This window comes from Burkholderia cepacia complex sp. TUM26381 (genome assembly GCF_057439935.1).
In genome coordinates, this window is record NZ_CM172008.1 from 628,605 (window position 1) to 686,275 (window position 57,671).

Annotated in this window: 45 protein-coding genes and 1 pseudogene (2 of these 46 cut by a window edge); 21 read left to right on the forward strand and 25 right to left on the reverse strand. The window is 66.6% G+C overall.

Annotation, left to right across the window (positions count from 1 at the left end; translation table 11 throughout):
• The 7 genes from ACWMMN_RS34750 to andR form a co-directional block, all read right to left on the reverse strand.
• Positions 1–1,193 carry the 5' portion of a dienelactone hydrolase family protein gene (locus tag ACWMMN_RS34750; RefSeq protein WP_059241599.1) on the reverse strand. 37 nt of this gene lie to the left of the window's left edge, so the window shows 1,193 of its 1,230 coding nt (coding positions 1–1,193); it begins with the start codon at positions 1,191–1,193; its stop codon lies off the left edge, out of view.
• 50 nt (positions 1,194–1,243) lie between these two features.
• Positions 1,244–2,092, reverse strand: coding sequence for an SDR family oxidoreductase (locus ACWMMN_RS34755; RefSeq protein WP_486424118.1), 849 nt, complete (start codon positions 2,090–2,092; stop codon positions 1,244–1,246).
• On the reverse strand, positions 2,089–2,727 hold the full coding sequence (locus ACWMMN_RS34760; protein ID WP_174993910.1) for a cysteine hydrolase family protein: 639 nt from the start codon (positions 2,725–2,727) through the stop codon (positions 2,089–2,091). The genes ACWMMN_RS34755 and ACWMMN_RS34760 overlap by 4 nt, the downstream gene beginning before the upstream one ends.
• Positions 2,724–3,260: an aromatic-ring-hydroxylating dioxygenase subunit beta gene (locus tag ACWMMN_RS34765; RefSeq protein WP_174993909.1), complete on the reverse strand. Its 537-nt coding sequence runs from the start codon at positions 3,258–3,260 to the stop codon at positions 2,724–2,726. The genes ACWMMN_RS34760 and ACWMMN_RS34765 overlap by 4 nt, the downstream gene beginning before the upstream one ends.
• Complete coding sequence (locus tag ACWMMN_RS34770) at positions 3,260–4,597, reverse strand: aromatic ring-hydroxylating dioxygenase subunit alpha (RefSeq protein WP_340626000.1); 1,338 nt, start codon at positions 4,595–4,597, stop codon at positions 3,260–3,262. Before ACWMMN_RS34770 ends, ACWMMN_RS34765 begins: the two co-directional genes overlap by 1 nt.
• 22 nt (positions 4,598–4,619) lie before the next feature.
• Positions 4,620–5,579, reverse strand: a complete 960-nt coding sequence (locus ACWMMN_RS34775; RefSeq protein ID WP_486424119.1) for a PDR/VanB family oxidoreductase — start codon at positions 5,577–5,579, stop codon at positions 4,620–4,622.
• A 102-nt stretch (positions 5,580–5,681) separates the two neighbouring features.
• Complete coding sequence (andR, locus tag ACWMMN_RS34780) at positions 5,682–6,665, reverse strand: anthranilate 1,2-dioxygenase regulatory protein AndR (protein ID WP_059241609.1); 984 nt, start codon at positions 6,663–6,665, stop codon at positions 5,682–5,684.
• Positions 6,666–6,962: 297 nt separating this feature from the next.
• On the opposite strand from andR, the gene ACWMMN_RS34785 reads away from it, so the two are divergent.
• Both ACWMMN_RS34785 and ACWMMN_RS34790 read left to right on the forward strand, forming a co-directional pair.
• Positions 6,963–7,778 carry a helix-turn-helix transcriptional regulator gene (locus tag ACWMMN_RS34785; RefSeq protein ID WP_486424120.1) on the forward strand — a complete coding sequence of 272 codons (816 nt, stop codon included), beginning with the start codon at positions 6,963–6,965 and terminating at the stop codon, positions 7,776–7,778.
• A 49-nt stretch (positions 7,779–7,827) separates the two neighbouring features.
• Positions 7,828–8,355, forward strand: a complete 528-nt coding sequence (locus tag ACWMMN_RS34790; protein WP_174993905.1) for a cupin domain-containing protein — start codon at positions 7,828–7,830, stop codon at positions 8,353–8,355.
• Between the two features lie 550 nt (positions 8,356–8,905).
• Here ACWMMN_RS34790 and ACWMMN_RS34795 read toward each other — a convergent pair.
• From ACWMMN_RS34795 to ACWMMN_RS34805, 3 genes are all read right to left on the reverse strand, one after another.
• Positions 8,906–9,220: a hypothetical protein gene (locus ACWMMN_RS34795; protein WP_059241615.1), complete on the reverse strand. Its 315-nt coding sequence runs from the start codon at positions 9,218–9,220 to the stop codon at positions 8,906–8,908.
• A 685-nt stretch (positions 9,221–9,905) separates the two neighbouring features.
• Positions 9,906–11,276, reverse strand: coding sequence for an MFS transporter (locus ACWMMN_RS34800; RefSeq protein ID WP_486424121.1), 1,371 nt, complete (start codon positions 11,274–11,276; stop codon positions 9,906–9,908).
• A gap of 342 nt (positions 11,277–11,618) precedes the next feature.
• On the reverse strand, positions 11,619–13,001 hold the full coding sequence (locus ACWMMN_RS34805) for a spinster family MFS transporter (RefSeq protein ID WP_226196021.1): 1,383 nt from the start codon (positions 12,999–13,001) through the stop codon (positions 11,619–11,621).
• A gap of 651 nt (positions 13,002–13,652) precedes the next feature.
• Between ACWMMN_RS34805 and ACWMMN_RS34810 the strand changes: the two genes are divergently transcribed.
• Both ACWMMN_RS34810 and ACWMMN_RS34815 read left to right on the forward strand, forming a co-directional pair.
• Positions 13,653–14,015: a hypothetical protein gene (locus ACWMMN_RS34810; RefSeq protein ID WP_063805294.1), complete on the forward strand. Its 363-nt coding sequence runs from the start codon at positions 13,653–13,655 to the stop codon at positions 14,013–14,015.
• Between the two features lie 56 nt (positions 14,016–14,071).
• Positions 14,072–15,316, forward strand: a complete 1,245-nt coding sequence (locus tag ACWMMN_RS34815; protein ID WP_059241623.1) for an aromatic ring-hydroxylating oxygenase subunit alpha — start codon at positions 14,072–14,074, stop codon at positions 15,314–15,316.
• A 137-nt stretch (positions 15,317–15,453) separates the two neighbouring features.
• On the opposite strand, the gene ACWMMN_RS34820 is transcribed toward ACWMMN_RS34815, so the two are convergent.
• From ACWMMN_RS34820 to ACWMMN_RS34830, 3 genes are read right to left on the reverse strand one after another with little or no spacing between them, the layout of a single operon-like run.
• Complete coding sequence (locus ACWMMN_RS34820; RefSeq protein WP_340626002.1) at positions 15,454–17,088, reverse strand: GMC family oxidoreductase; 1,635 nt, start codon at positions 17,086–17,088, stop codon at positions 15,454–15,456.
• Positions 17,089–17,091: 3 nt separating this feature from the next.
• Positions 17,092–18,588 (reverse strand): aldehyde dehydrogenase family protein, encoded by a 1,497-nt coding sequence (locus tag ACWMMN_RS34825; RefSeq protein WP_059241627.1) that lies wholly within the window; start codon positions 18,586–18,588, stop codon positions 17,092–17,094.
• A 21-nt stretch (positions 18,589–18,609) separates the two neighbouring features.
• Positions 18,610–19,503, reverse strand: coding sequence for an MBL fold metallo-hydrolase (locus ACWMMN_RS34830; RefSeq protein ID WP_486424122.1), 894 nt, complete (start codon positions 19,501–19,503; stop codon positions 18,610–18,612).
• Between the two features lie 520 nt (positions 19,504–20,023).
• Between ACWMMN_RS34830 and ACWMMN_RS34835 the strand changes: the two genes are divergently transcribed.
• Positions 20,024–21,679, forward strand: coding sequence for a methyl-accepting chemotaxis protein (locus ACWMMN_RS34835; RefSeq protein ID WP_226196019.1), 1,656 nt, complete (start codon positions 20,024–20,026; stop codon positions 21,677–21,679).
• Positions 21,680–21,955: 276 nt separating this feature from the next.
• Positions 21,956–22,735 (forward strand): enoyl-CoA hydratase/isomerase family protein, encoded by a 780-nt coding sequence (locus tag ACWMMN_RS34840; RefSeq protein ID WP_059241631.1) that lies wholly within the window; start codon positions 21,956–21,958, stop codon positions 22,733–22,735.
• 25 nt (positions 22,736–22,760) lie between these two features.
• Here the strand turns inward: ACWMMN_RS34840 and ACWMMN_RS34845 are convergent, their stop codons facing one another.
• From ACWMMN_RS34845 to ACWMMN_RS34870, 6 genes are all read right to left on the reverse strand, one after another.
• On the reverse strand, positions 22,761–23,771 hold the full coding sequence (locus ACWMMN_RS34845) for a LysR family transcriptional regulator (protein ID WP_486424123.1): 1,011 nt from the start codon (positions 23,769–23,771) through the stop codon (positions 22,761–22,763).
• 301 nt (positions 23,772–24,072) lie between these two features.
• Entirely contained in the window at positions 24,073–25,254 is a 1,182-nt protein-coding gene (locus ACWMMN_RS34850; RefSeq protein ID WP_486424124.1) for a CaiB/BaiF CoA transferase family protein, read from the reverse strand.
• 18 nt (positions 25,255–25,272) lie between these two features.
• Positions 25,273–27,225 (reverse strand): AMP-binding protein, encoded by a 1,953-nt coding sequence (locus ACWMMN_RS34855; protein WP_486424125.1) that lies wholly within the window; start codon positions 27,223–27,225, stop codon positions 25,273–25,275.
• 15 nt (positions 27,226–27,240) lie between these two features.
• Complete coding sequence (locus tag ACWMMN_RS34860; protein ID WP_059241639.1) at positions 27,241–28,446, reverse strand: acetyl-CoA C-acetyltransferase; 1,206 nt, start codon at positions 28,444–28,446, stop codon at positions 27,241–27,243.
• A gap of 95 nt (positions 28,447–28,541) precedes the next feature.
• Positions 28,542–29,291: an SDR family NAD(P)-dependent oxidoreductase gene (locus tag ACWMMN_RS34865; protein WP_059241641.1), complete on the reverse strand. Its 750-nt coding sequence runs from the start codon at positions 29,289–29,291 to the stop codon at positions 28,542–28,544.
• A 24-nt stretch (positions 29,292–29,315) separates the two neighbouring features.
• Positions 29,316–30,191: a MaoC family dehydratase gene (locus ACWMMN_RS34870; protein WP_486424126.1), complete on the reverse strand. Its 876-nt coding sequence runs from the start codon at positions 30,189–30,191 to the stop codon at positions 29,316–29,318.
• A gap of 240 nt (positions 30,192–30,431) precedes the next feature.
• On the opposite strand from ACWMMN_RS34870, the gene ACWMMN_RS34875 reads away from it, so the two are divergent.
• From ACWMMN_RS34875 to ACWMMN_RS34900, 6 genes are all read left to right on the forward strand, one after another.
• Complete coding sequence (locus ACWMMN_RS34875; RefSeq protein WP_069751392.1) at positions 30,432–31,583, forward strand: acyl-CoA dehydrogenase family protein; 1,152 nt, start codon at positions 30,432–30,434, stop codon at positions 31,581–31,583.
• 1,132 nt (positions 31,584–32,715) lie between these two features.
• Positions 32,716–36,234, forward strand: coding sequence for a pyruvate carboxylase (locus ACWMMN_RS34880; protein ID WP_486424127.1), 3,519 nt, complete (start codon positions 32,716–32,718; stop codon positions 36,232–36,234).
• 437 nt (positions 36,235–36,671) lie between these two features.
• Positions 36,672–37,541 (forward strand): IclR family transcriptional regulator, encoded by an 870-nt coding sequence (locus ACWMMN_RS34885; RefSeq protein WP_059241649.1) that lies wholly within the window; start codon positions 36,672–36,674, stop codon positions 37,539–37,541.
• Between the two features lie 7 nt (positions 37,542–37,548).
• A complete protein-coding gene (locus tag ACWMMN_RS34890; RefSeq protein WP_059241651.1) occupies positions 37,549–38,337 on the forward strand; it encodes an IclR family transcriptional regulator in 789 nt (262 codons plus the stop codon).
• A 103-nt stretch (positions 38,338–38,440) separates the two neighbouring features.
• Positions 38,441–39,154: a nitroreductase gene (locus ACWMMN_RS34895; RefSeq protein WP_256087370.1), complete on the forward strand. Its 714-nt coding sequence runs from the start codon at positions 38,441–38,443 to the stop codon at positions 39,152–39,154.
• A 121-nt stretch (positions 39,155–39,275) separates the two neighbouring features.
• Positions 39,276–39,689: a YybH family protein gene (locus ACWMMN_RS34900; RefSeq protein WP_256087371.1), complete on the forward strand. Its 414-nt coding sequence runs from the start codon at positions 39,276–39,278 to the stop codon at positions 39,687–39,689.
• Between the two features lie 47 nt (positions 39,690–39,736).
• Here the strand turns inward: ACWMMN_RS34900 and ACWMMN_RS34905 are convergent, their stop codons facing one another.
• Complete coding sequence (locus ACWMMN_RS34905; protein ID WP_486424128.1) at positions 39,737–40,624, reverse strand: alpha/beta fold hydrolase; 888 nt, start codon at positions 40,622–40,624, stop codon at positions 39,737–39,739.
• 573 nt (positions 40,625–41,197) lie between these two features.
• On the opposite strand from ACWMMN_RS34905, the gene ACWMMN_RS34910 reads away from it, so the two are divergent.
• Entirely contained in the window at positions 41,198–41,821 is a 624-nt protein-coding gene (locus ACWMMN_RS34910) for a TetR/AcrR family transcriptional regulator (RefSeq protein WP_059241659.1), read from the forward strand.
• Positions 41,822–41,872: 51 nt separating this feature from the next.
• Here the strand turns inward: ACWMMN_RS34910 and ACWMMN_RS34915 are convergent, their stop codons facing one another.
• The 5 genes and pseudogenes from ACWMMN_RS34915 to ACWMMN_RS34935 all read right to left on the reverse strand — a co-directional run bounded on the left by ACWMMN_RS34915 (position 41,873) and on the right by ACWMMN_RS34935 (position 47,587).
• Positions 41,873–42,772 carry an alpha/beta fold hydrolase gene (locus ACWMMN_RS34915; RefSeq protein WP_486424129.1) on the reverse strand — a complete coding sequence of 300 codons (900 nt, stop codon included), beginning with the start codon at positions 42,770–42,772 and terminating at the stop codon, positions 41,873–41,875.
• A gap of 246 nt (positions 42,773–43,018) precedes the next feature.
• On the reverse strand, positions 43,019–44,128 hold the full coding sequence (locus ACWMMN_RS34920) for a porin (RefSeq protein WP_048027123.1): 1,110 nt from the start codon (positions 44,126–44,128) through the stop codon (positions 43,019–43,021).
• A gap of 776 nt (positions 44,129–44,904) precedes the next feature.
• Complete coding sequence (locus tag ACWMMN_RS34925; RefSeq protein ID WP_340626012.1) at positions 44,905–45,726, reverse strand: SDR family NAD(P)-dependent oxidoreductase; 822 nt, start codon at positions 45,724–45,726, stop codon at positions 44,905–44,907.
• Positions 45,727–45,808: 82 nt separating this feature from the next.
• Positions 45,809–46,003: pseudogene (locus ACWMMN_RS34930) on the reverse strand (aldehyde dehydrogenase family protein); the annotation flags it as partial.
• 144 nt (positions 46,004–46,147) lie between these two features.
• Complete coding sequence (locus ACWMMN_RS34935; protein WP_340626013.1) at positions 46,148–47,587, reverse strand: MmgE/PrpD family protein; 1,440 nt, start codon at positions 47,585–47,587, stop codon at positions 46,148–46,150.
• 320 nt (positions 47,588–47,907) lie between these two features.
• On the opposite strand from ACWMMN_RS34935, the gene ACWMMN_RS34940 reads away from it, so the two are divergent.
• The 8 genes from ACWMMN_RS34940 to ACWMMN_RS34975 form a co-directional block, all read left to right on the forward strand.
• Positions 47,908–48,720, forward strand: coding sequence for an enoyl-CoA hydratase/isomerase family protein (locus ACWMMN_RS34940; protein WP_340626014.1), 813 nt, complete (start codon positions 47,908–47,910; stop codon positions 48,718–48,720).
• 61 nt (positions 48,721–48,781) lie between these two features.
• Positions 48,782–49,672, forward strand: coding sequence for an SMP-30/gluconolactonase/LRE family protein (locus tag ACWMMN_RS34945; protein ID WP_486424130.1), 891 nt, complete (start codon positions 48,782–48,784; stop codon positions 49,670–49,672).
• Between the two features lie 28 nt (positions 49,673–49,700).
• Positions 49,701–51,191 carry an aldehyde dehydrogenase family protein gene (locus tag ACWMMN_RS34950; protein WP_340626016.1) on the forward strand — a complete coding sequence of 497 codons (1,491 nt, stop codon included), beginning with the start codon at positions 49,701–49,703 and terminating at the stop codon, positions 51,189–51,191.
• Positions 51,192–51,226: 35 nt separating this feature from the next.
• Complete coding sequence (locus tag ACWMMN_RS34955; protein ID WP_486424131.1) at positions 51,227–52,702, forward strand: aldehyde dehydrogenase family protein; 1,476 nt, start codon at positions 51,227–51,229, stop codon at positions 52,700–52,702.
• 43 nt (positions 52,703–52,745) lie between these two features.
• A complete protein-coding gene (locus tag ACWMMN_RS34960; RefSeq protein ID WP_486424132.1) occupies positions 52,746–53,816 on the forward strand; it encodes a zinc-dependent alcohol dehydrogenase family protein in 1,071 nt (356 codons plus the stop codon).
• Positions 53,817–53,852: 36 nt separating this feature from the next.
• Positions 53,853–55,262 carry an MmgE/PrpD family protein gene (locus tag ACWMMN_RS34965; RefSeq protein WP_486424133.1) on the forward strand — a complete coding sequence of 470 codons (1,410 nt, stop codon included), beginning with the start codon at positions 53,853–53,855 and terminating at the stop codon, positions 55,260–55,262.
• 89 nt (positions 55,263–55,351) lie between these two features.
• Positions 55,352–56,641 (forward strand): MFS transporter, encoded by a 1,290-nt coding sequence (locus ACWMMN_RS34970; RefSeq protein WP_486424134.1) that lies wholly within the window; start codon positions 55,352–55,354, stop codon positions 56,639–56,641.
• 59 nt (positions 56,642–56,700) lie between these two features.
• A protein-coding gene (locus ACWMMN_RS34975) for an MmgE/PrpD family protein (protein WP_486424135.1) crosses the window boundary here: on the forward strand, positions 56,701–57,671 show its 5' portion. It continues 454 nt past the right edge of the window; 971 of the gene's 1,425 nt are visible here — the first part of the coding sequence; its start codon is at positions 56,701–56,703; the stop codon falls past the right edge of the window.

Consider the following 57,671-nt stretch of genomic DNA (forward strand, 5'->3'; position numbering starts at 1 on the left):
ATCAGCGTGTTCGACGGCCGCGTTTCGTCGCGCAGCTTGCGCGCGACGTCGACGCCGGAAACCGGCAAGCCTTGCGGATCGAGCATCCCGAGCTGCACGAGCACGCTCGCCTGATCCCAATAGATGTGTTCGTTGTAGAGCTTGGGCCCGCGAAATTCGACGATGGCGACCATCGGGATCTCCACGCGCTTGCCGGTCGGCGCGACGCCGGGCAGCAGCCAGTCGATCTCCCGGTCGTGCGTAAACGTCAGGATGAATTCATCGACCATGCGATCGACGCCAACCACGCGCGAGATCGGCGCCATCGCCATGTCGGCCGGATTGTTGTGGATGAAGTGATGCGTGTAGAAGCGCCTGAGTTCCGTGTACCCGGTGCCGCCCGTCATGGTCGGCACGTGATTCACGTACGGCTCGGGCACCATCGTCCGCATCGTCTCGTCGGGATCGCGCGCGGCGAACTCCAGATGGAAGTGATGATCGGCGAGCGCGCCCAGGTCGTAGTCGGGACCGAGCACCTTGCGAAACACCGCAAGACTGCGCGTATGCGCGGACATCGCGGCCGCTTTGACGAAGGTCGGGCCGCTGCGGCTGAACGCATGACCGGCGCCTTCATATTCGTAAAGCTTCACGTTCGGCTTGCCGCCCAGCGCCGCGCGTATCGCCGCCACGGTCCCGGGCGGATTGAGCGGATCGTCTACGCCGAAATGCAACGCGAGCGGGCACGTGACGCGCTCGGCCAGATCGAGCGACTGTTCGATGCCGACGCCGTAGTAGCCGACCGCGCAGTCGACGCCGCACTGCGCCGCAGCGAGCCAGGCGAGCTTGCCGCCGAGACAGAAGCCGAGCACGCCGACCTTGCCGTTCGATTCGGGCAGCGTGCGCGCACGGGCGACGGTCGCACGGATATCTTCGATGGCGCCGGCCACATCGAGACGCCCGTAATAGTCGAAGGCTTTTGCATGGTCGGCTTCGCCGTAACCGAGTTCGATGTTCGGGCCGAACGGGTGGAACAGGTCCGGCGCGATGACGACATAGCCCTCGGCCGCATAGAGATCCGCCACTTCGCGCATCTCGGCGTTCACGCCGAAAATCTCCTGCAACAACACGACGACAGGGCCGCTGCCGGCTTCCGGCAGCGCGAGATAGGCGTCGAACGCAACGTCGCCCCGTTCGATTCTGATTTGCTTCGTCATGGATGCACTCCCGATAGAGTAGGGGGGAAATATGCGGGCCGCACGGTTCGCTACCGCGATGCCTGCCGCTCGAACCACTCGCGCGGCGAGCGGCCCTGGTCCGGCCCGAGGATTGAAAAGCCGCCGTCGACGGGTACGTCGACACCGGTGATCCACGACGCATCGTCCGAACAGAGAAACGCGACGACGCGTCCGATCTCGTCGCCGCGGCCGACTCGGCCGAGCGCATGCAACGGCCGGCCAACACGATCCGCGACATCGACCGAGCCACCCGCGAGCCGTTCCAGCGACGGCGACCACGTCCAGGCCGGCGACACGCTCACCGCCCGCAGGTCGCGCGACGCGAGATCCACGGCGAGGTTGCGCGTCAGTTGCAGCAACGCGGCCTTCGACGCCGGATACAGCGCGCGTCCCGCCGCGCCGAACTTGCCGCCGACGCTGCCGAGGTTGACGATCACGCCGCGTCGCCGCAGGTGCGGCGCAGCCTTCTGCGCGAGAATCGCCGCCGACACGAGATTGACGTCGAGCAGGCGCGCCCACTGTTCGCGCGTCGAGGCGAGACCGGCATCGTCGTAGCTGCACGCATTGTTCACGACGATGTCGAGGCCGCCGAAGGCGGCGATACCCGCCGCGATCGCGCGATCGAGCTGCGCGTCGTCGGTGACGTCGGTCGGTACGAAGTGGGCCGGGGCGCCGATCGAAGCGGCCAGCGCATGGCCCGCGTCGACGTCGAGCCCCGCGATCAGCACGCATGCGCCTTCATTCGCGAGGTTGCGCGCGATGTCGGCGCCGAGCCCCTGCGTCGCACCGGTGACGATCGCGACCTTGCCCTCAAGGCGCACGCTCGAGCGTCCCGGGCACGCCTGCCGGGCCGGTTCGGGAGAACGCGACACGTTCATGCACCCTCCGTTTTCGACGCAGGGCCGAACAGCTCGGCCACGCTGGAAATGGCCGCAATCAACCGCATCGACTCGAGCGAGGCGTCATGCTGGCGGCGATCCGCACAGGCGCAGGCGTCGGCCGCGACGGTCACGCGATAACCGAGATCGGCGGCATGGCGGGCCGTCATCTCCACGGTCGAATGCGTCGCGACGCCTGCGACGATCAGGTGACGCACGTCGTGAGCCGCGAGGAGCCGTTCCAGCGGCGTCCCGATGAAACCGCTCGTGCACTGGTGATGCACGACATGGTCGAGCGCGCGCGCCGGATCGGGTTCGAGCGCCGGGTAAAACTGCGCGCCCCAGCTGCCGTCGCGCAGCGCGCCGAGTTCGGCGGTGCGCACGAAGACGGGGGCATTGCGCGGCAGGTCCGCGTAATCTTCGCGGAATGCGATACGGACATGCACGATCGGCAAACCGTGCGCCCGCGCACCGGCCAGCAGCGCGCCTGCCGCGTCGAGCACCGCCGCGCGACCGGGCTGGTCCGTGTCGAAACCGACGCGGATCTTGCCACGCGGATCGATCACGTCGTTCTGGTAATGCAGCGCAATCACGGCCGTGCGCGCAAACGGAGTCGAAAGCGTGGCGGCGTTCATACGAATACCTCCAGGTTTGCGAGTGCATCGGTCGAGTTGATGAGATCGACTCGCTTCAGGTAGATCTTCCACGCCGGGCCACGCGTATCGAGCTTGTGCGTGACGAGCCCCGCGAGCGTGCGCTGGCCGATCCGCCATTCGTTGACGATCTGCGTCGAGTGGACGACCAGCCGGCCGGCTGCGTCGCGGCCGTCGACGATCACGTTGCCGACCATCCGCGCCGTGCGCGTCGACGGCTGCTGCGACCAGTTGCGCCGGTTCGTCACGCGGGCCGCGCGCACTTCGCGCAGCGTCGCGTCCTCCCAGAACAGCGAGATATGATCGCGCGGGTTGGCCTGGCCCGGCTCGTGCGGCAGCCAGTACATGCCGTCCGGCGCCCACAGGTCGAGCCACCCGTCGAACGCGCGCGTATCGAGCAGCCGCGCCTCGCGGTACAGGAACTGTGCCGCCTGCGCCTGCAGGGCGGCGTCGAAAGCGAGAGCAGGGGCGTCGACCGCGACGGTCGACAGGTCGAAAGCCGGATCGTGCAGCATCAGGCATCTCCTTCGCGCATGCGCGCGGGTTGGCCGGTCTCGTCGACCATGAAACGCTTCCACGCGGCGAACTGGTTGCGCATCGGCAGTTCGCTGGTGCCGTTGATCGATACGAAGCCGTCGTCCGTCGCGCGGTCCGTGCCCGCGTAGCGATGCATGCTCACCCATTCGCCGCCGCGCGTCCGGTTGCCTTCCTGGCAGCGCGCGTAGACTTCGACGTCGTCGGGCATCACGTTCGACGACGGGGAATTGATCACGTTCGCGTAGGTCAACGCACGCTCGAACACCTCGTCGGGCGCGCCTTTCAGGCGAAACAGCTGGATTTCGACGAGCGTCTGGTCCACCGCAATCGGGCGGATCACGCGAAACTGCTGAAATACCGTGTGCGGGGAACCGCTGGCGTAGATGACGGTGTTGTGGCGGTTCATGCCGAGAATCCGGCGCGCGCGCTCGTCGCCGTAGGCCTGCGCGAGCACCGCGAAATGCGCGCTCGACACCGGATCGCGTTCGGCGGCCGCCGGATCGAAGATCCCTTCCATGTAACCGTGGCCGTACGTGTACGCGCGCAGCTCCAGTTTTTCCCAGAATTCGTACGGTTCGCCATTGCCGTCCATGATGAGCAGTTCGAACGGCATCGCCCCCAGCTCCGCGGCCCGCGAGCGGGCCGACACCACCGACGATTCGTGCGTGACCGGCGCATGCATCGTGTCGTGCAGGTTCTCGTAGAACACTTTCCAGTTCGAACGCTGCAACACACGGAATACCCCGCCCGTGACCTCGACCTCGCCAACCGGCGAGCGATCGCACAGGTTGTCGATCGACGAGACGACACCATTCAGGAACGTCCGCAGATCCGGGCCCTCGTCGCTCTGGCTGGCGAACACGAAGCCGCGATAGCTGTCCACGCGCGCGACGCGGCGCATCGAGAAATCCGGATGCTGCGGGTCGAAGCAGGTGTTCTGCAGGCCATTGCGCAGCGGCGCCGACAGGTGTGTGCCGTCATGCCTGAAGGTCCACGCATGGTAGGGACACCGGAAGAACTTCCCGACCGAACCGTCGCCGTCGGGTACGACTTTCGCGCCCTTGTGCGGGCACCGGTTGTAGATCACGTGTATCGCGCCGTCAGACGCGCGCACCATCACGACTTCCTGGTCGCCGAGACGCGTCGTGTGATAGTCGCCGGCCGCCTTGACCTGGCTTTCGTGGCCGACGTAGATCCACGCACGGCCGTAGATCCGCTCCATTTCCAGCGCGAAGATCGCCGGGTCGGTATAGAGGCGCTTGTGCACGCTGTCGGGGCGCACCAGACCCGCCAGGGTCTCGTTGGTAAGGCTCATGGGGTTTCCTCGAAGGAGAGGGTCAAAGATCCAGGACCAGGTGCGCGCCGTTCGCGCGCGACACGCACGGACAGAACCCGCCGCGCGCGCGATCGTCGTCGCTGAGGCAGATGTCGCGGTGATCGGGATCGCCGTCGAGCAGGCGGACCGCGCACACGCCGCAATCGCCGCGCCGACAGTCGTAGAGCGGATCGAGGCCGGCTTCGATCATGGCGTCGAGAATCGAGGTGCCGGGCGGCACGTTCAGCGTGCGCCCCGACACCGCGAGGCGGACTTCGACCGGCGCGTCTCCGCCCGTCGCGACCGGCGCCGCAAAGCGCTCGCAATGCAGCATGTCGTCGCGCCAGCCGAGACGCCGGGCGACCGCGAGTGTCGCTTCGATGAGTCCGGCGGGGCCGCACACGTACAGGTGCTTGCCGCTTTCAGGCGCGCCGATCGTGTCGGCCAGCGGCATGCCGCGCGACGGTTCGCCGTTGTCGAGCCAGGATGTCGCATCGGGTAGCGCGGCAACCTCGTCGCGATAGGCCATCGAGACGGCGTCGCGCGCGGCGTAGTGCAGGGCGAACGGGCGCCCGGCTTGCGTCAGTTCGCGGGCCATCGCGAGAATCGGCGTGATGCCGATGCCGCCCGCCACCAGCAGGTGCCGGTGCGCGTCCGCAACGAGCGGGAAATCGTTTCTGGGCGGATCGATGTCGAATGCGTCGCCGGGCGTGCATGCGTGCATCCACTGCGAACCGCCGCTTCCCGCGGGTTCGCGCAACACCGCGATTTCGTAACGGTCGACCGGCCCGGCGCTGCCGCCGGCGTTTACGAGGGAATACGCGCGCCGTTGGGTGCGTGGGGAGAGCGGCACGTGCACGCCGATATGCGCGCCGGCTGCGAACCCGGGCAGCGGGCCGCCGTCTGCGGCGACGAGATGCAATCGGCGGATTGCGGGCGTCAGGGCGTCGATACGCTCGACGCGGATTCTGAGCGGGGACATCCAGCGGCTCCGTTGAATTCAGAGGAGCCCACTGTATGCGGGCGAAATGGCCGCGAATATCCGTCGAGCGCAGCGCCTGTCCGGCGCGCGCAGAATTCCGGCTCAGCCGGCGGACTGGCGGGCGCGGCGCAACGTATCCGACGGCGATTCGCCGAACGTTTCGCGATACAGGGCGGCGAAGCGGCCCAGATTCGCGAAGCCGCAACAGAGCGCCACGTCGGCCACGCGGCCGGTCTCGCGTGCCTGCAGCAACTGGTCGCGCGCACGTTCGAGACGCCGTTCGCGCACCAGCTGCATCGGGCTGCCGCGTGAAAAGCGCTGAAAGCCGTCGAGCAGCGTACGCACGGGCACGCCAGCGGCCAGCGCGATATCGGCCAGCGTGATCGGCTCGCACGCGTGTTCGGCGATATAGGCTTCCGCCCGCTTGACCGTGCGCGGCACGAGTGCCGTTCCGCCGGGCCTCGTCTGGCAGTGATGGGGTTGACCGGCGAGCAGGAGCGAGATCACGAGCCGTTCGAATTCGAGCGCGATGCGGCGGTCGCGCTGCGCGAGCGCGACGGTTTCCGGCGACGAGGCCATGACGCGCAACTGGGCAAGCCACGGCAGGAGGTCGGGGCGGGAGAGATCGAGCACCGGCTCGATCTGCAGATGGTCGTATCCCGTATGCGCCAGGATCGCGTGCTTGTCGACGCGCACGAAGAACTGCTCGCAGTCGCGGGAGAACGTACCGCCGAAACGGGTGGCCGGACCGACGATGACACCCTGGGCCGGCCCGACGATCACGCGCCGGCCACCGACGCTGACGTCCGCATAGCCGCCCAGGCTGAGGATGGCGAGATAGTAATCTTCGATTTCGCCGGCATCGACGCCCATCGCGACGTCGTAACCGATCGTGCCGAACCCGACACTGTCGATCCGCACGTAGTCCATGTATGCCGAATAGCCGCCGCGCGCGCTGCCCGGCGTGAGCCGATGCTGTTGCAGCACCGCGGCGATCCGCTCGCGCGTGTCGTCGATATCGGCCGATTCGAAATAGCGGTATCGACGGAGCAGGGTCGGCTCGATCGGCAAGGAAGCATTTGGCATGGCGTATCTTCTTTGCGTATGCGGGGAAACCCGGAGGGAAAAATCGGTCGATCGCGGTCGTGTTCCGGGGTACGCCCACTGTACACGTTTGCGACACCGTCAATAAAACGCGCAAGACCGGCTTCCGGATATTTGCGCGAACCGGACAGGCGACCGTATGCGATTGCGTTTACCGGCTAGCTCGCGATCGTCGGCCGACGCCATACTCGTCGGCGTCGCCGAGCGCGCAGGCGATCGAAGCCACGGCAAGCGCGCTGGACGATGCCGGCGGCAATCCTCACGTTCGCCAGGAAATCGATGATCGCCTCATCCTGCGCCCTCGCGCCATCGCCCGCGCACGACGGCCTCGACGCGCGCGATGTCTCCGCGTTGCTCGAGCTTGCGCGCGGCGGCACGCTCGAACAGATCAGCGGCCGCTGTCTGGCCTGCCTCACGACCGGGCTCGACGCATGTGCGAGCGGCTTCTATTTGCTCGCCCCGGATGCGCGCCCGATTGCCTGCGAAACCGCCGGCGCGCCGATCGATTTTCTCGACGAATACGAAGCCGCCATACGCGAGCGCGATCCGGTGCTGCACGTCGTGTTGCGCTCGCGTCGCGCGATGACAGGGGGTGCGCTGCCGGCGACCGTATGGGGGCATTCGCCAGCATGGCGGCACCTGCAGCGCTGGGGCTTCGGCCCCAATCTCCAGGGGCCGCTCGAAGCGGGCGGCAGGATCGTCGGAACGCTGAACCTCGCACGCAAGGCCGGTGGCGAGCCGTTCAATGTGCGCGACATCGCACGGTTCGCTTGGGTATGCCGGGCGGTATCGGTTGCCGTGAGCCAACCGGGCGCACTGTACGCAGGCGCGTGCTCGCCGTGCCTCACCGAACCGTGCGATCCGTGCGATCCGCTGCCGCCGCGCGCTGCCGCCGTCGGCCGCCTCGTGCGCGACGGCGCACCGAACAAGGCGATCGCACGCACGCTCGGCATTTCAGAACACACAGTGAAGGAGCATGTCCGCGCGTTGTGCGTGCGCTTCGGCGCCCCCAACCGGACCGCGCTGAGCGCGATGCTGGCGTTGCGGTCAACCCCCGCATCAGGCGGGATTGAGACGGCGTGCGCACGTCGCTAGATTGTGCGTTCGCGGCCAGCCGGTCGCTTCATCCGGGAGCACAACCACCATGACTCACCCCATGACGAACGCGGCCGTCGGCGCAGCCGATCCGCAGCATGCCACGCATTGCCGCCTGAACGACGGCGGATTCATCACGCGCTCGAAGCTGATTCCGTGGACGCGGCTCGACAAGCCCGGCCTCGAAGGCATTCAGTACAAGATCCTCAATTTCGACGAAAACCGCGGCTACATGGTCGTGCTGAACACCTTCGATCCCGGCTCGCGATTTGCCCCGCACAAGCACATGGGAGCCGTCGAGATCTTCATGCTCTCGGGTTCGTTCTTCTACGACAACGGCCAGGTGTTCGCCGACGATTTCATGCTCGAGGCGGGCGGTGTCACGCACGCACCGGGCTCCGACGACGGTGCGCTGATGCTCGCCATCTTTCACGGGCCGCTTCAGATTCTGGATCAGGACGGCAGCGTGCTCGTGACGGTCGGCATCGACGAAATGTACGCACTCGCAAAACGGAACGGCGCCGTCGCCCATCTGAACAAGACCGAGCATCGCGTGGCGCTGACGTCGGGGGCCTGAGCGGGTTGCGATCGTGCGGGACGACCCGTCGCTGGGTCTGGCGGCGACGGGTATCGAGCGGGTTTGCGGAGCACCGCGACATGCAAGACCGCTCGGATCGGCTCGATAGACTCGCGATAATTTTGTCTACGGCGCGGCCGTAAACGCGGCATCGAACAAGCGAAGCAGGCGATCGACTCCGATTGCCGGATCGGCGCTCAAAAAACGCTGCTCCGATAGCGGAACAATGGCGCGCTGCGCGAGGCCGTTACTCGATCGCTCCCGGCGCCGGTGCGGAAGAGGGTTGAAGCGTTTGCCTTCGACTTGATGGTTGAGGGCGGCACGTCCCCGTGGTGGCCTGGATGCAACGTGCAGGGAAAGATGCCGAACGCGTCTCGGTACCCGCTCGAGATCCACGGCAGTTCCCCCCGATTGAATAACTGTGCAGTTCGATTCAGTCCGACGCGCGGCTCCCACTCGAGGTTTGTGTATCCGAAAGCGTGCGCTGGATAGTCGGACCCGGCTCCAGAGCAGGAGCGACGCTCCCGCCGGCTTTCGTTCCGGCCGGCTTTTATGCTTCTTTCAGCCAGGGCATTTCCACGGGTGACACGACCAGTTGCCGGAATTCGCGTTTCAGATCGAAGATGAACCCGACCAGGATCATGGAGTCGGCGTAAGGGATCGGAAAGACATGCGGATTTTCCGGAGTACGCAAGGGGCGCTCGGGCGTGTCCGCCGTCGCCGCGGCGTTTTCGCGAACGCTTTCCAGTTCGTCGGCCATGGCCAGGTCACCGGTTTTCAGCACGCGGCTACGCAGGTCGCTGAAGGGCTCGATGCGCGCAGCGTCTTCGTGGTATTCGGGCACTTCGTAAATGAACCAGGACATTTTCGTCTCCTGTGAGAAGGGGCAATATTCTAACGCTGCGCGAGGATTCACCGAAAATCGGCCGTGACGTGCGATGGCCGCGGTCGCGGCGACACAGGCCGGCCGCGCGTTGCTTCGACGCGTGACATTCGACAGCGATGGCATGACGCTGGACCATTTGTCTGGATCCGTTCTCGAAGGTTGCGGGATCGCACCTCAGTCTGGCAAGTCGATCGTCGCGGAACCGGCGGGACATGAAACAGGATCGCGAACGAGACGAGCGATTCGGGTAAGGGGCCGCTTGCGCAGTGTCGGCATGTTCTCCGGCGAAGGCGACGGCAACATGCTTGTGCGCTTCGGCGCGCGTACGGAGATCACGCCGCACGCGATCGCCCCCCCTGGCCCCGTACGACGGGTAGGACAGCGTGGCAATGGCGGCTCCGGCAGATCGCAGGAACGACGCAGATGAGCGATCCGCCGCCGATCTTGACGGTACAGGCGCGCCATCCATGATCGCGTCTACACGCGAAGCACAATCCGCCGGGGAAGCGTCCGACCTCGCCGGGCTCCCGAGCTTCACCGATGCGATGGCTCACCGCGCGCGTCGGCACGACCATCCCATCCCCCGGGTTCGCGCGTCGTCCCGTTGCGCGCTCCGGCACGCCGGGGGATCGGTCGTCAGCGCCGGCCTGAGCCGGCCGGTTCGTCAAGTCACCGGCGGTGCGTGCCCGTGATCCCCGAACCCCCGAGCGTCGTCGTATTCCCGCGAAATATCCTTGTTCGTATAGTCCCCGAGCTTCGACGCGGCGACCACGCTCAGCACCGCACACACCAGCACGTACACCGCGATCGCATACCCCGAGTGGTAGTAGGCGAACAGCGCCGTGGCGATGAGCGGTGCCGGACCACCTGCAATGACCGAAGCGAGCTGATAACCCATCGACGCGCCGCTATACCGCAACCGCCCGGTGAACGACTCGGCAATCAATGCAGCCTGCGGTCCGTACATCATCGAATGCGGAACCAGCGACAATACGATGGCCGCGAAGATCCATACCGGATTCCGGCTATCGACCATCGCGAAGTAGACGAATCCGAACACGCCGACGGCAACCGCACCGATCATGTACATCCGCCGCCGCCCGATCAGGTCCGACACGTTCCCGAACAGCGGAATGGTGAAGAACTCGACCACGGATGCGACCAGCACCGCCGCCAGCAGCAGTTCGCGCGTGACGCCCAGCGCCGTGATCCCGTAAGTGAACACGAACGCCGTGTAGATATAGAACGGCGCCTGTTCGGCCATCCGCGCGAACGCCGACAGCACGATATCCTTCGGCTGCTTGCGCAGGACTTCAAGCATCGGCGTCTTCTCGATCCGGCGCTCGGCCAGCAGCTTCGCGAAGATCGGCGTCTCGAGAATGTTCAGACGGATATACAGCCCGATCGCAACCAGTACGATGCTGAGGAAAAACGGTACGCGCCAGCCCCACGCGACGAACGCACTGCCGGAAATCCAGCTCATGGCCAGCACGGCCAGGTTGGCGAGGAACAATCCCGCTGGCACGCCGAACTGCGGCCACGACGCGACGAAGCCGCGATGCGCATTGGTGCGCGCCCACTCCATCGACATCAGGACCGAGCCGCCCCATTCGCCACCGACACCGACGCCCTGGATGAAACGCAGTACCGTGAGGATAACCGCGCCCCAGATGCCGATCGCGGCGTAGGTCGGAACGAAGGCCACGGCGAACGTGGCGAACCCCATCAGCAACAGGGTCACGATCAGTGTGGCCTTGCGTCCGATGCGGTCCCCGTAATGGCCGAAGATCGCCGCGCCGACAGGCCGTGCGACAAAACCGACGGCATAGATCAGGAACGCCTGCAGCGTGCCGACGAGGGGGTGGGATTGCGGGAAATACAGCTTTGCGAAGACCAGGCCGGTGACCGTGCTGTAGAGGAAGAAGTCATACCATTCGATCGTGGTGCCAATCGTGCTGGCGATGACGGCGCGGCGCAACTGGCGCCGGGATTCCTCGTCGGAGAGGGGCGTGGCCGCGGATTGCATGGCAGCCATTTTGATATCTCCCGGGAAAGGGCGATAGAGAAATAAACCATACGCCCGGCGACAGGTTCCGGCAAGCGCGATCTACGGCTCCCAGGTCTTTCAATCAGGCATCCTTATATATCATCATATGATGTTGAATTGTCATTCGCCGAGACGGCAATGAGGTTGGCGTGATGGACGAACTGAATGCACGCGGATGTGACGTGAGGCGGAATGTTGCGACCAATCAGGCAGTGAGTCTCGCGTCGAATAAAAGAGAAGTCACTTGCCGAATGGCTGCAAAAAACGTCTCGGGTCGGCAGCGCACGACGTCGGCCGCGGCGCTTACCGATCCTGTCCAAATCCCACAAGTCAGCCCACCTGAACGCCACGCTCCTCCGCAAGCAACCGACGATAGTGAGGCAGTGCGCCGAACAGCAACCACACCGCGAGCGCGGACGCGATCGTACAGACGATCCCGATCGAATCGCCGACCATCTTCGGATTGCCGAACACGCGATCGGTGAAGAGGGCGATCAGCGTCGGTCCGAGCCCGAAGCCGATCAACTGCGCGAAGAACGAGTAGAGCGCGCCGACGGTGCCGCGCATGCGGCTGGGCGCGACGAGTTGCAGTGCGGCGGCCATGCACCCGGTCGGCAACGTGAAGAAAAACACGGTGCCGCCGGCTGCGACCAGCGTGCCCGTCGCACCGGGCGCAAACGGGATGCTCGCGCAGCACAGCAGCATCGGGATCATCGCGAACGCGGCCGTGCGCAACGGCGCGTCCTCGTAGCCGCGCCGTTCGAAGCGGCGCACGATCCAGGGGCCCGCCAGTGCGCCCGCAATCCCGCAGCAGACCACCAGCGCGCCGAAACGAAATCCGACGAGCGCAGCGGGCATGCCGTGCGAACGGATCAGGTAGGTCGGCATCCACGCGGGCATGCCGAGCACGACGATGGCGAGCATGCCGACGCCGAGCAAAATGCGTGCGTAGAACCCACGCCGCGCCCACAGAAATGCAGCGGATTCGCGGGTCGAGAACTGGCGGTCGTCCGCACTGCCGCTGACGACCCTGCTGCGCATGGGCTCGCGCACTGTCAGCCAGACCAGCAACGCAAACAGCATGCCCGGCAGCCCGATCAGCACGAATGCAAGCTGCCAGGTCTCGAACCCGGCGAGCATCGGAAACTGCTGATGAACGTCGCGGGCGAACGAGATGACAAGGCCGCCGGCGACGAGCGAGAGCCCGCCACCCAGCATCGGGCCGAGAATGAACACGCTCATCGCGCGCGGCATCTGCTTCGCCGAGAAGCAGTCGGCGATCATCGACAGCGCGATCGGGAACACGCAGGCTTCGCTGGCCCCGACGCCGAAACGCGCGAGGAACAACCCCTGGAACGTCGTGGCCTTGCCGCACAGGGCCGTGAAGATGCACCACAGGCAGATGCCGACCAGCAGGATGTTGCGTCGATTGGTGACGTCGACGAGGCGGCCGAAGAGCGGCGACGCGATCAGGTACGCGGAAATGAACGCGATGCCCTGAACGAGACTGAGCTGCGTGTCGGAAATGGCGAGCGAATGCCGGATCGGGTCGACGAGCAGGTTGAGAAGCTGGCGGTCGATGTACGCGAGCGAATACGCGAACGTGATGATGCCCAGGATGTACCACGACCGGAGGCTGTCGTGAACGACCCTCGTCGAGGATCGTCCCGATAGCGCGTCTTCCAGGCCGCCGACGGGCGGCACTTCATTCATGGCATTCCTCATCTTGTCTCCGATACGATCGTTTGATGCGTGTAAAAGGGGATGTCGACGCGGCATGCCGCTTGCGCGTCAGGCCAGTCATGGGCATCCGGTCAGCCTGGGTGGTCGTTCGACGCATCGACGACTCCGCCGGTACGCATTCGATTACCAAACTATCGTTAGGTAGTTTGGCGTGACGCAAAGTGATGTGCCATGAGTGTTATCCACTAAGCATGGCCGCCGCGGGCCGTGAAACGTGTGACGACTTTCGTGCGATGCGCCCCGGCATGCCGTTCGCAGCGTTCGGCGCGCTCGACTCCGATCCGCAAGCGCGCCGCGTTCCTGCCGGAACCGGCATCCGCGTCCGGGTTAGACCGGATGGAGTGATCGCCAGCATCGAATAAATCTATCGTTCGTTAGGTAAACGGGCGATGCCGAAGAGGCCGTATCCGCTTGCAATCCGCTCCTTGTTTCCAAGTACGGAATGCGAAGCGTCGACGGTGGAGCACGCATTTGCCCGCGTTGCCGGTCGACACCGGAGATGAGGCCGCACGAACGGCCCGGTGCCGATGCCGCGAGGTCACGTATCACGCTGTGACACGACGCAATGCGCTGCGGCCCATCCCGGGCGCAGGCATTGCGTTCCGGAACTGGAGGAGCACGATGACTGACGATGTATCACGCGATTCGCAGCGCTTGCCGGAAGGCTTCGAGGCGCTCGAACCGTTTCTCGACCGATGGAACGCGCCGACGTCGCACGCGCGCTGGATCCATCGCGCGGCCATGCCGTACGCGGAGATCGTGACGTTCTACGAAGCGATGTCCGGGCGGGCGGAGGAGGCGACCGTCCATCTCGAGCAGTTTCCGCTCGACGACATGCCGGTGCCCGCGCAGAACCTGTTTCGCCTGCTGCTCGCGATGTGCCATGCGGCGATCGCCGTCGAAATGCACGAGGCCTCGGGCATCCGGCATGCGCCGCCCGTTCACGCATTGACGATCACGACCGGCTTTCAGCCGCACGGCTGATCGCGCGTCGTCGGGCCGATCAGGCCCCGCCGTCCCCATCCCTTTCAGGAGCTGGCATGAACCACCCTGGTGAACTCAAACCGAGCTTGACCGAATCCGTCGGCCTGTCGACGAAACCGATGCCGACCACGCTGTACACGGATCCGGAGCAATACGAAATCGAACGCGAACGGATCTTTCGTCGCGCCTGGCTGATGGTGGGCCGCGTCGAGCGGATTCCGAAACCGGGCGATTTCTTCGTCAAGGATCTTGCGGTCGCCAAGGCGTCCGTGATCGTCGCACGTTCGGAGGACGGCAAGGTCCGCGCGTTTCACAACGTCTGCGCGCATCGTGCGAATATCGTCGAGCACCGGCCGAGCGGCAACGCAAAGCGTTTTGTCTGCCGTTATCACAGCTGGGGCTACAACAACGCTGGCGAGCTGGCGAACGTGCCTGACGAAGCCGGCTTCTTCCATCTCGACCGAAAGAAATGCGGGCTGACGCCCGTCGCGGTCGATGTGTGGGACGGCTGGATCTTCATCAACCTGGCGCCGGCGCCGGAGGTCGGTCTCACGGAATTCCTCGGGCCGATGGCCGACGCGCTGTCCGGCATCGACTATCCGGACGCCGACAACGCGATCGTGCTGCGCGGGGAGTTCAAGGCGAACTGGAAAGCAGTGGCCGAAAACTTCAGCGAGGTGTATCACATCGCGTCGATCCACCCGAAGACGTTCGGGCCGATCTACACGGGCAAGGAAAATCCGTTCGGGCGGCCGCTGGGCGCGAACCTGCGCGGCGCCCATCGCTCGTTCTCGCTGTGGCTGAACCAGAGCGTCCCGGTGCCGGAGCACGCGAAAGTGATGCGCTGGCTGTTCTCGGCCGGCGAGACGGTGACCGGCACGCGCAACGTCGCGCAGGCCAATCCGCTTACCGAGCACCGCGGCGTGAACCCCGAGCGGCATCCGGACTGGTCGCAGGACGTGAACTGGTTCTTCCCGAACTGGCATCTGCAGATCTCGGCGAACCAGTTCTGGACGCATGAATTCTGGCCGACGTCGGCGAATACGACCATCTGGGAAGCGCGCTTCTACAACAAGAAACCCAAGAGCGTGCGGGAACGCCTGCAACTCGAGCATTTCACGTCGCACATCTCCGACGGCATGCTCGAGGATCTCGGCAACATCGAGTCGATGCAGGCCGGCATGGAGACGGGCGCAAAACCGTTCATCCATTTCAACGAGAGCGAGATCCTGTGCCGGCACGGGCTCGAGCAGGTAGTCCGGTGGTCGTCGGCGTCGACCGTGAAGGACGCGATCGCGTAGCGCCTGCGTCGGCGAACGGCTGCCGCTGATCGCCGACGCATCGGTCTGCCTGCTTGTAACGACGCGTGAAAGCAGCAACGTGCAACTGCCGGGCCTGCCCACGGCCGCCCGGCGTGACGCGATGTGCAAACGCGTGCTCAGAACGCCGCTTTCGCATCCTGTACCAGCATGTCGGCCGCCTTCTCGCCGATCATGATGGTGGCGGCGTTGGTCGCGCCCGAGATCGGCATCGGCATCACGGACGCATCGGCGACGCGCAGGCCCTGCAAGCCGCGCACGCGCAGCCGCGCATCGACCACCGCCATCGGGTCGCTGTCGGGCCCCATGCGCGCGGTGCCGTTGTGGTGATAGACGGTGCCGCCACGCTGGCGCGCGAACGCGAGAATCTCGTCGTCGGTGCGTACGTGCTTGCCGGGGAACATCTCGTCGACGTAGTACGGCGCGAACGGCCGTGCCTGCAACACGGCCCGCGCCATCTTCACCACGGCCACCATCGCGCGCTGGTCCGATTCGTCGGCCAGGTAGTTCGGTTGCACTTCGGGCAACTCGTCGATGTTCGCGGAACGCGCGCGGACCCAGCCGCGACTGTCGGGGCGCTGCTTGTGGCCGCCCAGCGTCATGCCCGGATAGTGATCGAGGAGGCCGGGCAACCCTTCCTGATAGCTGCCGGGCGTGAACGAAACCTGCAGGTCGGGCCGCGTCAGCGAGGGTTCGGAGCGGAAGAAGAAGCGCATCGGCACCGGGCCCATGCTGAGGATGCTCGGCCGGCCGAGGAAATACCGGGCGATCTCGCGGGCAAGCGGCAGCCCGCGCCCGCGCTCGTTGATGGTGGCGACGTCCTTCACCTTGACGGCCACGCGCAGGTTGAAGTGATCGACGAGGTTCGCGCCCACGCCGGGCAGGTCGATCTGCGGTTGCACGCCGATGGCGCGCAGATGGGCGCTGTCGCCGATGCCGGAGATCTGCAGCAGGCGCGGCGTGTTCAGCGCGCCCGCCGCGACGATCACCTCTCGGTTGGCGCGCACCTCGCGCTCGGGCGCACCGGTGCCGCCGGACCGATACCGCACGCCCACCGCGCGGCCGCCTTCCAGCAGCACGCGCGTCGTGGGGCTATCGGTGCGCAGCGCCACGCGTCCGGTCCTGATGGCCGGATGCAGGTAGGCCCTCGCGGCGCTCCAGCGCCGCGGCGTGCGGCCGCGCGTGTCGATCATGAAATGCCACGGGCCGACGCCGTCCTGCGCTTCGGCATTCGAGTCGGCCACATACGGATAACCGAGGCTCTCGACAGCTTCGATGAACAGGTCGCACAGCGGCGCCGGCATGATCGGGTCGGTCACGATCAGCGGGCCGTTGCGGCCGCGGTAGCGATCGTCGCCGGGCCCGATGCGCGTCTCGGCCTTCTTGAAAAACGGCAGCACGTCGTCGTAGCCCCAGCCCGCATTGCCGAGCGCGGCCCAGCCGTCGAAATCGGCATGCTGCCCGCGGTTGTAGACCATCCCGTTGATCGAACCCGATCCGCCCACGACCTTGCCCTGGGTCAGTTCGATGGTGCGCCCGTCGGTGCCCGCGATCGGCCCGCTGCGAAAGCGCCACACCAGCCGGTCGTTGAACAGGTTCTTGATGTAACCCGCCGGAATGTGGATGAACGGGTTGGTATCGGGCGGGCCGGCTTCCAGCACGCACACGGTATGGCCGGCCTCGGCCAGCCGCGCGGCCACCACGCTGCCGCCGCTGCCCGCGCCGACGACCACATAATCGAAGGTTTCGGTCATGACTCAGGCATCCAGATTGAAATTGATGGTCTTCAGCTCGGTGAACGCCTCGATCGTCGACCAGCCGCCTTCGCGCCCCACGCCCGAGCGCTTGATGCCGCCGAACGGCGCGTTCGGAATGCTGGCGAAGCCGTTGACGCCGATCGAGCCGCTCTTCACCGCGCGGGCGACGCGAAACGCGCGGCTGACGTCCGTGGTGTACACGCAGCCGGCGAGACCGTATTCGCTGTCGTTGGCGATGCGCACCGCTTCCTCTTCCGTATCGAACGGAATCACCGACAGCACGGGGCCGAAGATTTCTTCCTGCGCAATCGTCATGTCGTTGCGCACGTTCGCGAAAAGCGCCGGTTCGACCCAGTTGCCGTTGCCGGATGCGCCGTCGGGAGCACGGCCGCCGGCCAGCAGCGTCGCGCCTTGCTGCCGGCCGCTTTCGACGTATTCGAGCACGCGCGCCTGGTGGCGCCGGGAGATCATCGGCGCGGACGTGGTGGCGGCGTCGAACGGATCGCCGAACCGCACCTTCGCGAGCTGTTCCTGCGCGTGATGCAGGAACTCGTCCATGATCGAACGATGCACGAGCGCGCGGGAAGGCGTGGTGCAGACCTGTCCCGACAGGAAGGTCGAACAGAGGCCCATGATCGCCTGCGCCGTGGCCGGCACGCTGCGCGTGTCGGGAAAGACCAGCGCCGCGCTTTTGCCGCCCAGCTCCAGCGACAGGCGTTTCATGGTCGGCGCGCTCGCCACCGTGATGCGTTCGCCGACGAGCGGGCTGCCGGTGAACGTCACCTTGTCGACGCCGGGGTGCGATGTGAGCGCCGTGCCCGTTTCGGTCGCGCCGGTCACGAGGTTGAACACGCCGGGCGGCAAATCGCTGTCGGCCAGGATCTGCGCGAGCCGGCTCACGGCGAGGTTGGTGAGTTCGGACGGCTTGACGACGACGGTACAACCGCAGGCCAGCGCGGGCGCCACTTTCATTGCGAACGTCATCACCGGGCCGTTGTACGGCAGGATCGCCGCCACGACGCCGACCGGGTCGCGGAAGGTCATGTACTGCATGTTCGACGCGCCCGAGAAGATCGGCAGCGTGTCGCCGTTGATCTTGTCGATCCAGCCGAGGAAATGGTCGAAGATGTCGGCGGCCGCTTTCGCCGACACGCGCGAGTTGCGGCTGAACGTGTACGGAATGCCGTTGTCGAGGGTCTGCAACCGGGCGATTTCGTCCTCGGCTGCGTACAGTCGCTCGACGATCGGCTGCAACATGCGCTTGCGATCCTGCGCGCGCATGCGCGGCCACGGGCCTTCGTCGAACGCCTTGCGTGCCGCGGCCACTGCGAGCGCGACGCCGCGCGTGCCGGCTTCGGCGAAGCTGGTCATGACCTCGTTCGTGCAGGGGTTGATCTGGTCGAAACGCGCATCGGGCCAGTCGAGCCACTGGCCGTCGATGAAAAGGCGGCCCGGGCTGACATTCAGCGCATCGAGCCGGGAAACGAGACTGAGCATGGGTTCAGAGAGGTAAGGGGGTTACTTCGTCACCCCGGTGAATACGTAGCCGCCGTCCGGGTCCTTGCTGATCAACCCGAACGACGGGGAACAGAAATGCGTGCAGGTAAACAACGTGGCGCTGCCGTCGAGGCGTGACAGCAGCGTGTGCCGAGTGGCCGCCGACTGCGCGTTGTCGTAGTCCAGCACCAGCGCCATGTCCGGCCTGGCGACCTGCACCGGATGATGCATCGCGTCGCCGCCGATGATGAATTTTTCCGTGCCCGCGTCGACCTCGATCGCGATGTGGCCGATCGAGTGCCCCGGCGTGGAGAACACCGAGATGCCATCGCCCAGGTCGGTGTCGCGGTCGATGAAATTCGCGAGCCCCGCATCGACGACGGGCTGGATGGATTCCTGGAACGAGATGTCCTGCGCGGCGTACATCGCGTCGTTCGGGTCGCCCTGTTGCGCAAACGCGTATTCCGTCTTGCCGAAGTGGTAGGTCGCGTTGGGAAAGGTGGGCTGCCACCGGCCGTCCTGCTTGTACGTGTTCCAGCCGACGTGATCGAAATGCAGGTGGGTGCACAGCACGTCGGTGGCCGCGTGGCGGTCGATGCCGGCCTGCTCCAGCGTCGCCAGGAATTCCAGCCGCAGATCGGCGAACGCGTCGAAGCCCGCGACGTGCTTGTCGTTGCCGACGCAGGTGTCGACCACCAGCACGCGCGTGCCGGTCGTGACGATGAAGCACTGGCTGACGGCGCGCATGCGGTGTTCGTCATCCACGTAGGGCGGTTTCATCCACGGAATGGATCTCATCACGTCGGGCGTGGCTTCGGGCAACAGCACGCCCAGAATTCCGCTGATGTCCATCTCGACGATCTGCACGATTTCCGCATGGCCGATCCGGGAACGAATGGTATGCAGCAGCGGCATGGCGTTTTTCCTTGGAGAGGGTTGGAGTGAGCGCGTTGTCGAAGGGCGCTCCGGTGGATTGACCGACCTCCACCTTCGAGAAAGGTCTTATGAGGGCCCGTACGTGGATATCCGATTCAACCACGGCGCACGTCGTTACCGTCGCGTTTGCCGAGTGCTGTTCCGTACATCGGAGAATGCAGGCGTGATCCGCGCTTCGTCCATGCAACGCGACCTGATCGGCGCGCAATGCATTTGCTGGCGATGGCCCTCCCGCCAGAGCACATGAATGCACTGCGCTCACCAATGTACGGAACACTAAGTAATGCAAAATTGACGGGGAATTATTGCCATAAGTAGCATGGGTCTCGCTGCTTGTCGTTGATTTCAGGCTGCTGCTGCGCTCGTTCGTTGATCGCTGCGCCGGCGTGGCAGACGCGGGCGAAAGCGGGGGAGGGTAACGCAACCCCATGCGGGTGACCGGATGGATCGGCGCCCGATGCCAAAAACATATCGATAACAACGAGGAGATGCCACGATCATGAAGTTGTCATTCAAGCAGAAGCTCGGGGTGCCGCTGGTCCTGAGCTTGCTCTGCCTGATCCTGCTGTCCGTCACCGATGCGTACCGCAGTCGCGAGATGCGCCTCGACGAGCGCAAGTCCGATCTCGTGCATGCAACCCAGATTGCGCTCGCCACGGTCGAGTTCTATGTGAAGCGAGCCACTGCAGGAGAAATGAGCGCCGAGCAAGCGCAAAAGCAGGCGATGGACGTGATCCGCGGCATGCGTTACGGTGAAGCAGGCAGCGGCTATTTCTCGATCGTGAATTCGAAGGGCGTGGTGTTGATGTACCCATTCGACGCGTCGATTCAGAACAAGTCGTTGAGCGAACTGAACCCGAAGGCCGCCGCGATCGTCCAGCAGCAGATTGACCTGGTGGCAAGAACCGGCAGCGGATTCCAGCGCTTCGACTATCCGAAGGAAACGTCAGGGGTAACGACGGACGCTGCGCGGGTCGCATACATCGACACCTATCGTCCGTGGGACTGGATCATCAATACCAGCCTGTTCGTCGATGACATCGACAGCGCGTTTCAGGCGAGCCTGCTGCAAAGCCTCGGCCTGTGTGCGCTGATCGCGCTGGCGATGAGCGGCATCGTCGTGGCGCTCAATCGCGGGATCGCCCGGACGATGGGCGGGGAGCCGGGCTATGCGGTCGAGATTGCCGGGCGAATCGCGGCCAACGATTTTACGGCGGCCATCGTGACCGCGCCGAACGACCGCGCCAGCCTGCTTTACTCGATGAAGCGCATGCAGGCGAATCTGTCCGGCGCAATCAACGGCATCAAGGTGAGCGCCCATTCGATTGCATCGGCGGCCGCGCAGATCTCGGCCGGCGATCAGGATCTGTCCCGGCGTACGGAGATGCAGGCCGCTTCGCTGCAGGAGACCGCGGCGAGCATGGCCGAACTCTCGTCGAGAGTCGGCCAGAACACCGACAACGTCCGGCAGGCGAGCCAGGTCGCGGTGCAGGCCGTGCGGGTGGCCGAGCGTTGCAACGGTGTCGTCGCGCAGGTGGTCGATGCGATGGGCAGTATCGATGCCAGCTCCGGCCGGATCGCCGAGATCGTCGGCATCATCGAAGGCATCGCGTTCCAGACCAACATCCTGGCGCTCAACGCTGCCGTGGAAGCGGCGCGGGCCGGCGAGCAGGGGCGCGGCTTCGCGGTCGTCGCGTCGGAGGTGCGTTCGCTCGCTCAGCGCTCTTCATCGGCGTCGAAGGAAATACGGGGCTTGATTCACGAATCCGTCGGGCGCGTCAGGGGCGGCGTGGAACTCGTGAACGCGGCAGGTACGTCGATGGCCGAGATCATGCAGGCGATCGCGCGCGTGACCGACCTGATGGAAGAAATCGCGGCCGCCTCGGTCGAACAGGGCCACGGTATCGATCAGGTCAATCAGGCCGTGTCGGAAATGGACCGGGCAACGCAGCACAATGCCGCGTATGTCGAGGAAGTGGCCGCCGCTGCGCAGTCGCTGGACGATCAGAGCAAGCAGCTCGTCACGATGATTTCGAGTTTCATCGTTCGCGAAGACGATGCGCCGCCGGTGCACGAAGCGCCCGGTGCGCGGCGGTATGGCTCACCCGCGATCGAGTCGAGACCGGTTGCGGCGAGCGAGTCGTATGCGGTGTAGCGGGGGATGCAATGCCGCTATCGCGTCGCATCCCCGTCGCGGGTGGCGGTCGTGTACGGACTTCGGAACAGACCGCCGAAATGCCGTGCGAAACGCGCGCGTTTCCAGCTAACGGAACAACGCGTGGCCCGCATGGCGAATTCCAGCGGAACGGGCTTTTAATGCAGGCACGGAAAACGTGCGACGGATGAACGGCGGTTCCGGCCGACAACGCGTTCCCGCAGAACGGTGGCGCGCCGGCCGGCCCGGATCGATTCGTCCGGACCAGGAGACAACATGACGAACGCACTGCTGACAGACGACTCGACGCCCGGTATCCGCGTCATCACGTTGAATCGCGCCGAACGGATGAATGCGCTGGACGGTGCGACGCTCGCGGCACTGAACGACGCGGTGCGCACGGCCGCCGATCCGGCCCGCGATATCCGCGTAATCGTGATTCGCGGCAGCGGCCGCGCATTCTGCGCGGGCAACGACCTGAAATGGCTCGCGAGCGGCGTGCTCGCCGATCCCGCCGCGCACATGCGGCACCAGGACCTGATGCAGGACACGTTCGCGCTGATGGAAGCGTCGCGGCAGATCGTGATCGCGTCGGTCAACGGTTTTGCGGTGGCGGGCGGGTTCGAACTGGCGCTGGCATCCGACATCGTGGTCGTCGACGAAAACGCGGAACTGGGCGACGCGCATCTGCAGCGCAACCTGCTGCCGAGCGGTGGCGGCTCGCAGCGGCTGCCGCGCAAGATCGGGCTCGCGCGTGCGATGTACTACCTCGTCACCGGGCGGCGCATGACAGGCCGAGACGCAGAGCGGATAGGGCTCGCGTCGCTCGCGGTGAGCGGCGATGCGCTTGACGCGGCGACGATGCAGCTCGCCCGCGAGATCGCGCACACCGACGCCGATGCGCTGGCCGCGATGAAACACATGACCCGCCGCGCGCTCGAAATGCCGCTGAACGACGGGCTGTCGATGGAGCGGTGGATGCAGTACCGCTATCGCACCGAGTCGCCGTCGCTGGTGGCATCCGTGCAGGATTTCGCGCGGCGCGACCCAGGCTGAGCGGCGCGCTGCGACACGCGGCCGTTCATGCGCGCGTGGCTCGCCGGGTACCTGTGGCGCGCGGCTTGCGGGATTTCGGCGCGGCGGCCTGCGCAGGGTTGGCCGCGCGCCTGGCCATATCGACGGCCAGGTGATCGCGCTTCTCGACGAGGAAATCCATCAGCGCACGCACCTTGGCGGGCATCTGCTCGCGCGACGGCGTGTACAGGTAATAGCCGGGAAACGGCTTGCACCAGCGATCGAGCACGCGCACCAGTGTGCCGGCGTCGAGATGTTCGCGCAGCGCGATGTCCTGGTGCTGGATCAGGCCGATCCCCTGCAGTGCGGCCCGAATCATCCCGTCGTCGTCGTTCGTGACCACGCTGCCGTGCGGCTCCACTTCGAACGCATGCCCCTCGATCTCGGGCGACGTGAACTCCCAGCGATAGATCGCGCCGCTCGTCGTGTGCCGATAGCACAGGCAGTTGTGCCCGATCAGGTCGGCGGGCGTGGCCGGCGTGCCGTGGCGCGCGAAATAGTCCGGTGAGCCGACCACGGCCATTTCGAGCATCGGCGTGATCGGCACGGCCACCATGTGCTCGGCGAGGCTCTCGCCGAGCCGGATGCCCGCGTCGTAGCCGTCGGCGATGATGTTCGACAGCCCGTCGTCCATCACGAGCTCAACCCGTAGCAATGGATAGCGCGCCATGAATTCGCCGAGGTGCGGCTCGACCAGGTTTCGTGCGGCGACCCGCGACGTGTTGATGCGCAGCAGCCCGGACGGCTCGTGCCGGACTTCGTGCAGGTTGCGGATCGCCAGCTCGATCGAGCCGAATGCCGGCCGCAGCGTGTCGTAGAGCCGTTGCCCGTCCTCGGTCAGCGACATGTCGCGCGTGGTCCGGTACAGCAGCTTCACGTTGAGCTGCCGTTCGAGCGCTTTCAGGTTCTGCGACAGCGCGGCGCGCGACACGCCCATTTCGGCGGCGGCCTTGGTGAAGCTGAGATGGTGCGCGATGTGCACGAACCACGCGAGGGAAGGGAGCTGGGACGGGTCCATGATTCGATTGTCAAGTCTGGCTGACGAATATAGTCGATATTTGATTTTCCGGTAATCGGCGAAATGCCGGTGTCGGCCGCGCAAAGGCGTGCAGCGGCGAGCCGCGCGTCAATGCGCCAGGCAACGGGCGGGAAACGAGCGGGAAACGGGAGGCGGCGGCGGGCTGCTTCAAGCCACGTCAACGGGCGACGCGGGCATGCGGATGTGCGGGGGCCGGCTGGCGTGCGACACGGGCACCGAACCGGGCGCGCACCGGCCGTCGTTGCGACGGCGGTGCGCGGCGACGACGCGACCCGTTCCGTCAGACGATCTTGCGCGATCGCAAATCGGCCACCGCGCGTGCATCGAGCCCGATGCCGGCGAGGATTTCATCCGTGTGCTCGCCGGTCAGCGGCGGCCGCGTATGGATTTCCGGCGGCGTGCGCGACAGCGAAACCGGCGTCGCGAAGATCGGCACCGGCTTCGGCGCGCCGGGATAATCCATCCAGCGGATCACGTCGGCGGCCTTGATGGTTTCGTCCTCCAGCGCCTGGCGCGGCGAGTTGACGGGGCTGGCCGGGATGCGCGCCTGTTCGAGCGCGGCCAGCGCGTCGGCGAGCGTCTTGTCCTCGCACCATGCGCTCATCAGTTCGCTCAGCAGCGCGCCGTTTTCGCCGCGCAGCGCATCGTCGGCGAAGCGCGGATCGTCGAGCAGTTCCGGCCGGCCCACGAGCTGCGTCCAGCGCTTGAACATCGGCCGGCCGATCACCTGCGTGATGAACCAGCCGTCCGTTGCCTTGAAGATGTCGGACGGCGCATAGCCGGACGCGCGGTTCAGCGTGGCCTGGCGATCGAGCCCGAGCAGCGCTTCCTCGATCAGCGCGCCGCTGGCCATGTTCAGGCCCGTGCACAGCAGCGACGCGCTGACTTCCTGGCCCATGCCGCTGCGCTGGCGTTCGTAGAGCGCCAGCATCACGCCGAGCGCGCACGAAAACGCGGTGGCGAAATCCACCACCGGCACCATCGCCTTTTGCGGCCGGTCGGGCGTGCCCGCCATGTACACGGCGCCGCTCAGCGCCTGGCCGACGCCGTCGAAGCCCACGCGGTCGCGCACGGCTTCGCTGTTGCCGAACGCGTTCGACGCGACGAGGATCACGTCGGGCTTGATCGCGCGCAAGCTGTCGTAGTCGAGCCCGAGGCTCTTGAGCGTGCGGGGCGGCATGTTGGCGATCACCACGTCGGCATCGGCGACCAGCTTGCGCACGATGTCGCGCCCCTCGGGGCTGTCGAGATCGAGCGTCATCGAACGCTTGTTGCGGTTGACCTGCAGGAACAGCGCACCTTCGCCGTGTTCGGTCACGGGCACGATGAAGCGGTCCTCGCCGCCACCGACGCGGTCGATGCGGATGACGTCCGCGCCGTAGTCGGCCAGCAGCGCCGAACAGAACGGCCCGGCGATGAAGCGGCCGAAATCGAGGACCTTGATGCCTTCGAGTACTTTCATGTTGCGTTCACGGTTGGGTCAGGCGGAGGTCGCGGCCGCGCGCACTTCGTCGAGCGCGCCGGGATTGTCGAGCGACGACAGGTCGCCCGGCGGCTGGCCGCAGTACACGCTGCGGATCACGCGCCGCATGATCTTCGAGCTGCGCGTCTTGGGCAGCTGCGCGACCACATGCACGCGTCCGGGCCGGAACGGGCGGCCCAGGCGCTTGTCGACGTGGCCCGACACGATGGCTTCCAGATCGGCGGCCGCGACGCCGGCGCCGGGCTTCGGCACGACGAACACGACCAGCTTCTGCCCCTTGTCCGCATCGGCCACGCCGATCGCGGCGGCTTCCGCCACGTCGGGCAGCTCCAGCACGACTTCCTCGACCTCGGCCGGCCCCAGGCGCTTGCCGGCGACCTTCAGCGTGTCGTCGGAGCGGCCCATCATGAAGTAGTTGCCGTCGGGCGTGCGCAGCGCGAGATCGCCGTGCACCCAGATGCCCGGGAGGGTTTGCCAGTAGGTTTCCAGGTAGCGCTCGTCGTCGCGCCAGAACGATTGCGTCATGCCGACGAACGGCGCACGGATCGCCAGCTCGCCGACTTCGCCGGTCACGCTTTGGCCGTCGGCGTTCACCACGTCCACGGCCACGCCGGGCGAAACGGTGTTGAAGCCGCTCGGCGGAATCGGCCGGATCGGGACGCTCGCGAGCAGCGCGCCCGATGCTTCGGTGCCGCCCGTGTAGTTGATGACGGGCGCCGTGCCGTCGCCGAAGCGCTGCAGGAACCAGTTGAAATGCTCGGGCGCGATGCCTTCGCCGGCCGTGATCAGCAGGCGCACGGTGGAGCGGTCGCCCGCGAGCGCGAGCGCTTCGTGGCTGGCCATCCCGCGGATCAGCGTCGGCGCCGAGCCGAAGTGCGTGACGCGGTGGCGTTCCACCACGCGCGACATGCGCGACCAGTCGGGGTAATCGGGCGCGCCGTCGTAGCACACCAGCGTCGCGCCGCGCAGCAGCGCGCAGCCGAGCACCAGCGTGCCGGCGATCCAGCCCATGTCGGCGGGCCAGCAGTAGACGTCGCCGGGATGCACGTCGAAGTGAATCAGCGAATCGTGCGCGATCTTGATCGGGAAGCTGCCGTGGGTGTGCACGACGCCCTTGGGCTTGCCCGTGGTGCCCGACGTATAGATCACCATGAACGGCGTATCGGGCGTGACCGACACCGGCTCGATGCCCTGGCCGCGCGCGACGCTCGCCGTTTCCTGCCAGTCGAGATCGCGTGCGTCCTGCGCGGTGTCGCCTTCGCCGCGCTTCCAGATCACGTGTTCGAGCAGCGGCAACTGGCGCCATGCGTCGCGCAGCGCGCCCTGGACGTCCACGCGCTTGGTGCGGCGCGAGAAGCCGGTGGACGCGATCACGATGCGCGCCTCGGCCGCCGACAGGCGCGCGACGATCGCATCGACGCCGAAGCCGCTGAACAACGGCACGATCAGCGCGCCCAGATGCACGATGGCCAGCAGCGAGATGGTCGCCTCGACGCCGTTTTCCATCAGCAGGCCAACGCGGTCGCCCTGCGTGACGCCGCGCCGTGCGAGCCCGGCCGCGAAGTCGCGCACGCGCTGCTCCAGCTCCGCGTAGGTCAGCTCGCTCACGCCGCCGTCCTCGCGCTCGGCCACGACGGCCTTCTGCTGCGCGGTGGCCGGGTTGCGCGCCCAGCCGTAAATGGTGTTGACCCAGTTGAGCCGGCCGCCGGGGAACCAGCCCGGAAACTGCGGGCCGCGCGACAAGTCGACGTAGCCGGTGGGCGGCGTGTCCCACGCGATCGCGCATTCGCGCATCACGGTGTTCCAGTAGCGCTCGGGTTCGGCGATCGACACGCGCATCAGTTCGTCATACGACGGCACGTCCAGCGCGCGCATCAGCTTCACGATGCCGGCGTTCTGCAGTTCGCGCTCGCCGGGTTGCCAGGTCTGGCCGGATTCAGGATGGCTCATGGTCGGTCTCCAGCCTTATGCGCGTTCGACGATCATCGCGATGCCCTGGCCGCCGCCGATGCACATCGTTTCCAGCCCGTAGCGGGCCTGGCGGCGCTGCATTTCGTGCAGCAGCGTGGTCATGATGCGCCCGCCCGTCGCGCCCACCGGGTGGCCCAGCGAGATGCCGGAGCCGTTCACGTTGAGCTTGTCTTCGAGCGCGTCCATCGAGCTGCCCCAGCCCTTCACGCAGGCCAGCGCCTGGCACGCGAACGCTTCGTTGAGTTCGATCAGGTCCATCTGGCCGAACGTCAGGCCCGTGCGCGCCAGCACCTTCTGCACGGCGGGCACCGGGCCGATGCCCATGCGGGCCGGGTCGCAGCCGGCGGCGGCCCAGCCGACCAGCCAGCCGATCGGCGTGAGGCCGAGCTCGTCGAGCTTGTCCTCGGCGACGATCAGGCACGCGGCGGCCGCGTCGTTCTGCTGGCATGCATTGCCGGCCGTGACGACGCCGTCCTTCATGATGGTGCGCAGTTTCGCGAGGCTGTCGGGCGTCGTTTCGCCACGCACGCCTTCGTCGCGCGCGACGATCAGCGCATCGCCCTTGCGCTGCGGCACGGCGACCGGAACGATCTCCGCATCGAAATGGCCGGCTTGCTGCGCGGCGGCGGCGCGTTGATGGCTGCGCGCGGCGAAGCGATCCGACGCTTCGCGCGTGATGCCGTACTCGCGCGCCAGCGTCTCGGCGGTTTCGATCATGCCGCTGATGCGGCCGAAGCGGCTTTCCGGCTGTGAGCGCTCGCGGCCGCGGTCGAGCCGGTCGTGCATCGTGACCGAACCAGCGCGCTTGCCCCAGCGCATGTCGGTCGTATAGAACTCGACGTTGCTCATGCTTTCGACGCCGCCGGCCATCACCACGTCGGCCGCGCCGGTCTGCACCATCATCGCGGCCGTGGCCAGCGCCTGCACGCCGCCGCCGCAGCGCCGGTCCAGCTGCATGCCCGCGACTTCGATCGGGAAGCCCGCCTGCAGCGCCACCCAGCGCCCGGTGCACGGCGTCTCGCCGCTCGCATAGCTTTGTGCGAACACGACGTCGTCGATGCGCGCGGGATCGAGCCCGGTACGTTCGACGACGGCGCGCGCGACGGTCGCGCCGAGTTCCTCGACGGGAACGCCCTTCAGCGTTCCGCCGAATGCGCCCACGGGCGTGCGCAGCGGGGCGACGATGGCTGCTCGTTTCATTTCGAATGCCTCTTGAATGTCATCAATATTCAGCCACCCGTGCTCGCGTGTCACGCGCCGGCAGCTATCGTTTGTGGTGTGGTGCGCCTGCCCGATCAGCCGTAGCGGCCGCCCGTGACGTGCAGCACTTCGCCGCTGATGAAGCCGGCGCGCTCGCTCGCCAGGAAGGCCACCGCGTCGGCGATGTCGTCCGGACGCCCGACGCGCTTGATCGGCTGCGCGGCCACCGCGCGTTCCTTGATCGTTTCGTAGGTCGGCAGCGCCTGCACCATTTCCGTTTCCATGAAGCCCGGCGCCACGCAGTTCGCGGTGATCCCGTAGCGGCCTTCCTCCATCGACAGTGCCTTGGCCATGCCGATCAGGCCGGCCTTCGCGGCCGAGTAATTGGCCTGCGTCGGGTTGCCCAGGTGCGCGCGCGAGCTGATGTTGATCAGCCGGCCCCAGCCCTGCTCGATGAAGTGCGGCATCACCGCGCGGGCGGCGAGGAACGCGCCCTTGAGCATCACCGTCATCACGAAATCCCAGTCGTCCTCGCTCATCTTCACGAGGTACTTGTCGCGCGGCGCGCCGGCGTTGTTCACGAGAATGTGCACGCCGCCGAAATGCGCGACCGTTTCGTCGACGAGGCGCTGCACGTCGGCGGCCTGCGTGATGTCGCCCACGACGCAGTGCGCGGCCAGGCCTTCGTCACGCAGCGTTTGCGCGGTGGCCTGCGCCAGTTCGGCGTTGATGTCGGTGACGACGACGCTCGCGCCTTCCTGCGCGAGCCGGCGCGCCGTGGCGGCGCCCAGGCCGCGTGCCGAGCCGGTGACGATGGCGACCTTGCCGGTCAAACCCAGATCCATGTGTGTCTCCTGAAGAATTGCGATTCAGCGCAGGTCGACCCGCGCGTTGGTCAAAACCACCACGTTGCGCTCCACGGCCGTGACGCGCAGTGAAACCGTGTCGCCGCGCACCCACATCTCGGTACGCAGCGTGTCGCCGGGCCACGCCGGCGCGGTGAAGCGCACGCGCATGCCCGCGAAGCGCGTGTCGTCGTAGGCCAGCACCGTGCGCAGCACCGCGTGCGCGGCTACGCCCATCAGCGCCATGCCGTGCAGGATGGGGCGTGCAAAACCGGCCGCCGAGGCCACCGACGGGTCGGCATGCAACGGATTCAGGTCGCCGCTCAGGCGGTAGATCAGCGCCAGTTGCGCGGGCGTGGTCAGCTCGCAGACGTGATCGGGTTCGCCGTCCGGCATCGTATGCGGCACCGGCAGCGGGCCGGTGCTGCCGCCTTCGCCGAAGCCGCCGTCGCCGCGCAACAGGCTCAGTTGCACGACGGTCGCGAGCAGGCGGCCCGTGTCGGCATCGGCGATCTCGCGCGTCTGCTGCAGAAATGCGCCCTTGTTTTCGCCCTTGTCCCACAGGCCGGTGATGCGCGTCGTGCCCGTGACGCGGCCGCTGGCCGGCAACGGTGCATGAATCCTGATTTCCTGCTCTGCGTGCAGGATCTTTTGCCACGTGATGCCCGTGTCCGCTTCGCGCGCCCAGAAGCCCGGGTACGCGAGCACGTTCGCCATGGTCGGCAGCGCGCGCAGCGATGCGCCGTCCCGGCCTTCGTAGACGTAACGCAATTGCCCTGCGTCGAGCGGATCGGCGCCGAGGCCCAGGCCGAGTGCGTAAAGCTGGGTATCGCGCAGCGAGTACGCGTGCTCGATGGGCAGGAACGGGCGGGACAGCAGGTGATCGGGCTGGAGCGGCATGGCGAACGTAGCGGCAGTGGATTCGAGCTCCTACGATGGAACCGCCGGGTGAGCCGGTCAACGGATCGGCGCACATTGTTCCGTACCTTGGCAGACGACCGGGGCGCGGCGGCCGCAGGGCCAATACCGGCCTCGTCGGCGCGATTTCATCCTCCGGAACGTTTTTGGCCGGGCGATTGTTTCGCGTCGGCCGCCGGCGCAGCATCGGGTCGTTTTCTCTATCTTTTCAGGCGTACCGACATGATTCGCGATCAAGAAACGCTCAACGGCCTGCTCGACTCCATCGCCCGGTTTGTGCGCGAGCGACTCGTGCCCAACGAGGAGCACGTGGCCGACACCGACGAGATTCCCGACGACATCGTCGCCGACATGAAGGCGATGGGCCTGTTCGGCCTCACCATTCCGGAGCGCTTCGGGGGCCTCGAGCTGACGATGGAGGAGGAGGTGCTGGCGGTGTTCGAGCTGTGCCAGGCTTCGCCGGTGTTCCGCTCGCTGCTGGGCACCACCGTGGGCATCGGCTCGCAGGGCATCCTGTTCGACGGCACGCCCGAGCAGCAGGAGAAGTACCTGCCGCGTCTCGCGACCGGCGAGCTGATCGCGTCGTTCGCGCTGACCGAACCGGAAGCCGGCTCCGACGCGGCGTCGCTGCGCACCACGGCGATCCGCGACGGCGACGACTACGTGGTCAACGGCACCAAGCGCTTCATCACGAACGCGCCGCACGCAGGCATCTTCACGCTGATGGCGCGCACCAACCCGGAAGACAAGGGTTCGGGCGGCATCTCGGCGTTCATCGTGGATGCGAAGACGCCCGGCATCAGCTTCGGCAAGCGCGACAAGAAAATGGGGCAGAAGGGCGCCCATACGTGCGACGTGATCTTCGACAACGTGCGCGTGCCCGCCGCGAACCTGATCGGCGGGAAGGAAGGGCAGGGTTTCAAGACGGCGATGAAGGTGCTCGACAAGGGCCGCATCCATATCGCCGCGGTATGCGTGGCCGTGGCCGAGCGGATGCTGTCGATGGCGCTGTCGTATGCGATGGAGCGCAAGCAGTTCGGCAAGCCGATCGCCGATTTCCAGCTCGTGCAGGCGATGCTCGCCGACAGCAAGGCCGAGATCTACGCGGCCCGCTGCATGGTGGTGGATGCGGCGCGCCGGCGCGACGACAAGCTGCCGGTCAGCACCGAGGCGTCGTGCGCGAAGCTGTTCGCGTCCGAGATGTGCGGCCGCGTGGCCGATCGCGCGGTGCAGATTTTCGGCGGCGCCGGCTACATGTCCGAATACGCGATCGAGCGTTTCTATCGCGATGTGCGCCTGTTCCGCATCTATGAGGGCACGACCCAGATCCAGCAGATCGTGATCGCCCGCAACATGGTTCGCGACGCGCAATGACGCACGACGCAACAGGTGCCATGGCCGGTTCCGGCGCGTGCGCCGGAGCAGGCCGCGACAATGCGACGGAGGGCGGAGGATCGTCCGCGCGCCCGGGCCCGGGCGGCGCGCGGCACGATGCCCCGAACTGGGCATGGGCGGGCGGCAGCGCCCACTACGACTGGATGGATCACGCGCCGCTTGTCAGGCAGCGCGACTGACGCCGTTTCCGGTCATCCGCCTGCCGCCCCGATAGCGTCGACAGGTCGGCTGAATGCTGTTCGCCATCGCGATGCCGATAACGGTTTTCGCTCAATCCTGATCGAGCGTGTTCGAGCAGGCGATCCCCGGCTTTCCTGCGTGCGGAGCGCTTCCAGCCAGTCACGTTGATGGCCGCGTGAACAGGCCAGCGGTGTGCCGGTTTGCGGGCGCCCCCGATCGCGACAGGACCGGGCGTCACCATTTCAAAAACAGAACCGAAATTTCAGAATTGAACGGTTTTGAAACCTGGTGTTGAACGATCTCCCCGCGAACCGGGGCCGTTCGTTCGACGTTCGATGTGGCCTGCTTTTTGCGTGATTGAGCCTGCAACGTATGCGGCGCCATCCGGTCCGGCAGGAATTTTCCTCGAGTCGGGCGGGCTCGGCCGCGGAACGGAAAGCTTTTTCAAACCTGAGGTGATGCAATGACTGGCTGCCACAAACGAGATGTCGTCCCGGGGGACGGCGCGTGCGGGGTTGTGCATGAGCACGGCGCGGAGGGCGTTCAACCGACGGCGCGGTCCGGCGACCGGCGCGGCGATGCGAACTGGGCGTGGGCGAAATCCGGTGCGGGCTACGACTGGATGGATCACGCGCCGCTTTTCGAGCACCGCGACTGAAGTCGGGCGGGCCAGGCCGCGGCACGGGCCCGCCGTGCCCTGATTGACGACCGGCCAGCCGGTCTGCTGTTCGTCTTCCCGGTTGGTCGGCTGAATGCTGTTCGTCGTCGCGATGTCGATAGCGGCTCCACGGCGATATGACGAAGATGTTGACTGGCGAAAGCCGGGACGATGCAACCGCGAATGACCGATGCGACGATCCGCATGCCGTCCAGTGAAGCAGGCGGGCGGAGGACGGCGCGTCAGCGAGCTTAATTCAACTATTCACTATCCATGGTCGCCGTGACACCTACTCCCATCCAGTCCATCCTGATCGCGAACCGCTCGGAAATCTCGATTCGCGTGATGCGCGCCGCCGCCGAGCTGAACATCCGCACCGTGGCGATCTATTCGAAGGAAGACCGGCTCGCGCTGCATCGCTTCAAGGCGGACGAGAGCTACCTGATCGGCGAGGGCAAGAAGCCGCTTGCGGCCTATCTCGACATCGACGACATCCTGCGCGTCGCGCGGCAGGCGAAGGTCGATGCGATCCACCCGGGTTACGGCTTCCTGTCGGAGAACCCCGATTTCGCGCAGGCCGTGATCGACGCCGGCATTCGCTGGATCGGCCCGTCGCCCGACGTGATGCGCACGCTCGGCAACAAGGTGGCCGCGCGCAACGCGGCGATCGCGGCCGGCGTGCCGGTGATGCCCGCGACCACGCCGCTGCCGGACGATCTCGACGCGTGCAAGGCGCTGGCCGCGGAAGTCGGCTATCCGCTGATGCTCAAGGCAAGCTGGGGCGGCGGCGGACGCGGGATGCGCGTACTGGAAAGCGCTCAGGATCTCGAGACCCTGCTGCCGGTCGCACGGCGCGAGGCGCTGGCCGCGTTCGGCAACGACGAGGTATATGTCGAGAAGCTCGTGCGCAACGCGCGGCACGTCGAGGTGCAGGTGCTCGGCGATCTGCACGGCACGGTCGTGCACCTGTACGAACGCGATTGCACGGTGCAGCGGCGTAACCAGAAGGTGGTCGAGCGCGCGCCGGCGCCTTATCTCGATCATGCGGGCCGGCAGGCGCTGTGCGAATCGGCGCTGCGCCTGATGCGCGCCGTTGGCTATACGCATGCGGGCACCGTCGAATTCCTGATGGATGCCGACAGCGGCCAGTTCTATTTCATCGAAGTGAACCCGCGCATTCAGGTCGAGCACACGGTGACCGAGATGATTACCGGGATCGACATCGTGAAGGCGCAGATCCGCATCACGGAAGGCGGCCGGATCGGGCTCGCGGAGGACGTCGCGAACGGCGACGGCGCGATCGTCGAGCGCGCCGCCGGCGTGCCGGCGCAGCAGGCGATTCCGCTGAACGGCAATGCGCTGCAATGCCGGATCACGACCGAGGACCCGGAGAACGACTTCCTGCCCGACTACGGGCGGCTCACTGCGTACCGCAGCGCGGCAGGCTTCGGCGTGCGGCTCGACGCGGGCACCGCGTACGGCGGCGCGGTGATCACGCCGTACTACGATTCGCTGCTCGTCAAGGTGACGACGTGGGCGCCGACGGCGGCAGAATCGATTCACCGGATGGATCGCGCATTGCGCGAGTTCCGCATTCGCGGCGTCACGTCGAACCTGCAGTTCCTCGAAAACGTGATCAACCATCCGGCGTTCATCGCCGGCGACGTGACGACACGCTTCATCGACAAAACGCCGGAGCTGCTCGAATTCGCGAAGCGCGGCGATCGCGCGACGAAGCTGCTGCGCTATCTCGGCGAGCTGAACGTGAACGGCAACGCCGAGATGAGCGGCCGCACGCTGCCGGCGCTGCCGCTGTCGAAGCCGGTGCTGCCGAAGATCGATACGGTCACGGCGCTTCCGGCCGGCACGCGTGACCGGCTGCGCGAACTCGGGCCGGAGAAATTCGCGCGCTGGATGCTCGACCAGAAGCAGGTGCTGCTGACCGACACGACGATGCGCGATGCGCACCAGTCGCTCTTCGCGACACGCATGCGCACCGCCGACATGCTGCCGATCGCGCCGTTCTACGCGCGCGAGCTGTCGCAGCTGTTCTCGCTCGAATGCTGGGGCGGTGCGACCTTCGACGTCGCGCTGCGCTTCCTGAAGGAAGACCCGTGGGAACGCCTCGCGCTGCTGCGCGAGCGCGTGCCGAACATCCTGTTCCAGATGCTGCTGCGCGGCTCGAACGCGGTCGGCTATACGAACTACGCGGACAACGTCGTGCGTTTCTTCGTACAGCAAGCAGCGAGCGCGGGCGTCGACGTGTTCCGCGTATTCGATTCGCTGAACTGGGTGCGCAACATGCGCGTCGCGATCGATGCGGTGGGCGAAAGCGGGATGCTGTGCGAAGGCGCGATCTGCTACACCGGCGACCTGTTCGACACGTCGCGTTCGAAATACGACCTCAAGTATTACGTCGGCATCGCGCGCGAGCTGCAGCAGGCCGGCGTGCACGTGCTCGGCATCAAGGACATGGCGGGCATCTGCCGCCCGCAGGCGGTGGCCACGCTCGTGAAGGCGCTCAAGGAGGAAACCGGGCTGCCTGTGCATTTCCATACGCACGACACGAGCGGCATCGCCGCGGCGTCGGTGCTCGCGGCGGTCGAAGCCGGCTGCGACGCGGTGGACGGCGCGCTCGATGCGATGAGCGGGCTCACGTCGCAGCCGAACCTGTCGAGCATCGCAGCCGCGCTCGCGGGCAGTGCGCGCGATCCGGGGCTGAATGCGGACCGACTGCATGAAGCGTCGATGTACTGGGAAGGCGTGCGCCGCTACTACGCGCCGTTCGAATCGGAGATTCGCGCGGGCACGGCCGACGTGTACCGCCATGAAATGCCCGGCGGCCAGTACACGAACCTGCGCGAGCAGGCGCGCTCGCTCGGTATCGATCATCGCTGGACCGAGGTGTCGCGCGCGTATGCGGACGTGAACCGGCTGTTCGGCGACATCGTCAAGGTCACGCCGACGTCGAAGGTGGTCGGCGACATGGCGCTGATGATGGTCGCGAACGATCTGGCCGTGGACGACGTGCGCAACCCGGACAAGGACATCGCATTCCCCGAGTCGGTCGTGTCGTTGTTCAAGGGCGAACTGGGCTTCCCGCCGGACGGCTTCCCGGCGGACCTGTCGCGCAAGGTGCTCAAGAGCGAGCCGCCCGCGCCGTATCGCCCCGGCGACCAGATCGCGCCGGTCGATCTCGACGCGGCGCGCACACAGGCCGAGGCCGCGTGCGAGCAGCCGCTCGACGACCGGCAACTCGCGTCGTACCTGATGTATCCGAAGCAGACGGTCGACTATTACGCGCACGTGCGTGCGTACAGCGACACGTCGGTGGTGCCGACGTCCGCGTTCCTGTACGGGTTGCAGCCGCAGGAGGAAGTGGCGATCGACATCTCGCCGGGCAAGACGCTGCTCGTGTCGCTGCAGGGGCAGCACGCCGATGCGCAAGACGGCATCGTGAAGGTGCTGTTCGAGCTGAACGGTCAGTCGCGTTCTGCGCTGGTCGAGCAGAAGACGGTCGTGCATGCGGGCAAGGAGCGGCACGGCCTGCAACGCGCCGATCCGGCGAATCAGCTGCACGTGGCCGCGCCGATGCCGGGCTCGGTCGTGACGGTGGCCGTGCAGCCGGGCCAGCGCGTGACGGCCGGCACGACGCTGATCGCGCTCGAGGCGATGAAGATGGAAACCCACATCGCCGCAGAGCGCGATTGCGAGATCGCGGCCGTGCACGTGAAGCCAGGCGAGCGCGTCGCGGCGAAGGATCTGCTGATCGAGCTGAAGGGCGCGGCGTAACGCGCGCCGCGCCGGATGCTTGATGCGGCAGGCCGTTGCGACACAACGGCCTGTCGCGCGGCACGGCTCGAATCGATCGGGTTCGGGGATGGCGGGCCGCGCGCCGGCCGTCGTGCCGGAGCGCCTCGATGGGCGTCCGGAATCGATTTTGTGTTCCGTACATCGACTGATCTCCCTGCACGCGTTCCGTCTCGAAATTGTCGGGAAAGCCCCGCTTCAGACCGGGGGCAGCCGATTTTTTGCGCCGATTTTCGTTTCAAAGTACGGAACATATCAGCGCTACAATTGACTCGTTTCCCGGTTGGCTCGTGTAATGAGGCCATCCGACGGTCGCATGTGGCGAGCGCCGCCACCGCGTGCGGCGTCCCGCCCCGACCGATCGGGACGAGCAGTTCATGGCCGCTTCCAGAGCCAGATCGAGACAAACGGAGCAATCGATGTCGCCGCAGGCAAACCGGGCAGCGCTGCCCCTGTCAGGACAGGAAGACGCGAGTTGGCACGACGCGCCGATCGGAGACCGCGAGCGTCCGGACGGCGGGCCCGCGTCCGGCGCGATGGTCGTTCCGCTGGCGCGCAGCCTGGCGATCCTGGCCGCGTTCTCGCCGCACGAGCCGTGGCTCGGCAATCAGGAACTCGTGATCGAAACGGGCATTCCCGCGCCGACGGTGTCGCGGATGGTGCGCTCGCTCGTCGCGCTCGGCTACCTTCATTACTCGCCGCAGCGCCGCAAGTATCGGCTGGCGGCCCCCGTGCTGTCGCTCGGCTATGCGGCGATCGCGCATTCCAACGTTCAACTGCTCGCGCGACTCGAAATGCAGGCGTTCGCGAACACGAACGATACCTACGTGATGCTCGGCACGCGCGACCGTCTCGACGTGATCGTGCTGGAAACGTGCGCGAGCAAGCCGGCGTCGGTCGACCTGAAGCTGTATGCGGGCACGCGCCTGCGCATCGCCTCGTCGCCGATGGGCTGGGCGTTGCTGGCCGCGTTGCCGGAACTCGAACGCTTCTACCTGCTCGGTAACATCGAACGCAAGACGGGCCGCGACTGGCCGAACCTGCGCCGCCGCATCAGCGAGGGCATTTCGCAGGTGCACAACGTCGGCTATTGCATGTCGCTCGGCGAATGGGAGCCGGATCTGACGATTCTCGCGGTGCCGCTGGTGGTCCAGGATCACACGCCGCTCGTGCTCGCCTGCATCGGGCGCAGCGCGCGGCTCGGGCGCGCGCGGGTCGAACGGGAACTCGGGCCGCGGCTGGTGGCGGCGGCACAGCATCTGCAGGAGCAGGCGGTCGTCATCGACTGACACGAACATGAACAGGTCCGACAAGCAACAGGGCGTCACGCTGACCGTCGAACGCGGGCTCGAGGTGCTCCACGCGTTTCGTGCGGCCCGCGCGCCGCTGTCCAACGCGGAGCTGGTGCGACGCACCGGCCTGCCGAAAGCGACGGTATCGCGGCTGACCACGACGCTGATCTCGATCGGCTACCTGCGCAGGGTGGGCGGCGGGCGCCAGTTCGAGCTCAGCGCCGGCGCATTGAGCATCGGCCACGCCTATCTGGAAGCAAATCCCGTCACGCGTCTCGTCACGCCCGTGATGCAGAAGCTGGCCGACAAGCTGAACCTGTCGGTCGCGCTCGCGGTCCCGCATCGGCTCGACATGGTGTATATCGCGTGGCGCGCGAGCGCCCGGATCGCGACGCTGCGCCTGGGCGTCGGTTCGCTGCTGCCGATGGCGACGACCTCGGTCGGCCGCGCGTATCTGTACGGGCTGCCGGACGCGATGCGCGAGCCGTTGATGGCCGAATTGCTCGACGCGGCGGGAGACGATGCGGGCGCCGTGCGCGAGAACCTCGATGCGGCGTTCGACGATCTGAAGCAGTCGGGCGTGTGCATGTCGGTCGGCGAATATCAGCGCAACGCGTACGGCATCGCATTGCCGATCGTGGTCGGCCGGACCCGTACGCTGATGGCGCTGAATTGCGGGGCCGTGGAACTGGAGCCGGACATGATGGCGATCCGCCAGCGCGTGATGCCCGAATTGAAGGCGGCGGCCGAGACGCTGTCCTTCATCCTGAGCGACGTCGACTGCGAGCCCTGAGAATCAGGCCGGACGCGGGCGCAAGCCGGCTTCGATGACTAACTAATGATCGTTATATTTGATGGAGACGGTACCGTCAGGTGCCGGTAACCGGAGAAGTTTCATGCAAGCGCAAGCCAAGTACGAGGATTCGGGCATTCGCCCGATCGCCGACGCGGAAGCGATCGACCGCCTTTCGTCCGGGCGTTTCACCTGCCGCGCGTACCTGCCGGATGCCGTGCCGACTGACGTGATCGAGCGCATCGTCGACATCGCGAAACGCGCGGCGTCGTGGTGCAACGTGCAGCCGTGGCACGCGACCGTGACGTCCCGCGACACGACCGAGCGTTTCCGCTCGGCGCTCGTCGCGCATGCCGCGCAGCATTCCGGGATCGATTCCGACATTCCGTTCCCGGACGAATATCGAGGCGTGTACGGCGAGCGGCGCAGGGAAGTCGGATACGCGCTCTATGCGGCGCTCGGCATCGCGCGCAGCGACAGGCCGGCGCGCGAGCGTCAGGTTGCCGAGAATTTCCGGCTGTTCGGCGCGCCCCATGTCGCGTTGCTGACGATACCGGCCGAGCTGGGGCCGTATGCGGCACTCGACTGCGGCGCGTTCGTCGCATCGTTCATGCTGGCGGCGCGCGCGCATGGCGTTGCGACGACGGCCCAGGCGGCGCTGGCTCATCACGCCCGATTCATCCGCCGCTATTTCGGTATCGGCGACGAGCGGACATTCGTCTGCGGCATCGGGTTCGGTTATGCCGACATGGCGCATCCGGCGAACGCGTTCCGCTCCACGCGCGTGGCCACGGCGGACGTAATGCAGATGGTCTGACGGGTGCCGCTCTGCTCGGGTCGGCATCCGTCGAGCCTTTGCGTGACGGTAACGGGCGAGCTGGTCGGCAAATGCAATCGGCAATGGCACCGGCCGGCGCCTCAGGAAAGGAGAAGACACGATGGTTGGAACGAACGACACGCCCGGCCCCGCGCTGGCAATCGTGCAGGCCGCGTGGAACGCGGCCGCGCGCGACTGGAATCCCGACGCGCTAACAAGCATCTACACGGCCGATGCGCTGTTCTTCGGTGGCCGGCCCGGCCATTCGGCGGGGCGTGATGCGATTCGTGCGTACTTCGCGTCGTACGATGGCGTGATCCGGTCGGCCACGCTGGCGCTGGTGGAGCAGCACTTCATCCGCCTGGGCGACGACTGCTTTCTCGCGCAAGGCTACGGCGAATTCGCGTTCGTGCTCGGTGACGGCAACACGTCACGCTCGCGCTTGCGCACGACGCTCGTGATCGCGTTGCAACAGGGCGACTGGAAAGTCCGCCAGCATCATTTTTCGACGTCGCCGGACACACCGCCGCTCTGAATCGGCCCATCTGCACGCGCGAACGCCCGCGCGTCCGCGCGCCACGGTCATGCAGCGGGGACGTGGCGCGCGAGAAACTGTTCGGCGGCCTGGCCGAACACGTCGTTGCGGTCGCCGGCAACCATGTGTCCCGCCGCCGCGACATTCACGTATTCCGCGTGCGGGCAGAGTTCGAGAAACTCGCGAACGCCGGCTTCGCTGACCACGTCGGAACTGCCGCCGCGCACCAGCAGCGTGGGGAGCGCGAGGTTGCGCGCGCAGGCCGAGAAGCGCGCGTGACGGGCAGCAAGATCGGTCGTTCCCGACAGGAAGCGCGGGTCCCAGTGCCAGCGGTAGCGGCCGTCGTCGCCGAGCCGGACATTCTTCGACAGGCCGGCATGACTGCCCGGACGCGGCGAGCTCGAGCGGTAGCGGCCGATCGCGTCGGCGACTTCGTCGAGCGAGCCGAAGCCGTCGGGATTCTGCTGCATAAACGTCCTGATGCGCGCGACGCCGGCCGGCTCGGTGTACGGCACGATATCGACCAGGATCAGCGCGCGCGCATCGATCCGGCGTTCTCCGATCGCGACAAGACTGGTGCCGCCGCCCAGCGATGCGCCGATGAGTACCGGACGGCACCCGCCCAGCGCGCCGACGATGTGCCGCAAGTCGTCGACGAACGCGTCCTGGCTGTAGTCGCCCGCGGCGCTCCAGTCCGAGTCGCCATGTCCGCGCGCATCGTACGCGACGGCGAAGTAGCCAGCGCTGCCCAGCAACGCGCCCGTGCCGCCCCAAGCGTGACGCGTCTGGCCGCCGCCGTGGAGCAGCACGACGAGCGGCGCGTCCGGATGCCCCCACGTATCGCCCGCGAGCCGCACGCCGTCCGCGGTGCGCCACAGGTGCGCGGGATCGGGGGTGCCGGGCAGCCGGTTTCCCGGTTTGGCCGGGGCTCGCAAGACGGATTCGGTTGATGAAGGCATGACGGGACGATGATCGACGGATGGAGAAGGGCGGGCCGCTCGTGCGGGCCGCCGTGCCCTCGAACTTCGCCGGTGGGCGCATGCGTGTCAACGCGAACGGCCACGGTGTTCCGTACAGTGAGCGCGCGGACGCTGCATGGTTCGACGCCATCGTGCGAACGCTGCGCAACGTCGAACCGCCGACGAGAGATTCAGGCAATCGTGCGGCCGGCGAACCCCGCGCGGCAGGCGTGCCGACGGTGTTTTGGCTCACTGGCTCGCGCCCTGAAAATACGCTACCCTCTCAAACATTAGTTTTGTGCCGCCGCGTGGCGGCCTGCGAGAGGATCAGGCAGTACCCGGGGAGACGGAGACACGCCGCCGGCCGCCATCGGCGAGCCGGAACGGCAACGGGATGATCATGCGGGCGGTGCCCTCCACGACGCCGCGCGGCCGGGCACTGCGCATGCGGCATCCGGATCTCTTCACTTCATCTTGATAACAGCGGACGGCTGATACACGAACGTGCGAAAGCGAAATGTAAATCCCAGCGCGGATACCCGGGAAACCTTGCTGCGGCTGGCCGCGCGCTCCTTTGCGACGCAGGGCTATGCCGCGACGACGATGCGCGCCATCGCCGACCAGGCCGGCATCGAGGCGGCCAGCATCTACTATCACTTCTCGTCGAAGGAAGAACTGGTCGACGTCGTGATGGAGCACGGCGCGGACAGCATCGTGCAGCACATCAAGGAACACTTCGACGCGCTGCCGCCCGATGCGACGGCCGACGCGCGCTTCAAGGCAGCGCTGGTCGGGCAGATGAGCGCGCTGATCAAGTTCGGCGACTACGCGCTCGCGCATGGCCGGCTGCTGACCCAGCTTCCGGACAAGGTGCGGGAGCGTCAGGTCAAGCGGCGCGAGCGCCACCAGCAGCTGTGGACCGCGGTGTTCGACGACTTGCGCGCCGAAGGGTTCCTGCGCGAGGACGTGGACATCGCGCTGTGCCGCGTGTTCGTCCTCGGTTGCATCAACTCGGTCCAGACCTGGTTCGACCCGAAGAAGGGCTCGCTGGACAAGGTCGCCGACCAGCTCGCCACGATGTTCTTCGATGGCGTGAAGCCTGCGGCAGGTGCGAAGCCCGCGGCGAAAGCCCGGCGCGGCAGCCGCAAGGCCGAACTGGCCGCATCGTCCTGACGCCGCGCGGCTGAGCGGCGGGCGGCGCGCTGCACGGCGCACGCGGCCGGCTCACGCGACCGCGCGATCGCGCAGCGCCGGGCCGCGCGCAAGCCGGCGATCGAGAAAATCGAGCACGGTATGGGCGAACCGGTCGTTGTGTTCCCCCGCGACCGTGTGGCCGGCATCCCGCACGTCCGCATGTTCCGCGTGCGGGCACAGGTCGAGGAACTCGCGCGCACCCGCCTTGCTGACGATTTCCGACTCCTCCCCGCGCACGAGCAGCGTCGGCAGCTTCAGGCGGCGCGCGCTGGCCGCAAAGCGCGTATGGCGTCGCGCCAGGTCGCGCGGCCACGCGAGAAAGTGCGGATCCCAATGCCAGCGATATTTCCCGTCGTCGTAGCGCAGGCTGCGGGCCAGGCTTTCCTGCGTGAGCGCATGCGCCGGGCGCGCGCGATAGTTGCGGATCGCGTCGGCCGCTTCGTCCGGCGATCCGAAACCGTCCGGCGGCTGCCGCATGAACGACTGCAGGCGCAACACGCCTGCCGGTTCGATGTACGGTGCGATGTTGACGAGCACGAGCGCTTCGGCGTCGACATACCCTTCGCCGACCGCGAGCAGGCTCGTCCCGCCGCCGAGCCCCGCGCCCACGAGTACCGGCCGCCGGCCTTCGAACATCGCGGCGACACGCTCGAGGTCCCGGATCATCGCCCCCTGACTGTAGTTGCCGGTCGGCGACCAGTCCGATTCTCCATGTCCGCGCGCATCGAACGCCACGGCATGAAAGCCCGTCGCGCCGAGCGCGCGGCCCATGCCGCTCCACGCATGGCGCGTCTGCCCGCTGCCGTGCAGCAGCACGACCGGCGTGCCGTCGGGGTCACCCCACGAGCGGCCCGCGAGCCGGATTCCGTCGGCGCCTTTCCAGGTGTGCGTGGTGCCGGCCGGGCCGACCGCACGTGTTCCCGTCGTCATCGCATGGTTCATGGTTCGATTGCATTCGCGTTGCGCAGCCCGGGCCGGAGCGCCCGCCATTGGCGATCCTCGTCCGGCCGGCTTCCGGCGCTGCATTGCCGAAATGTGACGCATGCCGAACGGAATTCGGCACGCCCCTGCATACGTTCGCGCCAGTTGGCAATCGAGTCAATCGAGGCGGCCGGAATGTTCCGTACTCCGGCCGAATGGGGCAAGGCACATCGCATCGTGCCCCATGGCGCACCGCTAGAACCGCTTGTTGATCCCGATGATCGCGCCGATCGTCGTGCCCGGCGCGCCGTACAGCGCGTTGTCGATCGACAGGCCGAATTTTTGCCGACCGTGATTGTTCACCGCGCCGACCTCCGCATACAGCGAGGTTGCCTTCGACAGGAAATAGCGCGTCGTCAGCGCACCGAGCAGCGTGTGATTGTTCGCATCCTGCGGATCGCGGATGTACCACACGCCCGAGTTGATATCGAGCTGCGGCAGCGGATAGTAATCGAAGCCGAGATTCCAGACGTTGTTGGTGCCGCCGTTCGTCACCCCGCCGGCGACCGTCGTCGGCAGCTTGTAGCTGGTGAACGAGCCCTTCACCGCGAATGTGCCGAAGTGGTAGCTGAGCCCGAGCATCCGGCCCAGGAACGGCTGCTGGAAGATCGTCAGCCCCGCGGAATTCCTGGCCGAACTCGAGTCGTACATCGCGGCGTTCACGACCAGCCCGCGAAACTCGTAGCGCGCGCTGACCGAATACTGCTGCGCCGCGCGGTAGTCGCCCGGTATGCCGCCGAATGCGTACATCGCGCTGGCGGAAAACCCGGCGAACTTCGGGCTCGTATAGGTGATCGCATTCGGATTGAAACTGCCGACGAACGTATTGGCGCCGTAGACGGAAAACGCCGTGCCGAACTGGCCGGCGTTGCGCGGGTCGGCCTCGTAGATCGCCAGCACGAACGGCGAATACTGCACGCCGGCCTTCAGCTGACCGAAGTTGCCGTCGACGGCCAGCCACGCCTGACGGCCGAAGAAATTGCCGTTGCTGTTGTCGAAGCCGCCGTTGACGACGCTCACGCCGCTTTCCAGCCTGAAGGTCGCCTTCAGTCCGCCGCCCAGGTCTTCCTGCCCGAACAGGCCGAAATTGGAAGGTTCCAGCCCGCCGTTGATGAGGCTGACCTGCTTGCCGCCGTTCGTACCGGTCGTCGGGTTGTGCGTCTTGCTGGTGAACAGCAGGCCCGTATCGAGCGTGCCGTACAGCGTGACGCTGCTTTGCGCCCACGACCATGCGGGCAGGAGAGCGACGCCAAGCGCGAGGATCGTCTTCTTCGTGCCCAACCCTGATGATCGGCTTACATTCATTTCGGTATCCGAATTTAATGAGAAGTGAAGGAGCGGAGTGTGTCGAACTGCCGAGGCTGTGCGGCGGATTCAGGACCGGACGGATGGGCCGGTTCGTTCTCGATGTCCGGGTGCGGACAGTCGTCTTTTGGTACGACGACAATCTAACGTTCGGTAGATTGAGGGGCGTGACATCGAATCTCCATCGGGTATAACCCGAGGCGGATTCGTGCTTTCAGGCAATGATCCGTTGGCTGAATACCGGCGTTCCGTACTTCAACTTATTCAACCGATCGCGGTGCCGGGAAACATGATCCGTTCTACGTAATAAAGCGCGTGGAAGCGTTCCCATGCGGGCATTGGGGGCCGTGTTTACTCGATTCGGAGGCGATGCCGCTGTCGAACGGCGTTTTACCCGACGGAACGAAATTTTTCAGGTACGCCGTCACTGCAAGTGCAGCTCGATCCGAAAATCGGCGCGCTCGTCCATGGATGGATCGTTCATCGCGAGCATCGAGGCGCGATCCATACCGTGCGCCGCTTCGTCGAAGGTCGGATGGACGTGCGGATTCGCGCGGCCGATGCAACGTGTAGTGGGGGAGATGGAGCGGAGAAGGCGTCGTCAGCCGTGATCCGGGCCCGCATGCGGGGGATCAGGCCGGAGGTGCCCGCAGCCCGGTCATTCGCGTCGGGTGATGCGGGTGATGCCGGTGATGCAGGCAATGCGTGCGAACGCCAGCGGCGAAGGCCCGGGCGAGCCCTCGCCGCACACGGCGCACGTATTTCGCGCGGCGCGCTTACTTGCCCATCGGCTTCGCGAACATCATGTGCGACATGCCGCCGTCGCATGCGATTGCCTGGGCCGTGATGTAGCCGGCCGCGGGCGACGCAAGATACACGATCAGGTCGGCGACTTCCTCCGGCTGGCCGACCCGGCTCATCGGCAGCATCGCCGCAAGCTGGTCGAGCAGTTCCTGCGGTACCGAGCCGCGCGCCATCGGCGTGTCGATCACGCCCGGCAGCACGACATTCACGCGCACGCCGTAGGATGCCCACTCGTGCGCCATCTGCCGGCTGAGCGTGATGAGCGCCGCCTTGCTCGGGCCATAGGCGCCGCCCTGTGAATAGCCGTGTACGCCCGCCAGCGAAGCCGTGTTCACGATCGCCGCATGCGGGCTCTGCTTCAGGTGCGGCAGCGCGCTGCGCGCGAGCATCAGCGCACCGTCCACGTTGACCTGGAAGCCGCTGCGCCATTCGTCGATCGACACGTCCTCGAGCATCCCGGAACGCACCAGCGCGGCCGTGTTGATGACGACGTCGAGCCGGCCGAAGCGTTCGACCGTCCTGGCGATGGCCGCGTCGATGTCCGACTGTTTCGACACATCGAGGCCGAGCGCGAGCGCGTGGCCGTCGCGGCGCGCGATCTCGCCGGCCACGCGTTCGGCGTTGCCCGCGTTCAGGTCGGCAACAGCGACCGCACCGCCGTTCGCCGCGAAGGTTTTCGCACTGGCCTCGCCCATGCCGCTGCCGGCGCCGACCACCAGCGCGACCAGCCCCTTGATGCGAGAATGGACCATCCAGTCGCGCGGTGCTGCGTTGTTGAATTCGGTATTGCTCATCGGTTGCTCCTCCAAAAGTTTGTTCATGCGCCGGCACGCATTCGGCCGGCGGGTCAGGTACGACGGTCTTGACTTCGAGAAATGCTTCGAGGCCGCCCGCGCTCGATTCCTTGAAGCCCCCGAAGCCGATGGAGAAATCGGTGCGAGACGCGTTGTGTCCCACCAACCCCGCATGCAGCCGCCGCGCGACGCGCAGCGCCCGCTCTGCGTCGTGCGTGAACACCGCCGCATTGAGGCCGAAGGTCGTGTCGTTCGATATGGTTGCGCGCGCAGCCAATTCATCGGTCGCTCAATTGAACGCGGCGCAGGTGTCGGTGTACGAGGGCGCCACCCAGCGGCCGCCGATGCAGAGCCGATCCGCGTGCGGCATGCTGACGGCATGACGGGTCATGGTCGCGGTTTTCGAGGTTGCCGTCGGTGGTCAGTGCCCGGACGACCGCACCAACTGGCGGATGACGGTGCCGAAGTCCTCCACCTTTTCGAGGTTCAGCACGCTGTCGACGACCTGCTCGACAGTCGATACCGGCAGCAGGCCGTCGACGAACGTGCGGAACTTGTTCACCAGTTCATCGGTGGTCATGTAGGTCGCGGGGTCCACCGACGGCGTGCCTTTCGGAAACATCTTCTCGCCGGCGAAGACTTGCCCGCGCGCACGCACTTCCACGCGCGACGGACGGCTGGTGATGTCCGCCGAGATCGACTGGAAATAGGCCGGATGGGTTTCCAGCGACACGCGATTCATCAGCGCCATCACGGACGGGTCGAACACGACGGACGGGTCCTGCCAGCGGGGGCCGGGCGGAATGCGGTGGGCCGCGACCGCAAGACCGTGCGAGAAGCAGAACTGCGCGTCGTGTACCTCCAGGATTTCGCGGTTCGTGAAGCAGGGCAGCACATAGGCCCAGCCTTCGCCGAACGACGTGATGCCGTCGATCTCTTCGGGCTTCAAATCGTGTTGCGTCACGATGTCGATCAGCAGGTCGAGCGGCGCGTGCATCACGCGGCAGTGCGGATACGGCTTGAACATCTGGAAGCCGGGAAAGCGCCACTCGTCGCCCAGATCCCGCGTGATGATCTCGGGCATCCAGCGGTCGGTACCGATGAAGCTCGCGTAACCGTTGACCGCGTCGTCGAGGATGCGCACATCGCCGCGATGGCCCAGTTCGCCCAGGTCGGCGGCCGTGAGCGCGATGTTGGTCAGGCCGCCGGCCAGCTGGTACTTGATGGTGGCGGTGGGCGCGTGCGTGAACCACGCGCGCTGCGCATTCACCGGCGCCGATGCGGCGGCCAGGCCCAGCGCGTTGGCCAGTTGCGTCGCCGACAGCCGCTTGAGCTTGCCCGCGGACGCGGTCGCGCCGAACACGGTGCTGCTGTAGCCCACGACCGATGCGGGATTGGCCGACTTGCCGTCCTTGGTGTCGCGGTAGCCGCTCATCGCGGCGCCGAAGCGGTAGGACATCTCGTGCGATACCGCCACGGCGGCGATCAGGTCGCGCCCGGAGCGCCGGTGTGTTTCGGCCGTCGCGAATGCGCCCGGCAGCACATACGGGCTCACGTGGCCCGGCAACAGCACCGAATCCGCATCCAGCGCGTTCAGCAATTCGCTGTTGGCGAACGCGGCGCCGTAGGCGGTCGAGCGTTCACCGGTGCCGATGATGGTCGCGTCGCCCGCGCGGCCGCCGATGCGGCGGCCCGTTTCGATGCCGATGCGTCCCCTCGGATGATCGATCCCCGCCAGCGCGACACCCAGCGAGTCGAGAATGTCGCGCTTGCACTCCTGCACGACGATGTCGGGTAGCCGGGCGACGTCGACGCCGGCCGAGAAGTCGGCCAGTTGCTGGATGAGGGTCGGGTGACTCATGTGTCTCGCTCCTTGTTCTGATTCTGTTCCTGCGAATGCCTTCAGGTTTGGCGCTGAACCCGCCGCACGCAACGTTTGTGTCGAAAACGTTCCGCGCGTCGAAAAGCGCTCGCCGGAACGCGTGCATTTGACTCGCGGCATGCGGGGATTCCCTGATGGGAAATCCCCGCAAGCAAAATAGAATAACAACTGTTAGTTAGATTGCGGGGTATCCTGACGGTCCCTTGCGCTTTCCCCGGTACCGCGAACCGTCGCAGGTCACTTCATCGGCGGGCGTCGACACACGCCGCCCGCCGTTCCAGACAATCCCAGGGCCCAGCATGAAATACGAAGATTTCCAGTTCCTCCTGTTCGATCGCCAGCCGGACGGCGTCCTGCTCGTCACACTCAATCGTCCGGAGGTCATGAACGCCACGAACAACCGGATGCACTGGGAGTTGACCAAGGTCTGGGGCGTCGTCGGCGACGATCCGAACGTGAAGGTGGTCGTCGTGACGGGCGCCGGCGATCGCGCGTTCTCGGCCGGCGGCGATCTTGCCGTGGTCGAGGAAATGGCGGCCAGCCAGGAGGCCACGATGCGCGTGATGAAGGAGGCGTCCGACATCGTCTACAACATGCTCGCGTGCGACAAGCCGATCATTTCCGCGATCAACGGCACGGCCGTCGGCGCGGGCCTCGTCGTCGCGCTGCTGGCGGACGTGAGCGTGATGGCCGAGGACGCGAAGCTGACCGACGGACATGCGCGCCTCGGCGTGTCGGCGGGCGATCACGCAGCCATCGTGTGGCCGCTGCTGTGCGGGATGGCCAAGGCCAAGTATTACCTGATGACCGCGGATTTCGTCGACGGCAAGGAAGCCGAACGGATCGGCCTGGTCAGCTTTTGTGCGCCGCGCGCCGAGGTGCTGTCGCGCTCGCTGGCCATCGCGGCCAACCTCGCGCGCGGCAGCCAGACCGCGATTCGCGCGACCAAGAAATCGCTCAACAACTGGATGCGCGTGGCGGGGCCGGTATTCGACAACTCGCTCGCGCTTGAAATGCTGTGTTTTCTGGGGGCGGACGTCAAGGAGGGCGTCGCCGCGTTGCGCGGCAAGCGCCAGCCCGAATTTCCGTCGGCCCGCCTGCCGCAGTCGTGACCGCTCGAACCCACGGACCGCGATCACGCTGCACCCTTCAATCTAACTAACGACAGGTTAAATGAGACAGCTCACCCTGCTTCTCGACGGCATGACGCATACCGAAGCCGCACGCTGGCACGACGGCCGCTTCTGGTTCAGCGATCTCTATACCGAATGCGTGTACTCGATGCGCGAGGACGGCAGCAACCTCTGCGAGGAGATGCACGTGCCCGAATGTCCGTCCGGCATCGGCTGGCTGCCCGACGGGCGGCTGATCGTCGTGTCGATGCACGACCGCGCGCTGTTGCGCCGCGAGCACGACGGCTCGGTCGTGCGTCATGCCGACCTGTCGCCGCACCTGGAATTCGAACCCAACGACATGGTGGTGGACACGCAGGGCCGCGTGTGGGTCGGCAACTTGGGCTTCGACGTGATGAAGCTCGCGCCGCGCCGCCCGGGCCGGCTCGCACGCGTCGATCCGGACGGCACGGTCACGATGGTGAGCGAACCGCTGCACTTCGCGAACGGCGCGACGATCATCGACGGGCGCACGCTGGTGGTGTCGGAATCCTGGGGCAACCGGATGTCGGCGTTCGACATCCGGCCGGACGGTTCGCTCTCCGCGCGTCGCGACTGGGCGACCTTCGGCCCGGTGCCGCAGGACGAGGACGTGATCCGCTCGATGGGCGAGATCGTTGTCGCGCCGGACGGCATCTCGCAGGTCGATGCGGAGGGCGCGATCTGGGTCGCCGATTTCACGAAGACGCGCGTGCTGCGCGTGGCGCCCGGCGGCACGATTCTCGAGGAAATCCAGACCGGCGAGCGCAACTGCTATGCCTGCGCGCTGGGCGGCGAGGATCGACGCACGCTGTTCATGTGCGTGACGCCCGCCGATTTCAATCCGGAGGTGCGCCGCGCCAATCCGCTGAGTGCGGTGCTGTCGACACGCGTCGACGTTCCGCTCGCCTGATGCATCAGGCCCCCCAACTGGAGAATTCATGACGACCATCACTGATACCGCGCAAGCCGCGCGTGCAAAAGCGCTCGCGTGGATCGGGCAGGGCGCGAAGCGCCTGCTGATCGGCGGGCAATGGGTCGATGCCGCATCGGGCAAGACCTTCGAGACGATCAACCCCGCGACCGAACAGCTGCTTTGCCGGGTCGCCGAGGCCGACAGTGCCGATGTCGACGCCGCGGTGATCGCCGCGCGCAAGGCATTCGAAGCGCCGTCATGGTCGGCGCTGTCGCCGCACGCCCGCACACGGGCGCTGCTGAAGATCGCGGACAAGATCGAGGCCCACATCGACGAGCTGGCCGCGATCGAGTCGCTCGACAACGGCATGCCGCTGTGGTTCGCGCAAGGCGCGGTGACCGCCACGGTGGACATCGTGCGCTACTACGCGGGCTGGTGCTCGAAGGTGCTCGGCACCACGATTCCGTCGGACGGCAGCACGCTGATCTACACGCTGCGCGAGCCGCTCGGCGTATGCGGCCAGATCATCCCGTGGAACGTGCCGATCCTGATGGCCGCGATCAAGTTCGCCAACGCGCTGTGCTGCGGCAACACGGTGATCCTCAAGCCCGCCGAGCTGGCATGCCTCACGTCGATCCGCCTCGCGGAGCTGATCCAGGAAACCGACCTGCCGCCGGGCGTGATCAACGTGCTGCCGGGCTTCGGCGCGACGGCGGGCGCGGCGCTGGCGCAGCACCCTGGCGTGGACAAGATCGCGTTCACGGGCTCGACGGCGGTCGGCAAGCAGATCACGCGCGACGCCACGGGAAACCTGAAGAAAGTGACGCTGGAACTCGGCGGCAAGGCGCCCAACGTGGTGTTTGCCGACGCCGACATCGAGAAGGCCGTGCAAGCCGCCGTGAAGACCTTCTGCGGCAACTCCGGCCAGGTGTGCTCGGCCGGCACGCGGCTGTTCGTGCAGGAGAGCATCCACGAGCAGGTCGCGGAGCGCGTGGCGCAGGTGGCGGCCGCATGGAAGGCCGGCGATCCGTTCGCGGCCGACACGAAGATCGGCCCGCTGATTTCGGCGACGCAGCGCGAGCGCGTGCGGTCGTACATCGGCGTGGGCCAGGAGGGCGGCGCGACGTTGCGGCTCGGCGGCCAGCCGTGGAGCGGCGCCGGTTACTTCGTCGAGCCGACGGTGTTCGACAACGTGCGCAACGGCATGCGGATCGCGCAGGAAGAGATCTTCGGGCCGGTGCTGTCGATCATCCCGTTCAAGGACGAGGACGATGCGGTGCTGCAGGCCAACGACACGACCTACGGCCTTTCCGCCGCGGTATGGACGCGCGACGTGGCGCGCGCGCACAAGGTCGTGCGTGCGCTCAAGGCCGGGCGGCTGTGGATCAACACCTTCGGCGAATCCGATCCGGCGATGGCGTTCGGCGGATACAAGCAATCGGGATGGGGGCGCGAATTCGGCCAGGAGTCGATCGACGCCTACACGCAAACGAAGTCGATCATGCTTCGCATGTAACTTCGTCATCCAGAACAATTCAGAAGGAGACACTCTTGAGCATCAACCCGAGCATGCCGGATTTCGTACGTGGCACCAAGAAGCTGCTGATCGGCGGGGAATGGGTCGAGCCCGTCGGTGGCGAACGCATCGAGGCCATCAACCCCGCGACCGGCGAAGTGCTGTGCCATGTCGCGCAGGGCAACGCGGAAGACGTGAGTCGTGCCGTGGCGGCCGCGCGCCGCGCGTTCGAGGGGCCGTGGAGCCGCTTCACGCCGCATGAGCGGCGCAAGCTGCTGCTGCGCGTGCACGACGTGATCCTCGATCACTTCGACGAGCTCGCGCTGATCGAGACGCTCGACATGGGCGCGCCGCTCGCCCGCACGCGCGGCTACAAGGAATGGCTGTCGCAACTGCTGCAGTTCTATGCGTCGCAAACCGGCGCCGGCGCGGTGGAAACGCCGCCGATGTCGATCGCCCCGGGCTTCACCGCGCTCAAGCAACTGATGCCGGTGGGCGTGGTCGGCGGCATCATCCCGTGGAACGGCCCGCTGATGGGGCTGTGGTGGATCTACGGCCCCGCGCTCGCCACCGGCTGCACGGCCGTGCTGAAGCCGGCCGAGGATGCGTCGCTGTCGTCGCTGCGCGTGTCCGAGCTGATGATGGAAGCGGGCGTGCCCGACGGTGTGATCAACGTCGTGACCGGCTACGGCAAGGACGTCGGCCAGGCGCTGGCCGAACACCCGGACGTCGATCGCGTGGCGTTCACCGGCTCGGTGGGCACCGCGCAGGCCATCGTGCGCGCGTCGGCCGGCAACCTGAAGCGGCTGCAGCTCGAACTCGGCGGCAAGTCGCCCGACATCGTGTTCGCCGATGCCGATCTCGACAAGGCCGTGCCCGGCGCGGCGATGGGCGTGTTCACCAACACCGGCCAGGTTTGCGTGGCAGGTACACGGATCTTCGTGCAGCGCGCGATCCACGACGAATTCGTGCAGCGCATGGCCGCGTTCGCCGGCTCGATCCGGATCGGCGACGGCCGCGATCCCGATACGCAGATCGGCCCGCTGATCTCGCGGCGCCAGCTCGATCGCGTGATGCATTACGTGGACATCGGCGCCACGGAGGCACGACTCGTGCACGGCGGCCGGCGCCCGGACGGCGCACCGGCCGGCGGCTTCTTCGTCGAGCCGACGGTGTTTGCCGATGTCCGCAACGACATGACGATCGCCCGCGAGGAAATCTTCGGGCCCGTCGCTTCGGTGATTCCGTTCGACACGATGGACGACGCGCTGAAGCTCGCGAACGACACACCGTACGGCCTCGCCGGCGGCGTGTGGACGAGCAGCCTGTCGACCGCGCACAGGGTGTCGCAGGGGATTCGCTCGGGCACCGTCTGGATCAACTGCTACGGCGTGATCGACCCGGCCGTGGGCTTCGGCGGCACGAAGATGAGCGGCTACGGATGGAAGGGCGGGAAGGAGCACGTCGAGAGCTTCCTGTACCCGAAGGCCACCTATATCAACCTGGTCTGAGCCGGCACGACGCCGCTGCCCGACCGCACAGGAGACACAAGACATGAAAGGCGTAGTTTTCAGAGGCGAACGCACGCTGGAGATCCTGGATTTCGACGACCCGACGCCCGGCCCGGGCGAGGCCGTGATCGAGATGAAGGCTTCCGGGATGTGCGGCAGCGACCTGCATTTCTATCGCAACAAGCCGGCCGACGTGATCCGCTCGCTGGGTTTCAAGGATCTCGCGTCGCGCGGGATGTCGGAGGACACGCCGATCATCGGCGGTCACGAGCCGTGCGGCCAGGTGGTCGCGGTCGGCGCGGGCGTCGATCCGCGCGCGTTCAAGGCCGGCGACCGCGTCGCGGTGTTCCACTACGAAGGCTGCATGCACTGCGATCACTGCCGCACCGGCTGGACGCAGATGTGCAGCCACGGCGCGGATATCCACGGCGTCATCAAGCACGGCGGCCATGCGCACTACATGAAGGTGCCCGTGACGTCGCTGGTCCACCTGCCCGACGAAGTGTCGTATGCCACCGGCGCCGCGATTTCCTGCGGCACGGGAACGGCGTGGGGCGCGCTGCTGCGCCTCGACATCAGCGCGCGCGACACGCTCGCGGTGTTCGGCCTCGGCCCGGTCGGATTGTCGGCCGTGCAGCTGGCCGCGGCGATGGGCGTGGAAGTGATCGGCATCGACATCGCGGCCGATCGCGTCGCGCGCGCGAAGGAATTCGGCGCGACCCACGTGATCGACGGCAGCCAGCAGGACCCGATCGAGGAAATCCACAAGCTCACCGGCGGCCTCGGCGTGACCTGCGCGATCGATTGCGCGGGCGGCGACGTGCCCAAGCAGCAGGCCGTGCGCAGCACGCGCCCGTGGGGCCGCATCGCGCTGGTGGCCGTGGGCGGCAACCTCAACGTCGACGGCATGAAGGACGTGATCGGCAAGCAGCGCACCATCATCGGCTCCTACACGTTCTCGGAAGTCGGGATGAAGGACTGCATCCACTTCGTCGCCAAGCATGGCGTGGACGTCGACAAGCTGTTTACCGACCACTGGAAACTGGACCAGGCCGACGAGGCTTACCGGCAGTTCGACACGCAGGCGGGCGGCAAGGGCGTGTTCCTGTTCTGAGCACGCCACGGCATCCCGCGACCAGGAGACGGAACAATGGCGAAATTTGAACGGCAAGGGGTCGAAGACCCGATGGCCACGCTGTGCCGGATGGCGCTGCAAACGCAGTATGCCGACCTGCCGGCCGGCGTCACGCGCCATGCGAAGCAGACGCTGCTCGACGCGATGGGCGTCACCATCGGCGGCTCGGCCATGGAGGGCATCCCCGAGATCGTCGCGCTCGTGAAGGAGCGGGGCGGCAACCCGCAGACACCGCTGCCGTTCTACGGCGGCCGCGTGCCGGCCCACGAGGCGGCGCTCGCGCTGGGCCCGATGCCGCGCGCGATGGATTGCGGCGACCTGCACGAAGAAGCCGGCCACGTGACCGAATACGTGGTGCCGACGCTGCTGGCCGCCACCGGCCTGCGCGGCAAGGTGTCGGGCAAGGAATTCCTCGCGGCGATGGCGGTCGGGCAGGAAATCCTGGTGCGGCTCGGCACGGCGTACAAGGTCATCAACCGCGCGATCAAGCATCACGAATGCGGCGGCCACTACATCTTCGGCGCGGTGGCTGCCGTGGGCAAGCTGCTCGGGCTGACGCAGGAGCAGCTCGAAAACGCGCAGGGCATCGCGCGGACCATGACGCAGCCCAACACCATGGGCATCTATTCACCGGCCACGCTGATGGTGCGCATGCATCACGGGCTGGTGAGCCAGGCCGCGATCACGTGCTGCCAGCTGGCTCAGCGCGGCATCACGGGCCCGCGCGCCGAGGTGCTGACCGGGCCCAAGGGCTATCTGAGCACGGCGCGCTGGGAGACCGATCCCGACTTCATCCTGCACGCGCTCGGCGAGCACTGGGAGATGGAGAACATCATCACCAAGGGCTACAGCGCCTGCTATTTCTCGCATTCGTCGATCGACGCCATCCGCGAGCTGATGAAGGCGCACCGGTTCGGCGCGGGCGACATCGCCGGCATTCACATCGAGACGTCCACGCCGAGCTGGCGCGCGGTGTGCGAGCCGCAGGAGAAGAAGTGGCATCCGGTCACGGTGCCCGAATGCCAGTTCAGCCTGTCTTACGTGGTGGCCATTGCCGCGTTCGACGACAAGGTGTTCCTCGAGTCGTACAGCGAGGACGCACGTGCCCGGCCCGAGGTGCGCGAGCTGATGACGCGCATCACCGCCGAGGAAAACCCCGACGTGTCGGACTGGGGGGCGCGCCTCGCCGTCACGCTGCGCGACGGCCGCGTGCTGAAGCAGGAATGCGTGTACGTGAAGGGGCACCCGCGCAACCCGTTCACGGAAGAAGACTTCGTCGCCAAGTTCAGGCTCTGCGTGCCGTATGCCGCGATCGAGCTGTCGAAGCAGACGGTCGACAACATGATCGGCGACATCCTGCACCTCGACGAAGTGGACGACGTGGCCGCCGTGCTGCTCGATCCGCTCGTGCCGTCCGGGCACTGATCGATACCCGGACGAATCCGGCGCGGAAAGTTCGTGCCGGGCGAATCGCTGTGATCGCCCGGCACCATAAAAACATGTGAGGAGACCTCATGCATTCGCTCGAGCAGGTCACGATGGCCAAGGTGTTTCGGCGCCTCGTCCCGTTTTTCATGCTGTGTTATTTCATCTCGTTCCTGGATCGCGTCAACGTCGGCTTCGCCAGCCTGCAGATGAACGACGCGATCGGCCTCACGCCCGCGCAGTACGGCCTGGGCTCGGGGCTGTTCTTCCTGCTCTATTTCCTGTTCGAGGTGCCGTCCAACCTGTTGCTGGTGCGGGTCGGCACCCGCATCTGGATCGCCCGTATCCTGATTACCTGGGGGCTGATCTCGGGCGCCACGGCCTTCGTGACCGGCCCATGGAGCTTCTATGCCGTGCGCCTGCTGCTGGGGCTCGCGGAAGCCGGGTTCTTCCCCGGTGTCGCCTATTGCATCACGCTGTGGTTCCCGTCGGCGTACCGTGCGCGCGTGATGGGCTATCTGCTGGTGGCCGCGCCGCTGTCGTCGGTGATCGGCTCGCCGATCTCGGGCATGTTGCTGGGGCTGCGCGGGCTCGACGGCCTGGGCGGGCTGCAAGGCTGGCAGTGGATGTTCCTGATCGAGGCGGCGCCCGCCGTGATCATGGGCTTCGTCACGCTGCGCTACCTGAAGGGTGCGCCGCGCGACGCGCACTGGCTGCAGCCGGACGAACGCGCGTGGCTCGCCGCGCGCATGACAAGCGAGGACAACCGGCGCCGCGACGAACACGACATCCCGGTGGCGCGCGTGTTCAGCGACCGGCGTGTGTGGATGCTGGCCGCGATGGCGTTCGGCTTCTTCCTGACGATCTACGGCATCGGCTTTTTCCTGCCTCAGATCGTCAAATCCTTTGGCCTGACCAACGTGCAGACCGGCTTCGTCACGGCGATCCCCTACGTGATCGGCTCGGCGAGCCTGGTGTTCTGGGCGCGCCGCGCCGACCGGACCGGCGAGCGGCGCTGGAACATCGCGATTCCCGCGCTGATCGCCGCCGCTGCACTGGTAGGGGCCGGCCTGATCGATGCACCGGTGCTCAAGCTCGGCTGTTTCTGCGTGCTGGCCTTCGGCGTGTTCGGCGCGCTGCCCGCGTTCTGGGCGATCAATACCGACCTGCTGTCAGGGGCCGCTGCCGCGGCCAGCATCGCGTGGATCGGCGCGGTGGGCAACCTGGGCGGTTTCGCCGGGCCGTACCTGCTCGGCGTGACCAAGGCCCGCACGGGCGGCTATACGGCGGCGCTGCTGCTGATGGCCGTCGTCGCGTTGCTCGCCGCCGGCATCGCACTTTCGGTGGGGCGGCAGCGCAGTACCTATCGCCCCGCGTGAACCGACCCGGCCCGCGCGCAGGCCGGGCCGTTCATCCTTCGATCATCCAGGAGACTGCAATGACCGTCACCCACGACACCCGGCCGGTTGCGCCGGACAACTGCCCGCCGCTCGAGCAAGCGGTGGTGCGCTTCATCCAGGAACTGAAATACGAGCATCTCGACGCGCGCGCGCATGCCGGCATCAGCCGGCTGATGCGCGACCAGATCGCGTTGCAGGTCGGCATTTCGAAACTGCCGTGGTCCGAGCAGCTGCTCGCGTATGCGACGGCCCAGCAACGCCCGGGCAACAGCCGCGTGAGCGCGTCGGCGCTGACGATGAGCGCGGCCGACGCCGCCTTCGTCAACGGCTCGTACGGGCACGGCTTCGAGTACGACGACGCGCACGGCCCCAGCTACAGCCACCCCGGCAGCTGCGTGATTCCGGCCGCGCTCGCGATCGGCGAGGAACTGGGTTCGTCGCTCGAGGAGATCATCGTCGCGATGGTGGCCGGCTACGAGGTCTATGCGCGCATCGGCATGCTGGCCGCGCCCGAGCTGCTGCAGCGCGGTTATCACCCGCACGGCACGCTGTCCAACTTCGGCGCGGCGGCCGTCGCGGCCAAGCTGCGCGGGTTCGACGCCGAAACGACGCTGCACGCGCTGGCGGTCGCGCTGAGCCACGTGTCGGGCACGACCGAATACACGTCGACCGGCGGTTCGATCAAGCGCATCCACGCGGGCATCGGCACGCGCAACGGGATGGCGGCGGCCGACATGGCGCGTGCCGGCATCACCGGCCCGCGCGCGTTCCTGAGCGGCAACAAGGGTTTCTTCCGCACCTTCCTGCAACGCACGGCCGAGGACAATGCCGAAAAGCGCTTCGTCATCGACCGGCCGTTCGAGATCGGCACGGTGTGGCTGAAGGCGTACTGCGCGTGCTACTGCACGCACGCGTACATCGATGCGCTGCGGCCGTTCGCGGCACGCCGCGACGAGATCGCCGACATCCACCTGAAGATCACGCCGCACTTCAACGTCGTCGTCGGCAC

Coding starts and splice junctions, on each gene's coding strand:
- andR (WP_059241609.1), bottom strand. CDS start 6,665: ATGCCAAATGCTTCCTTGCCGATCGAGCCGACCCTGCTCCGTCGATAC.
- ACWMMN_RS34870 (WP_486424126.1), bottom strand. CDS start 30,191: ATGCCGCTCCAGCCCGATCACCTGCTGTCCCGCCCGTTCCTGCCCATC.
- ACWMMN_RS34950 (WP_340626016.1), top strand. CDS start 49,701: ATGACGACCATCACTGATACCGCGCAAGCCGCGCGTGCAAAAGCGCTC.
- ACWMMN_RS34885 (WP_059241649.1), top strand. CDS start 36,672: ATGTCGCCGCAGGCAAACCGGGCAGCGCTGCCCCTGTCAGGACAGGAA.
- ACWMMN_RS34965 (WP_486424133.1), top strand. CDS start 53,853: ATGGCGAAATTTGAACGGCAAGGGGTCGAAGACCCGATGGCCACGCTG.
- ACWMMN_RS34970 (WP_486424134.1), top strand. CDS start 55,352: ATGCATTCGCTCGAGCAGGTCACGATGGCCAAGGTGTTTCGGCGCCTC.
- ACWMMN_RS34775 (WP_486424119.1), bottom strand. CDS start 5,579: ATGTCCCCGCTCAGAATCCGCGTCGAGCGTATCGACGCCCTGACGCCC.
- ACWMMN_RS34830 (WP_486424122.1), bottom strand. CDS start 19,503: ATGCCGCTGCTGCATACCATTCGTTCCCGGATCGGCCATGCGGAAATC.
- ACWMMN_RS34765 (WP_174993909.1), bottom strand. CDS start 3,260: ATGCTGCACGATCCGGCTTTCGACCTGTCGACCGTCGCGGTCGACGCC.
- ACWMMN_RS34810 (WP_063805294.1), top strand. CDS start 13,653: ATGACTGACGATGTATCACGCGATTCGCAGCGCTTGCCGGAAGGCTTC.
- ACWMMN_RS34795 (WP_059241615.1), bottom strand. CDS start 9,220: ATGTCCTGGTTCATTTACGAAGTGCCCGAATACCACGAAGACGCTGCG.
- ACWMMN_RS34895 (WP_256087370.1), top strand. CDS start 38,441: ATGCAAGCGCAAGCCAAGTACGAGGATTCGGGCATTCGCCCGATCGCC.
- ACWMMN_RS34945 (WP_486424130.1), top strand. CDS start 48,782: ATGAGACAGCTCACCCTGCTTCTCGACGGCATGACGCATACCGAAGCC.
- ACWMMN_RS34800 (WP_486424121.1), bottom strand. CDS start 11,276: ATGGCTGCCATGCAATCCGCGGCCACGCCCCTCTCCGACGAGGAATCC.
- ACWMMN_RS34855 (WP_486424125.1), bottom strand. CDS start 27,225: ATGAGCCATCCTGAATCCGGCCAGACCTGGCAACCCGGCGAGCGCGAA.
- ACWMMN_RS34890 (WP_059241651.1), top strand. CDS start 37,549: ATGAACAGGTCCGACAAGCAACAGGGCGTCACGCTGACCGTCGAACGC.
- ACWMMN_RS34840 (WP_059241631.1), top strand. CDS start 21,956: ATGACGAACGCACTGCTGACAGACGACTCGACGCCCGGTATCCGCGTC.
- ACWMMN_RS34940 (WP_340626014.1), top strand. CDS start 47,908: ATGAAATACGAAGATTTCCAGTTCCTCCTGTTCGATCGCCAGCCGGAC.
- ACWMMN_RS34935 (WP_340626013.1), bottom strand. CDS start 47,587: ATGAGTCACCCGACCCTCATCCAGCAACTGGCCGACTTCTCGGCCGGC.
- ACWMMN_RS34790 (WP_174993905.1), top strand. CDS start 7,828: ATGACTCACCCCATGACGAACGCGGCCGTCGGCGCAGCCGATCCGCAG.
- ACWMMN_RS34900 (WP_256087371.1), top strand. CDS start 39,276: ATGGTTGGAACGAACGACACGCCCGGCCCCGCGCTGGCAATCGTGCAG.
- ACWMMN_RS34960 (WP_486424132.1), top strand. CDS start 52,746: ATGAAAGGCGTAGTTTTCAGAGGCGAACGCACGCTGGAGATCCTGGAT.
- ACWMMN_RS34825 (WP_059241627.1), bottom strand. CDS start 18,588: ATGCTCAGTCTCGTTTCCCGGCTCGATGCGCTGAATGTCAGCCCGGGC.
- ACWMMN_RS34820 (WP_340626002.1), bottom strand. CDS start 17,088: ATGACCGAAACCTTCGATTATGTGGTCGTCGGCGCGGGCAGCGGCGGC.
- ACWMMN_RS34760 (WP_174993910.1), bottom strand. CDS start 2,727: ATGAACGCCGCCACGCTTTCGACTCCGTTTGCGCGCACGGCCGTGATT.
- ACWMMN_RS34880 (WP_486424127.1), top strand. CDS start 32,716: ATGGTCGCCGTGACACCTACTCCCATCCAGTCCATCCTGATCGCGAAC.
- ACWMMN_RS34915 (WP_486424129.1), bottom strand. CDS start 42,772: ATGACGACGGGAACACGTGCGGTCGGCCCGGCCGGCACCACGCACACC.
- ACWMMN_RS34920 (WP_048027123.1), bottom strand. CDS start 44,128: ATGAATGTAAGCCGATCATCAGGGTTGGGCACGAAGAAGACGATCCTC.
- ACWMMN_RS34860 (WP_059241639.1), bottom strand. CDS start 28,446: ATGAAACGAGCAGCCATCGTCGCCCCGCTGCGCACGCCCGTGGGCGCA.
- ACWMMN_RS34925 (WP_340626012.1), bottom strand. CDS start 45,726: ATGAGCAATACCGAATTCAACAACGCAGCACCGCGCGACTGGATGGTC.
- ACWMMN_RS34770 (WP_340626000.1), bottom strand. CDS start 4,597: ATGAGCCTTACCAACGAGACCCTGGCGGGTCTGGTGCGCCCCGACAGC.
- ACWMMN_RS34805 (WP_226196021.1), bottom strand. CDS start 13,001: ATGAATGAAGTGCCGCCCGTCGGCGGCCTGGAAGACGCGCTATCGGGA.
- ACWMMN_RS34865 (WP_059241641.1), bottom strand. CDS start 29,291: ATGGATCTGGGTTTGACCGGCAAGGTCGCCATCGTCACCGGCTCGGCA.
- ACWMMN_RS34850 (WP_486424124.1), bottom strand. CDS start 25,254: ATGAAAGTACTCGAAGGCATCAAGGTCCTCGATTTCGGCCGCTTCATC.
- ACWMMN_RS34835 (WP_226196019.1), top strand. CDS start 20,024: ATGAAGTTGTCATTCAAGCAGAAGCTCGGGGTGCCGCTGGTCCTGAGC.
- ACWMMN_RS34785 (WP_486424120.1), top strand. CDS start 6,963: ATGATCGCCTCATCCTGCGCCCTCGCGCCATCGCCCGCGCACGACGGC.
- ACWMMN_RS34875 (WP_069751392.1), top strand. CDS start 30,432: ATGATTCGCGATCAAGAAACGCTCAACGGCCTGCTCGACTCCATCGCC.
- ACWMMN_RS34815 (WP_059241623.1), top strand. CDS start 14,072: ATGAACCACCCTGGTGAACTCAAACCGAGCTTGACCGAATCCGTCGGC.
- ACWMMN_RS34845 (WP_486424123.1), bottom strand. CDS start 23,771: ATGGACCCGTCCCAGCTCCCTTCCCTCGCGTGGTTCGTGCACATCGCG.
- ACWMMN_RS34755 (WP_486424118.1), bottom strand. CDS start 2,092: ATGAACGTGTCGCGTTCTCCCGAACCGGCCCGGCAGGCGTGCCCGGGA.